Below are 48749 nucleotides of genomic sequence, written 5' to 3' on the forward strand. Positions count from 1 at the left end.
TTGAACACCGCATACCCCTTGTAGGAGCGAGCCTGCTCGCGATAAACCGAAGAACGCCGCGGGGTGTCAGGCTTTCAGCGTTATCGTTGACGACCATCGCGAGCAAGCTCGCTCCTACAGGTTATTGCGCAAGTTCGCGCCACCGATTTGGCCTTTGAACAGAGCCTGTTTAACGGCTGTCAGTGTTACTCGATGAAAGCTACAACGCCTTGCGTCGTTGCCTACAGGTACGCCAGAATCCGCCGGCTTGTGCGCCTTGGAGCCCCTCGGTAACTTGATTCGCGTCACTGCTCATCAGTGATCGGGTTTAGCAGCTCGGGTATAACCTAAGTCGTACGACGCTTCTATCAGTCAGGTTTTGTGCCTGTATTTTGATGGTGGCTGTACGCAGGGCGCCCTTGGGCGCGCCGGCTTCTTAGGTTCCCCGGTCTGCTAACCTGCGTGCAGCTGCCACCCTCTTCGTTTAGCAGCAGGAGGTTGGCACATCATTAGGAACCTGAGATATGTTCAAAGTCACACCAAATCCGCCGGAATCCGATCCAGCATCCCCATACGAGCCCGATTCAAAAAAACTCAACGAGGCCGCCGAGCGTGCCCTCGCTTACCACTTCCCCTCGACAGCCGACATCAAAGCCACCCCTCGAACAATCAGCACACTGTTTACCGTCGACCCTGAGGCCACGACCGAAACCCTGGTGGTCTATCTGGTCGAGACCCTGGCCTCGCTGGATGTGATGGTGCATCAACTGGTGGATCATCTGGAGGGCGGTGACCGCAATGCACTGCTGGGTATTTCCAACAGCGTCATGCTCGCCGAAATCACCGCGAACCGCGTGCTGGATCAAATCGACCCGGCCGCATAAACCCGCAACACCACTGAACCCCTGTGGGAGCGAGCTTGCTCGCGATGAGGCCCTGTCATCCAACATCCCCGTTGACTGTCACGCCGCCTTCGCGAGCAAGCCCGCTCCCACAGTTTTTGATGCGTGTACCCCACCAAATCCGCTAGTCCCATTGGACGATGTTGCCCCTCCCCGAACCCGTTTGAATAGGCCCTACATAAAGTCTCCCCCGGCAGTCGCCGAAGGGCGGCACCGCCTGAGTAAAACGAGGAGTGCATCCATGGATATCCGTGGTCTGGGTTACGTCACCCTGTTATCCAGCGACCTGGCGCAATGGCGCCATTACGCAAGCCAGGTGCTGGGCATGATGGTCATCGGCAACGATGACGACGGCCACCTGTACCTGAAGATGGACGAGCGCCACTACCGCATCCTGGTGCAGAAGAACGCCGAGAACGGCTTCGGTGCCTGCGGCTGGGAAGTGGCCGGCAAAGCGGCGCTTGAACAGGCAGTCAGCGAGCTGCAACAGGCCGACGTGCAAGTGACCCTTGGCACTGCGGCTGAGGCCGAGTTGCGCAAGGTCCAGGAACTGGTGCACTTCAGCGACCCGGATGGCAATCGCCACGAACTGTTCTGGGGCCCGTTGCAGGACTTCGCCCGATTCGTTTCGCCAGTGGGCGTCAAAGGTTTCGTCACCAACGACCTCGGCATGGGCCACGTCGTATTGCCAGCCCCGGCCTTCGAGCGCTGCCGCGACTTCTACGAACAGGTGATGGGTTTCGGTCTGTCCGACCTGATGAAAGTCCGCTTCACTCCGGACCCGGCCGAGCCGCAAAAGCGCATTCACTTCCTGCACTGCAACAACGGCCGCCACCACTCGCTGGCGATTTTCGAGTGCCCGATGCCCCACGGTTGCGTGCACATGATGGTCGAGGTCAACGCGCTGGACGAAGTCGGTCGTGCCCTGGACCGCGTCCACGCCAACGGCGTGAAGCTGTCGGCCACCCTCGGCCAGCACACCAACGACCAGATGATTTCTTTCTATATCAAGACCCCGTCCGGGTTTGACCTGGAATACGGCTGCGACGGCCTGGTGGTCGACTGGGACCGCCACACGCCCTTCGAAAGCACCGTGGTCAGCCACTGGGGCCACGACTTCAGTGTCGGTCGCCAATGAGGAACAAGACGATGGACAAGCAAATGACCACCGCCGAGATCGTCGGCCAACTGCGTGACGGCATGACCATCGGTATCGGTGGCTGGGGCCCGCGTCGCAAGCCGATGGCGCTGGTGCGCGAAATTCTGCGCTCGGACCTCAAGGACCTGACCGTGGTCGCCTACGGCGGTGCCGATGTCGGCATGCTCTGCGCGGCGGGCAAGATCAAGAAACTGGTGTTCGCCTTCGTTTCCCTGGATTTCATTCCGCTGGAGCCGTACTTCCGCAAGGCGCGCCAGGAAGCGGCGCTGGAAGTGATGGAGATCGACGAAGGCATGCTGTTGCTCGGCCTGCGGGCGGCGGCGATGAATGTGCCGTTCATTCCGACGGCGGTGGGCCTGGGCACTGACGTGCTGCGCCACAACCGCCAGATCAAGTTGATCGCCTCGCCCTATGCCGATGGCAAGGACTGGGTCGCCATGCCAGCGCTCAAGCTCGACGCGACGCTGGTCCACGTCGACCGTGCCGACAAACGCGGCGTGTGCCAGATCAGCGGTCCGGATCACTACATGGACGACCTGTTCGTGCGGGCCGCGACCCACAGCTACGTGACCTGCGATGAGCTGGTCGACAGCGAGTATTTCCATCAGGACAGCGCCCACGCCCATCAAGTGTTCTGGGAACGCAACCTGACCACCGCGGTGGCCCACGTGCCGGGCGGGGCGCATCCGTCTTCCTGTGCGCCGCTGTACGGTTTCGACGTCGCGCACTTCAAGGCCTACAACGCCACGGTCCAGGTGGCCGACGGCTGGCAGGGCTACGTGAGCGACTACGTCGACTGCACCCACGAACAGTATCTGGAAAAGGTCGGCGGCCTGGCTGCGATCCGTGAACTGCCGTTGCCGATTTTCTAAGGAGCCTTTCGATGAGCACTACTGATTTCAGCCTCGCTGAGTTGATGATCTGCGCGGCCTCCGAAGCCTGGCGCGAAGACGGCGAAGTATTGGCCTCCGGCATCGGCGTGATCCCGCGCCTGGCGGCCTCGCTGGCCATGCTGACCAGCAACCCGCAACTGCTGATGACCGACTCCGAAGCCTACATGGTGGCCGAACCGGTGCCCTTGGGCGCGCGCAAAGGCTACGAGCCCAAGCGCGACAGCTGGATGGGGTTCTCGCGGATTTTCGACAACGTCTGGGGCGGCAAGCGCCATGCACTGGTCGGCCCGACCCAGATCGACCGTTACGGTCAAGCCAACATTTCCTGCATCGGCGACTACGCCAAACCCAAGGCGCAGATGCTCGGCGTGCGCGGTTTCCCCGGCAACTCGATCAGCCACGCCAACTCGTTTTGCGTGCCGAGCCATAACCGCCGGGTGTTCGTCGAAGGCGAGGTCGATATGGTCGCCTCGGTCGGCTACAACCCGGCCCGCCTGGCGCGGGGCTGGTCGCTGGACGACATCGACATCCGCCTGATCATCACCGACCTCTGCGTCCTGGATTTCCAGGGTCCGCAGCGGCAGATGCGCATCCGTTCGCTGCACTCCGGCGTGACGGCAGCGCAAGTCCAGGACAACACCGGTTTCGAATTGCACGTGCCGGATGACTGCCCGACCACCGCGGCGCCGACGGCCGAGCAGTTGCAACTGATCCAGCGTCTGGACCCGCACAACCTGCGCGCCCTGCAACTCAAAGACAACCCGCCAGGCCAACGCTGAGCAACGCGTTGCGGAGAAAAGTGATGGCTGAACATAACGATAACAATCAGGCCGAGGTGGTGCTGTACGAGGTGCGTGGCGCGGTGGCCCTGGTCACCATGAACCGCCCCGAGTTCCACAACGCGCAGAACTCGCAGATGACCTATGCGCTGGACGCGGCGTTTCGCCGGGCCTGCGATGACGATGAAGTGAAGGTCATTGTGTTGCGTGGCGCCGGCAAGCATTTCTCCGCCGGGCATGACATTGGCACCCCGGGCCGCGACGTCGATAAGACCTTCGACCGCGCCAGCCTGTGGTACGACCATGTGAACAAACCGGGCGGCGAGTTTCTCTACGCCCGCGAGCAGGAAGTCTATCTGGGCATGTGCCGGCGCTGGCGCGAGATGCCCAAGCCGACCATCGCCATGGTCCAGGGTGCGTGCATTGCCGGTGGGTTGATGCTGGCCTGGGTCTGCGACCTGATCGTCGCCAGCGAGGATGCCTACTTCGCCGATCCGGTGGTGCGCATGGGCATTCCCGGGGTCGAGTATTTCGCCCACGTGCATGAGCTCAACCCACGCATCGCCAAGGAATTCCTCTTCCTCGGCGAGCGCATGCCGGCGCCACGGGCCTATCAGATGGGCATGCTCAATCGGGTGGTGGCTCGCGATGAGCTGGAGCAACAAACCCTCGACATCGCCGGACGCATCGCACAAATGCCGCGCCTGGGCCTGCAACTGAGCAAGCAAGCGGTGAACAACGCCGAAGACCTGATGGGCAAGCGCGCGACCATGGACATGGTGTTCGGCCTGCATCACTTCGCCCATGCCCACAACGAACTGGTGTCCGGCGACCGCCTCGGCGGCTACGACGCCAAGGCCATGGCCAGTTCCCAGCGCAAAACGGGCGAGGCGTGAACATGGCGATCTCGTTGAATACCCGTTTGACTGAACTGCTCGGTTGCCGCTATCCGATCATCCAGACCGCCATGGGCTGGGTCGCCGACCCGAAACTGGTGGCGGCCACAGGCAATGCTGGCAGTTTCGGTTTTCTCGCCGGGGCGACCATCGAGCCGCAACAGATGGAAGCGGCGATCATCGAAACCCGGCGCCTGACCGATCAGCCGTTCGGGGTGAATTTCCATATGTACCAGGCCAATGCCGGCGAGATCGTCGAGTTGGTGTTGCGTCATAAAGTCCGCGCGGTCAGCTACAGCCGTTCGCCGGGCAAGCAAATGATCAGCCGCCTTAAGGATGCCGGGGTGGTGTGCATTCCCACGGTGGGCGCGCTCAAGCATGCGCAGAAAGCCGTGGAAATGGGCGCCGATGCGGTGACCGTACAGGGCGGTGAGGGCGGGGGACACACCGGTTCCGTACCGACCTCGATGCTGCTTGATCAGGTGGTCAATGCTGTGTCGGTGCCCGTGGTGGCGGCCGGCGGATTCAAGGACGGCAAGGGCCTGGTCTCGGCCCTGGCCTACGGTGCCGAAGGCATCGCCATGGGCACGCGTTTCCTGATGTGCGCCGACAGCCCGGTGCCCCAGGCGACGCTTGCCCGTTACCTGGCGGTCAAGGACCCGGCGGCGATCATCATCAGCCGGGCCATCGACGGCATGCCGCAACGGATGATCCGCAACGAATTGCTCAACCAGCTGGAAAACAGCGGCGGCCTCAAGCGCCTGTTGCTGGCCGTGCGCAGTGGCCTGGCCTACCGCCGTCACACCGGCATGAGCCTGACCCAGTTGCTCACCAGTGCGTTGAAGATGCGCGGCAGCGGAGAGTTGACCGCCGCGCAAAGCATCATGGCCGCCAACGCACCGATGGTGATCCAGAAAGCCATGGTCGACGGGCGTCCGGCCGAGGGCGTGTTGCCTGCCGGACAAATCGCTGCATCCATCGACAGCTTGCCCAGCTGCGCCCAATTGATTGAACAGATCGTCCGCGACGCCGAAGCGCGCCTGGGCGAGCTGTGCCGCCGTGTGTCGTAAGGGGCCATGCATTGTGAAGGAAGGAAACCATGAAACCATTTAGCGTCAGCATCGAACACGGCATTGCCGAACTGGTCTTCAACCGACCACCGGTCAACGCTTTCAATTGCCAGGGCTGGGCCGATATCGCCAGCGAGATCGAGGGCCTGGGCCGCAACAGCGACGTGCGGGTGATCGTGATCCGTGCCGAAGGTCGCGGCTTCTGCGCCGGGGTCGATATCAAGGAACTGGCCGCCGACGGCAACCTGATCGTCGCGGTGAACAAGGGCAACTACGATAGCTTCAAGGCCATCCACCGCAACCCGAAACCGGTGATCGTGGCCGTGCACGGCTTCGTGCTGGGCGGCGGCATCGGCATCTGCGGCGCCGCCGACATCATCGTCGCGTCCGAGTGCGCCACCTTCGGCGTGCCGGAAGTTGATCGCGGCGCCATGGGCGGCGGTGCGCATTTGCAGCGCCTGTTCCCGGTGCAGAAAGTCCGCCACATGTACTTCACCGGCGAAGCCATCGACGCCGCCGAGGCTTACCGCCTGGGCGCGGTGGAGCGGGTGGTCAAGCGCGAAGACTTGCGCGAAGCCGCGTTGCAGATCGCCCGCACCATCGCCGCCAAGAGCCCCGGCATGATCAGCCTGGCCAAGGAAGCGCTGAGCGGCATCGAAGACGGCAACCTCGAAGATAAATACCGCTGGGAGCAGGGCTTCACCCTCGAAGCCTACCGCTCACTGGACTCTCAGGAAGCACGCGACTCGTTCGTCGAGAAACGCGATGCCCGATTCAACGGCTGAAGGCACGCTCATGGACTTGACCTATACCCCGGCCCAACAAGCCTTTCGCGCTGAAGCGCGGACCTGGCTGGCCGCCAATGTACCGAGTAAACCGCTGCAATCGTTCGACACCGAGGCGGGTTTTGCCGAGCACCGCGCCTGGGAAGCCAAACTCAACGAAGGCCGTTGGGGCATGGTCACCTGGCCGACCGAACTCGGCGGCCGTGGCTGCGACCTGATCGAGTGGCTGATTTTCGAAGAGGAATACTACCGTTCCGGGGCGCCGGCACGGGTCAACCAGAACGGCATCTTCCTGCTCGGCCCGACCCTGATGGAGTACGGCAGCGAAGAGCAGAAAGCGCGTTTCCTGCCGCGCATGGCCACAGGCGAAGACATCTGGGCCCAGGCCTGGTCCGAGCCGGGTGCCGGTTCTGACATGGCAGCGATCCGTTCCAAGGCAGAGCGGGTGGGCGACCACTACGTGATCAATGGCCAGAAAACCTGGTCGACCCGTGCGGTGTGGGCGGATTGGGCGTTCGGTATTTTCCGTACCGACTCGCAGTCCCAGCGTCATCACGGCCTGACCTTCATCCTGCTGCCGCTGGACACGCCGGGCATCACGGTGCGGCCGATTCCGCAGCTCAACGGCTTGCCTGGTTTTGCCGAAATTTTCTTCGACGACGTCAAGGTGCCGGTGGAAAACGCCCTCGGTGGCGAAGGCATGGGTTGGCACGTGGCGATGTCCACCGCCGGTTTCGAGCGTGGTTTGTTGCTGCGTTCACCGGCGCGCTTCCAGGAAACCGCCAAGCGTCTGGTGCAGTTGTACCTGGCCAACCGTGAGCACGCCGACCGCGACCCGGCCATCGGCGAGGCGGTGATGCGCGCCTGGCTGGATGCCGAGGCCTACACCCTGAGCACCTACATGACTGCTTCGCAACTTGTGCAGGGCGGCAAGATCGGGCCGGAATCGTCGACCAACAAGATCTTCTGGTCCGAACTTGACCAGCGCATGCACGACACCGCCATGAGCATTCTCGGATTGCGCGGCGAATTGCTGCCCGAAGCACCGGCCGCCGGTGACGTCGGTCATTGGCTGGAAGGCTTCCTGTTTGCCCAGGCCGGGCCGATCTACGCCGGCACCAACGAGATCCAGCGCAACATCATTGCCGAACGCATGCTCGGCATGCCGCGTGCCTGAGGAATAGACCATGGACTTTAGTTTCAGCCGCGACCAACTGCTGTTTCAGGACAACGTCCGCAGCTTTCTGATCAACGAAGTCACCCCGGAACGCATTCGCGAACTGTGGCAGAGCGACAGCGGGCGCAGTGAGCAACTCTGGGCGCAACTGGTGGAGCTGGGCCTGACCGCCCTGACCGTGCCCGAGGCGCAGGACGGCATGGGCATGAATGAGCTGGACTTCGTGCTGATCGCTCAGGAATGCGGTTATGCGGGGCTGCCCGAGCCGCTGGTGGAGACCATGCTGGTCGGCGTGCCATTGCTCGCCGCCCTGGATGAGCAACACGCGCCGCTCAAACAAAAATGGCTGTCGCGAGTGGCCGAGGGCCGTGCGCGTCTCGCGGTTTCCGAGCCAGGTAATCCGCTGGTCAGCGATGCCCATGTCGCCGATCTGCTGTTGCTGGCCAATGGCGACGAAGTGCACGCCTTGGAGCGTGATGCCGTACGCCTGACCCGCAACGAGTCGGTCGACCCAAGTCGTCAACTGTTCCAGGTCGAGTGGACGCCAACACCCGCCACTTGCGTCGCCAGCGGTGAGCAGGGCCGACGTCTGTGGGTGGCCGCCTTCAACCGTGGCGCCCTCGCCAGTGCCGCTCAATTGCTCGGGCTGGCCAAACGCATGGTCGACCTGGCGGTGGACTACACCTTCGAGCGCAAACAGTTCGGCAAACCGGTGGGTTCGTTCCAGGCGGTCAAGCATTTGATGGCCAACGTCGCGGTGCAGATCGAGTTCGCCAAAGGCCCGCTGTACCGCGCCGCTTATGCGCTGGCCGAGCAACAACCGGGGCAGGACGTGCTGGTGTCCCACGCCAAGCTGGCGACGGCGGAAGCGGCGATGCTCGCGGCGAAGAACACCATCCAGGCCCACGGCGCCATGGGGTACACCTGGGAGGTCGATTTGCACCTGTTCATGAAGCGCGCCTGGGCCTTGGACAAGGTCTGGGGCGATCGTGGTTTGCACAAAGCACGCATCCGTACAGCGTTGCTCGACAGCAAGCCTGCACTGGGTGCGGGCAGTACGTTCTAACCAGTCAGTAAGGGTGACGAACCCCCTGTGGGAGCGGGCTTGCTCGCGATGGCGGTGCGTCAGATGGCATCAATGTTGGATGTGCCGGCCTCATCGCGAGCAAGCTCGCTCCCACAGGTTTTTCGGCGCTCTCAATACCAGATTTCAGTTTTTTCACCGAGGTAGACCATGCCTGAAGCTTATATCGTCGACGCCCTGCGTACGCCCATCGGGCGGCGCAAGGGTGGTCTGAGCCAGATCCACGCCGCCGACTTGGGCGCCCATGTGTTGCGCGCGCTGGTCGAGCGCAACGCCATTCCCGACGAGGATTACGACGACGTGATATTCGGCTGTGTCGACACCATCGGCCCGCTGGCCGGGGACATCGCCCGCACCAGTTGGCTGGCGGCCGGCCTGTCGCAATCGGTGCCGGGCACCACCATCGATCGCCAGTGCGGTTCGTCGCAGCAAGCGGTGCACTTCGCCGCCCAGGCGGTGATGAGCGGCACCCAGGACGTGGTCATCGCCGGTGGCGTGCAGACTATGACCCAGATCCCGATTTCCTCGGCGATGATCGCCGCCGAACCCTTGGGCTTCACCGATCCGTTCAGCGGTTCCGAAGGCTGGGTGCGGCGCTATGGCGCGCAACCACCGACGCAGTTCCGTTCGGCGCAGATGATCGCTGAAAAGTGGGACCTGTCCCGGGTGCAGCTTGAAGCCTATTCGCTGGAGTCCCATCGACGTGCCTTGCAGGCCATCGAGCAAGGCCGCTTCAATCGCGAAATCGTGCCACTGGCCGGTGTGCTGCATGACGAAACGCCGCGCCAGACCAGCCTGGAAAAAATGTCCGAGCTGGAATTCCTGTTCGGCTGCGACCGGGTGACCGCCGCGGTGTCGAGCCAGACCTGCGACGCGGCCAGCGCGATGCTGATCGTCTCGGAGGCTGCGCTCAAGCGTTACGGCCTGACGCCACGGGCACGCATCCATCACCTGAGCGTGCGCGCCGAAGACCCGATCTGGATGCTCACCGCGCCGATCCCGGCCACCGCTTACGCACTCAAGCGTGCCGGCATGAAGCTCGAAGACATCGACCGCGTGGAGATCAACGAAGCCTTCGCCTCGGTGGCCATGGCCTGGTTGAAAGAGACTGGCTACCCCCACGAACAAACCAACGTCAACGGCGGCGCGATCGCCCTCGGTCATCCATTGGGCGCCACCGGCACCCGCTTGATGTGCACCTTGCTGCACGAGCTGGAACGCAGCGGCGGACGCTTCGGCATGCAGACGATGTGTGAAGGCGGTGGTCAGGCCAACGTGACGATCATCGAACGTTTGTGATTTCAAGATGACCACTGAACCTGTGGGAGCAAGCCCGCTCCCACAGGGATTGTGGCAACGAGTGATGAATTTGAAGGATGAACAATATGAAGATCTGTGAAAACCGCGTCGTGATCATCACCGGTGCCGGCGGTGGTCTGGGCCGCGCCTACGCGCTGGCCTTCGCCGCCGAAGGCGCGAAAGTGGTGGTCAACGACATCAACCGTGAAGCGGCGTTGGCCGTGGTCGGCGAAATCCTCGGCCAGGGCGGCAGCGCCGTGGCCAACAGTGACGACATCACCCGCTATGACTCGGCGGGGTTGATCGTGCGCCAGGCCATCGAAACCTTCGGCGACCTGAACGTGGTGGTCAACAACGCCGGCATCTGCCGCGACCGCATGTTCGCCAGCCTCAGCGACGCCGACTGGGATGCCGTGGTAGCCGTGCACCTCAAGGGCCACTTCTGCATTTCCAGCCACGCCGTGAAGTACTGGCGCGAGCAGGCCAAGGGCGGCGCCAAGGTCGATGCGCGGATCATCAACACCAGTTCCGGCGCCGGGTTGCAGGGCTCCATCGGTCAGTCCAATTACGCGGCAGCCAAAGGCGGTATCGCCTCGCTGACCCTGGTGCAGGCGGCTGAACTGCGCCGCTACGGGATCACCGCCAACGCCCTGGCGCCGGCCGCGCGCACCGGAATGACCGAGCAAGTGTTCGCCGACACCATGAAAAAGCCTGAAGAAGGCTTCGATTACTTCGCCCCGGAAAACGTCGCGCCGCTGGTGGTGTGGCTCGGCTCCGAGGCTTCCGCCGAGGTGACCGGGCAGATGTTCGAAGTAGAGGGCGGCAAGTTGTCCATCGCCGACGGCTGGCGCCGTGGTCCACAACTGGATCGCCAGGGCCGCTGGGCGGTCGGCGAGATGGGCGAAGCCGTCTCACAGCTGGTGGCTCAGGCCGTTCCGGCGGCCAAAGTGTACGGCAGCTGAAAAAGTCCGGTCTCGGGAGGGCGGCGCGCGGCTATAATCGGCCGACGTTTCCCTCTGTCACCACACGAGACCTGCCATGACCATTTCCCTGTACGACGCTTCCGTGCCTGTTTTCCAGCAAATGCTCAACGCTCTGAGCGATGTACTGAAAAAGGCCGAGGCTCACGCCACCGAAAAAAACATCGACCCTAACGCCTTCCTGCAAGCGCGCCTGTTCCCGGACATGTTCCCGCTGGTGCGTCAGGTGCAGATCGCCGTTGATTTCAGCAAGGGCGTTACCGGTCGCCTGGCCGAAGTCGAATTGCCCAAGTACGACGACACAGAAACCACCTTCGCGGATCTGCAAGCGCTGATCGCCAAGGCCCTGGCCTTCATCGGCAGCATTACGCCTGCGCAGATCAACGGCAAGGAAGGCATCGAGATCGTCACCCGTCCGGGCACGCCTAAAGAGAAGCGGTTCAGCGGCCAGGCTTACCTGCTGACCTACGGCCTGCCGCAGTTCTTCTTCCACGTCACCACCACTTACGCACTGCTGCGCCATAACGGCGTGGAAGTGGGCAAGCGCGACTACATGGGCGCGTTCTAAACCGTCCAGGTACAAAAAAGCCCCCGGAGCCTCAGGCTGCGGGGGCTTTTTCGTTTGTACGCGGTCTCCTGTGGGAGCGGGCTTGCTCGCGAAGGGGCCCCCGCTTTCGCGAGCAAGCCCGCTCCCACAAGGGATTGGGGTCAGGCCAATCGCGCTGCTTTATCTTCTTCACCCAGGCAAGCCGCTGCAGTGAACAGCACATCGGTGGAGGAGTTCAGCGCGGTTTCCGCCGAATCCTGCAACACGCCGATGATGAAACCGACCGCCACCACCTGCATGGCGATTTCGCTTGGGATACCGAACAGGCTGCACGCCAGTGGAATCAGCAACAGCGAACCACCGGCCACACCCGAAGCACCGCAGGCGCAGATGGCTGCGACGACGCTCAGCAGGATCGCGGTGGGAATGTCCACGGCGATGCCCAGCGTGTGCACGGCCGCCAGGGTCAGCACGGTGATGGTGATCGCCGCGCCGGCCATGTTGATGGTCGCGCCCAGCGGGATCGATACCGAGTAGGTGTCTTCGTGCAGGCCCAGACGCTTGCTCAACTCCAGGTTGACCGGAATGTTCGCCGCCGAGCTACGGGTGAAGAACGCCGTGATGCCGCTTTCGCGCAGGCAGGTCAGCACCAGCGGGTACGGGTTGCGGCGCAGTTTCCAGAACACGATGAGCGGGTTCATCACCAGCGCCACGAACAGCATGCAGCCCAGCAGCACGGCCAGCAGGTGCGCGTAGCCGATCAAGGCGCCGAAGCCGGAGGTGGCCAGGGTCGAGGCCACCAGACCGAAGATGCCCAGCGGGGCGAAGCTGATCACCAGGCGCACGATCACCGTCACGCCGTTGGACAGGTCGCCCAGCACTTCACGGGTGGTATCGCCCGCGTGGCGTATGGCAATGCCCATACCGATGGCCCAGGCCAGAATGCCGATGAAATTGGCGTTCATCAGCGCACTGACCGGATTATCGACCACGCTCAGCAACAGGCTTTGCAACACTTCGCCAATCCCGCCTGGCGCTGTGACCGCGACGTCCTGTGTCGACAGCACCAGGCTCGACGGGAACGTCATGCTGGCAACCACCGCCACCACCGCTGCGGCGAAAGTGCCCAGCAGATACAGGAACAGAATCGGCCGGATATGGGTTTCCTGACCGTGCTTGTGGTTGGCAATCGATGCCATGACCAGCACGAACACCAGAATCGGCGCGACTGCTTTCAGTGCCGAGACAAACACTTTGCCGATGAACGCCGTGGACTTCGCCATGTCGGGGGCAAACAGCGCCAGGGCAATACCGGCGATCAGGCCGATCACGATCTGTGTGACCAGGCTCAAGCGTTTAAGGCGTTGTAATAGAGAAGGGGATGAAGCAGTCATAAAACGGCATCTCTGATTTTTTATTAATGCATGGTTTCGCAGGTTTGCGGCAACAAACAGGGCAGGCCGCAGGCGGGAAACCGAGAGGGGAACACGGGGCTAATGCCAGCGCTGATTCCTGTGGCGAGGGAGCTTGCTCCCGCTGGGCAGCGAAGCGGCCCCACCAAATGGGCCTGCTGCGCAGTCCAGCGGGAGCAAGCTCCCTCGCCACAAGGGGCGCGGACTTTATCACAGCGCAGGAGCGATCTTTCAGACCTGTGACGAACTGCCACCCTGGCATTCAACGCGAATTGCAGGTTCGTGCAACCGCATCCGAAAACACTCTGTTAAGATTCGCCATCCTCATTTTCATGTCTGCCAGTGGGCCTTCGGGCTATCGCTGGTGTTTTCGTTTTCTGGAGTTTTGCATGCTGTTGCCCATTCTTCTGTTGTCCGCCGCCGGCTTCACGGTGCTGACCACGGAATTCATCATCGTTGGCCTGTTGCCGGCGATCGCCCGGGACCTGGAGGTCAGCATCCCGCAGGCCGGTTTGCTGGTGACCCTGTTCGCCTTCACCGTGGCCGCGTTCGGGCCGTTCCTGACGGCGTACTTCGCCCGCTTCGAGCGTCGCAAGCTGTTCATCTCGGTGCTGATCATGTTTGGCCTGGCCAACACGCTCGCGGCGCTGGCGCCGAACATCTGGGTGATGGCGTTTGCCCGCTTGATCCCGGCGCTGGGGCTGCCGGTGTTCTGGGCCTTGGCCAGCGAAACGGCGGTGGACATCGTCGGGCCGGATTACGCCGGTCGCGCCATCGCCAAGATCGGCTTCGGCATCGTTTGCGCCACGGTGTTCGGTATTCCCGTGGGCACGCTGATTTCCGATGCGTTCGGCTGGCGCAGTGCCTTCGCGATTCTGGCGGTCATCGCCTTTGCCAAGGCGTTGCTGCTGTTTATCTATCTGCCGAAGACCAACCTGCACCAGCATCAGGTGAGCTTCCGGTCGCAGTTCAAGATCCTGCACAGCCCGCTGATGCTCGGTCACGTGCTGCTGTCAGTGATTGTGTTCAGCGGCATGTTCACCGCCTACACCTATCTGGCGGACATTCTTGAACGACTGGCCGGCTTCAACGGCACAGTGGTCGGCTGGTGCCTGATGGGATTCGGCGCGGTCGGGTTGATCGGCAACTCCCTGGGTGGCCGGGCGGTGGATCGTCATCCATTGATGGCGTCGATGATGTTCTGCGCGTTCATGATTGCCGGCCTGGTGGCGCTGGTGCCGAACATTCATTCGCCGCTCGGTCTGGCGGCGGCGATGGGCATCTGGGGTGTGACCCAGGCGGCGTTGTTCCTGGTCAGCCATGTGCGCCTGATGAAGGCCGCGCCTGAAGCGCCGGCGTTTGCCGCGTCGCTGAACATCGCCGGGGCCAACCTCGGTATCGGTCTGGGCGCGATGATCGGTGGTCGGGTGATCGACAGCGTTGGCCTGCAAGGCCTTGGCTTTGCCGCCGCTGCTTTCATTCTGGCGTCGATCCTGCTGGCCATTGCGCTGATGACTTTCAAGCCGCGCGAACAGGTCACAGCGCTGTAAACAGCTCGCGTCGGGCACCTTCGGTAATGGCGACAATGCCGGGGTGCTTGACCTTGCGTTCCACTGAGATGGCATAGAACGACTCGCTCACCGCGTCGGTCTGGCCAATCACCTCCACGCCATATTGGCGTTGCACTTCATCGGCAATCACGCTCGGGCCAATGAAGATTCCGCTGCCGGATTGGCCGAAGGCCTGCATCAGGGCGCTGTCGTCGAACTCACCGACAATTTTCGGCTGGATCTGTTGCTCGGCGAACCAGCGTTGCAAGCGGCTGCGCACCACGGTTTCCGGTCCGGGAATCAGCAGCGGCGCACCGTGCAGGTTACGCGGAAAGTCCCGGCCGTAACGGGTCGCCAGCTCAGGGGTGGCGAAAAAACTGATCCCGCACTCACCGAGTTTCTGGCTGTAGCCCTTGATGTCCAGGTGCGATGGCATCGGGCTGTCGGAGATCACCAGGTCCAGGCGCTGGATCGCCAGGTCGGCCAGCAGGCGTTCCAGCTTGTCTTCGCGGCACGTGATGCGCAGCGGTTCGCTCAGCTCCATGGTCGGTGCGATCAGGCGATAGACGATGGATTTGGGCACCACGTCGGCCACACCGACGCGAAACAGAATCTGCTGTTCATTGGGTTGTGCCCGCAGCATCAGTTCCAGTTCGCCACCCAGCTGAAACATTTGTTCGGCGTAGGGCAGGGCCTGGCGGCCGGCCTCGGTCAGTTCGAGTTGCCGTCCGACGCGCCGAAACAACTCGATACCAAAGGTCTGTTCCAGCAATGAAATCTGCCCGCTGATGGTTTGTGGCGTGAGATTGAGCTGCTCGCAGGCGCGCACGATGCTGCCGGTCTTGGCCACCACCCAGAAGTAATGCAATTGCCGATAGTTGAGCATGGCGTCTAACACTTCGTAAAAATCGAAGTATAACCGCTGAAAATACGAATTTTACTGAAGTGTTTGCTTCCCTAGAATGCATCGCTATCAACGGGCCATCGTTTAGGTCCCGTTCGTTCTATCGAGGAAAGCATCATGAAGCTTAAAGCCACGGCACTGTTGATCACGTCTTTACTGGTACTGGCCGGTTGCGACCAGGCCGAGAAAAGCGCGCAACAATTGATGGGCAAGGCTGCCGAAAGCGCCAAACAGGCGATTGACGGTACCCACAAGGCCGCCGAGCAAGCACTCAGTGACGCCACCAGCGGGTTGATCAGCAAAAAAGAATCATCGGAAAAAGACTCGGAAAAAACCGAATCTTCCTCCCAGGAAATCTAAACCGTATTACAACGAGTCAGGACTGACCCATGGACTACCTTTTACAACTTGCCGCCAGCCCCACCGCCTGGGTCGCCCTTGCCACCCTGATTGTGATGGAGATCGTGCTCGGCATCGATAACCTGATCTTCATCTCGATCCTGACCAACAAGCTGCCCTTGCACAATCGCCAGCGGGCACGGCGCATCGGTATCGGCATGGCGTTGATCCTGCGCCTGGGCTTGCTGAGCACCATCGCGTTCATCGTCCAGTTGACCAATCCGGTGATCGAGATTCTCGGCCACGCGTTTTCCTGGAAAGACATGATCCTGATTGCCGGTGGCCTGTTCCTGTTGTGGAAGGCAACCACCGAGATCCATCACAGCATGGACCCGGCACCGGAAGATCCGAAGTCGGCGACCTCGACCGTGACCCTGGGCTTCGCGGCGGCGATCGGTCAGATCCTGATGCTGGACATGGTGTTCTCCATCGACAGCATCATTACTGCTGTCGGCATGACCGAGCATTTGCCGATCATGGTCATCGCGGTGGTGGTGTCGGTACTGGTGATGTTGCTGGCGGCTGATCCGTTGGCCAAGTTCATCAACGACAACCCGACAGTGGTAATGCTGGCCCTGGGCTTCCTGATCATGATCGGCATGACGCTGATCGCCGAAGGCTTCGGCGCCCATGTACCGAAAGGCTACGTCTATGCGGCCATGGCATTCTCGGCTTCGATCGAGGCGTTGAACATGATGTCCCGCCGGTCCAGGCAGAAGCGGCTAGCCACTGAGGCTTGACCCACGCTAAAAGAAACGGCCGCCTGAACTCCAAGGAGTGCAGGCGGCCGTTTTTGTTGGTATCGGGTAAAGGTGGTGTCAGTGAGCGTTGGCGTGCTGGCTCGGCGTCTTGTCCGCTTCTGGTGCAGGAGCCGGCTGGACAGGGTGATGGTGGCGGCGAGTAATGCGCAGCACGCCCCACAACATGGCGGCGGCTACCGCCAGCCAACCGCCAATCAACATCACAATGATCATGGTCAGGCTCATCTGTGCCTCCTCTTTGCCCTTCTGTGGGCACACGCGCTTCGCTGTCGTCCCTTCAGGGAACAGTCTAGCCGTTGCTGTATTTCAGGCTATTGACCGAAAGTCGGCAGTCACCAACCAGTTCGCTCTATCGAATGCACGCGACTACCGTTTAGAGCTATACCGTAGAGGCGCGGCGACCTATGATCGACGACCAAGCCGGGAATGGGATTGCCTGGCGTCTGAACCTGAACAAGAGAGAGATGATGGTGCGGGTATTTTCTCGAATTTTGTCGGCCATGCTCATAGCCGGTTGCGTGGCAAGCCTGGCGGGCTGTGCCGGGAGCGTTGCGCCCGAGATCAAGCGTTTGCCGGAGCGTGTCGAACTCAGCGGCCGGTTCTACCGGGGCGATGCGTATCAAAGCGGACCGCAGGTGCTGGCCAGCATGCTGTCCCAGCAGGGCATCGTGATTACCCCGGGGCTGCTCGACAAACCCTTGCATTTGCCGGGGGCCGAAGCCCAGTTGCAACAGAACATGCAGAACCTGGCCCGCGAGTACGGGATGGTGGTTTATCCCCTCGACAGCAACCTGCCGGCCTTGTTGACGCAAGTCGCCGCCGGTTATCCGGTGATGGTGCGCTTTACTGAAGGCTCGGCCATGTGGGCCGAACCGCGATACGCCATTCTTGCCGGCTACAACCGCCAGAAGCAGACGGTCCTGCTGCGGGCCGGGATGAATCACCGCGAACTGATGAGCTTCAGTTCCTTCGAATCGGCGTTCAAGGACGCCGGCGGTTGGGCCGTGCTGATCCAGAATCCGACGCAAATCCCGGCCCAGGTCGATCAGCAGCGTTGGCTCAAGGCCGCCAGCGATCTGGCGCAAGCCGGTCAGGAGCAGGCCGCCGCCAGGGCGAAAAAAGCCTTGGCCAGCCAGTAAGTCCGTTGGTCACCCGCCGGGCACCTTCACCCATCGCCAGCCTCTGATCGTTAAGGGCCCGGAACATTATTCCGGGCCGAGATCAGGAGGTGCCCATGGCTCATTCAACAACGCCCGTCGGTCCGCACTCGTCTGAGCATTCGTCTGGCAATGAGCTGGGTTTCGATCCCGATTCTCCGGACCTTGCCGATCCTCAGGTCGACCCGATCGGGCCCGCCAAGGCACCGAGGGACGTGAAACCGGGTGACAACCCCAAGGCTCCGGCCAAGCCCTATGATCCGCTGGGTAATCTGAAGCCTTAGGTCCAATGGAGGTGCGTATGTCTACCGATTCCAGTTTCGACGACAAACGTCCGGAAACTGTCCCCACAACCCCCGAGCAAAGCACCGATCCAGTGATGGATCCCGACAGCCCGTTGAGGGACCCTCTGGCGCGGCCAACGGTGGTGCCCACTGAAAAGCCGAAGGGTTGGAGAGATCCAAGTACCGGCGACGGCATCCCGGATGACGACCAGATGCCGCTGCCCAACGACTGAATGTCGGGCGAAAAAAAGCCCCGAATGACCGGGGCTTTTCGTGCGTTGCCGCTTGGTTACTTCGAGGCTTCAACCACGCCGCTTTGGCGTTGCTTGAGGTTTTTATCCGATTTGTACTGCAGGGCCACCGAGGGCACGTCAGCACCGTGCCCGGTTTCGACCCAGTTGCGAATCCGCGCGGCGTCGGCAAAGTGGGTGTACTTGCCATAGGCGTCGAGGATCACCAAGGTAACCGGGCGATTCGCCATATGTGTCACCAGCACCAGGCAGTGGCCGGCCTCGTTGGTGAAACCGGTCTTGGTCAGCTCGATGTTCCAGTTCGCTTTGTTGACCAGATGGTCGGTGTTGCGGAAGCCCAGGCTGTAGTTGGGTTTGCGGAACGACACGGTTTTTTCCTTGGTCGTGCTCAGCTCGGTCAGCAATGGGTACTTGTGTGCAGCGACCAACAGTTTGCTCAGGTCACGTGCGGTGGATACGTTGCGCGGCGACAGGCCGGTTGGTTCGACGAAGTGCGTATTGGTCATGCCCAGCGCCTTGGCCTTGGCGTTCATCGCGGCAATGAATGCGGCGTAGCCACCCGGATAGTGGTGCGCCAGGCTGGCGGCGGCGCGGTTTTCCGAAGACATCAATGCGATCAGCAGCATTTCCCGGCGCGGCATTTCGCTGTTGAGCTTGACCCGGGAGTAAACACCTTTCATTTCTGGCGTGTCGCTGATGTTGATGTTGATGTATTCGTCCATGTTCTGGCGGGCTTCAACCACCACCAGGCCCGTCATCAGCTTGCTGACCGAAGCGATGGGGACGACCACGTCGGGGTTGCTGGCGTAGATGACTTTATTGGTCTGCAGATCCATGAGCAGGGCGCTGCCGGAAGCGATCTTGAGATGTGAAGTATCTCGCGGGGCAGCGGTGATTTCGCCAGCGCTGGCAATTGGCGTGATGAAAGTCCCTGTAACTGCAAAAAATAGGCTCAGGATGGAAAGACGGATTTTCACGCTGGCAGACTCATAAAGTGTTGATAAGCCGTTTTGTAACGGGCTATTTCGTAAAAAGCGCGACATTCTGGAGTATGGCTGAATAACTGTCGATGGTTGATCAAGTAACAGGTGAAAGTCCTGAGAAACATGAAAAAAAAGTCATTTTCCGGCAGGCGGTCGGTGTTTTTCGCGGGCAAAAAAAACCCCGCCAGGGCGGGGTTCCTTGTCACGCTGACAGCGTGCGCGTTGAAACTCAGCTGTGCAGGGTTTCAGCGGCGTACAGGGTGTTTTCCAACAGGCAGGCACGGGTCATCGGGCCTACGCCGCCCGGTACCGGAGTAATCCAGCCGGCGCGGGGCAGGGCGGTTTCGTAGATCACGTCACCGACCAGCTTGCCGTCGTCCTGACGGTTGATGCCGACATCGATCACGATCGCGCCTTCCTTGATCCATTCGCCCTTGACCAGGCCCGGCTTGCCGGCGGCGACGACGACCAGGTCCGCACGGCCGACATGGCCGGCCAGGTCCTTGGTAAAGCGGTGGGTGACCGTCACGGTGCAACCGGCCAGCAGCAATTCCATGGCCATCGGGCGACCAACGATATTGGACGCGCCGACGACCACGGCATTCATCCCGTAAAGGTCGACACCGGTGCTTTCCAGCAAAGTCATGATGCCTTTGGGGGTGCATGGGCGCAGCAGGGGGATACGCTGGGCCAGGCGACCGACGTTATAAGGATGGAAGCCGTCGACGTCTTTATCCGGACGAATGCGCTCCAGCAGTCTGGAGGCGTCCAGGTGTTCGGGAAGCGGCAGCTGAAGCAGAACGCCGTCGATTGCAGGATCGTCGTTCAGGCGATCGATCAGTTCGGTCAGCGCTTCTTGAGTGGTTTCGGAAGGCAGGTCATAGGCTTGGGATAGAAAGCCGACCTCTTCACAGTCTTTACGCTTGTGCGAGACATAAACCTGAGAGGCAGGATCGCTGCCGACCAGGATCACCGCAAGGCCGGGCGTGCGCAGGCCTTGCTGGCGACGCTCGGTGACACGTTGGGCGATCTGCTGGCGCAGGCTGGCGGCGATCGATTTGCCGTCGATAAGTTGTGCAGTCATTGCGCGTGATTAACCATCGAGAGGGGAAAAAAAGAGAACGCATTCTCGCATGTCATGCGGTGAGGGCAAAGGCGCTTGGTCTGCAAATTCCCCTAACTCCTTTAATTAAATGAATTTTTTTTAAAAAGGATTTGACGACCTTCGGGTGGCTCTATACTATTCGTCGCACTTGTCGGGCACAGCCTAGCACTGGTTAGGAAGGTTGAGCGGGATTACGATTCTGTGAGACTGGAAAGCACTTAGTTTGTAGTCCTCCAAGGTTACAGCTAACAAGGCGCCCGTAGCTCAGCTGGATAGAGCATCCGCCTTCTAAGCGGATGGTCGCAGGTTCGAGTCCTGCCGGGTGCGCCATTAGGCAGCTTTGGCACAAGTAGCGCGATATGGTGGGCGTAGCTCAGTTGGTAGAGCACGGGATTGTGACTCCCGTTGTCGTGGGTTCGATCCCCATCGTCCACCCCATATTTCGAAAGGCGCCAGATTAACAGTCTGGCGCCTTTGCTTTAAAGGCTTCACCCGCGGATGTGGTGGAATTGGTAGACACACTGGATTTAGGTTCCAGCGCCGCGAGGCGTAAGAGTTCGAGTCTCTTCATCCGCACCAATTAAAGCTTCACTCAGGTCTTTGGCCTGGCTGGAGCTTGATAAAGAAGTTGTTTGGCTTCTTTAACAGGCAATATGGTGGGCGTAGCTCAGTTGGTAGAGCACGGGATTGTGACTCCCGTTGTCGTGGGTTCGATCCCCATCGTCCACCCCATATTTCGAAAGGCGCCAGATTGAAAAGTCTGGCGCCTTTTTTGTTTCAGCGGCCGCGGGTTCCGGGTCGCAAGGGCAGGGCGTTTCGTCGTATTTATGTTTCTCGATGATGCTGTTCTGTCCGCCGGCCTTGCTTGCGAGATCGGCTGTCAGGGAGATGATTGGCGACCTCCTCTATATAGAAAGGTTGGCGCAGAGCCCTGGCGTGATTGGCTGTATTTGCCATCGGGGCGAGGTGCATTCGTGCATTCGCACCTATAAATTGCCTGCTGCGTTTTTACCCGTTTTCAGTAGGGTGACTTCTTGAGTTTGACCCACTAGAATGCATGCCCTTGATTCTGGGGTCGGAAACGGCCGGCTAACGTCTGTGCAACGAGGAATATCCATGCAAGTTTCTGTTGAAAATACTACTGCTCTTGAGCGCCGCATGAGCGTCACCGTGCCGGCTGAGCGCATCGAGAGCCAGGTCAACAAGCGTCTGCAGCAGACCGCCCAAAAGGCCAAGATTGCTGGCTTCCGTCCAGGCAAAGTGCCAATGAGCGAAATCAAGCGCCGTTTCGGTGCTGACGCTCGCCAGGAAGCTGTAGGCGACGTGATCCAGTCTTCCTTCTACGAAGCTGTGGTTGAGCAGAAGCTGAACCCGGCTGGCCAGCCTTCGATCGAGCCAAAATCCCTGGAAGCGGGCAAGGACCTGGAATACGTAGCCGTATTCGAAGTGTTCCCTGAGTTCACCGTTGCCGGTTTCGAAGGTATCACCGTAGAGCGCCTGAGCGCTGACGTGTCTGATGCCGATCTGGACAAGATGCTGGACATCCTGCGCAAGCAGAACACCCGTTTCGAAGTGGCCGATCGCGCCGCTCAAAACGAAGACCAGCTGAACATTGACTTCGTTGGCAAGGTCGACGGTGAAGTGTTCGCTGGCGGTTCCGCCAAGGGTACTCAGCTGGTTCTGGGTTCCGGCCGCATGATCCCTGGTTTCGAAGATGGCCTGGTTGGCGCAAAAGCCGGTGAAGAACGTGTTCTGAACCTGACTTTCCCAGAGGACTATCAGAACCTGGACCTGGCTGGCAAAACCGCCGAGTTCACCGTGACCGTCAACACCGTTTCCGAGCCAAAGCTGCCAGAACTGACCGAAGAGTTCTTCGCTCAATTCGGCATCAAGGAAACCGGTCTGGAAGGCTTCCGCGCCGAAGTTCGCAAGAACATGGAGCGCGAGCTGCGTCAGGCGATCAAGTCCAAGGTCAAGAATCAGGTAATGGACGGTCTGCTGTCCACCAACCCGATCGAAGTGCCAAAGGCCCTGCTGTCCAACGAAGTTGACCGTCTGCGCGTGCAGGCTGTCCAGCAGTTCGGCGGCAACATCAAGCCTGACCAACTGCCGGCCGAGCTGTTCGAAGAGCAAGCCAAGCGCCGTGTAGTGCTGGGCCTGATCGTGGCTGAAGTGGTCAAGCAATTCGACCTCAAGCCTGACGAAGCCCGCGTTCGCGAGATGATTCAGGAAATGGCTTCGGCCTACCAGGAGCCTGAGCAAGTTGTGTCTTGGTACTACAAGAACGACCAGCAACTGAACGAAGTTCGCTCGGTTGTGCTGGAAGAGCAAGTTGTGGATACTGTTCTACAGAAAGCTAGCGTGACCGATAAATCGGTCTCTTACGAAGAAGCGGTCAAGCCGGTAGAAGCTCCACAAGCCGACTGATTGTTTTTGCGGTAAGAAGCACACACCATAAGCCAGCCTTCGAGCTGGCTTATGCGTATTCAAGACATAACTATTTGGGAGTGACTGCAGAGCATGTTCCGTAATTCGTATATTCAGCAGAACTCTGATATCCAGGCCGCAGGCGGCCTGGTCCCGATGGTTGTCGAGCAGTCCGCTCGTGGCGAGCGCGCCTACGACATTTACTCGCGCCTGCTCAAGGAGCGTGTGATCTTTCTGGTTGGCCCGGTAGAGGACTACATGGCCAACCTGATCTGTGCGCAACTGCTGTTCCTTGAAGCGGAAAACCCGGACAAGGACATCCATCTCTACATCAACTCCCCGGGCGGTTCGGTGACGGCGGGCATGTCGATCTACGACACCATGCAGTTCATCAAACCCAACGTGGCGACCACCTGTATCGGTCAGGCGTGCAGCATGGGTGCGTTCCTGCTGACGGCCGGTGCCCATGGCAAGCGTTACTGCCTGCCGAACTCGCGTGTGATGATTCACCAGCCACTGGGCGGTTTCCAGGGCCAGGCGTCGGATATCGAAATCCATGCCAAGGAAATCCTCTTTATTCGTGAGCGTCTCAACACGCTGATGGCCCAGCACAGCGGGCGCACTCTTGAAGAAATCGAGCGCGATACCAATCGCGACAATTTCATGAGTGCAGAAGCCGCGCGTGAGTACGGCTTGATCGACGAAGTGATCAGCCAGCGCCCTGCTTAAATTAAGCAGCTCAAAATAAGGTTGGTCGGCGGGTCCGATCACCAGCGGGCTTGAAAAAGCCCGCAATAGCCTTCATCTTGTGTTGCAAGCCTATCGGATTTGGATCGAACGAATGACTGACACCCGCAACGGCGAGGACAACGGCAAGCTGCTCTATTGCTCCTTCTGTGGCAAAAGCCAGCATGAAGTACGCAAATTGATTGCCGGCCCCTCGGTCTTTATCTGCGACGAGTGCGTCGACCTGTGCAATGACATCATCCGCGAGGAGGTTCAGGAAGCACAGGCCGAAAGCAGCGCGCATAAATTGCCTTCGCCTAAAGAAATCAGCGGCATCCTTGATCAGTATGTGATTGGTCAGGAGCGTGCGAAAAAGGTTCTGGCCGTAGCGGTGTACAACCACTACAAGCGCTTGAATCAGCGTGACAAAAAGAATGACGACGTCGAACTCGGCAAGAGCAACATCCTGCTGATCGGCCCGACAGGCTCGGGTAAGACCCTGCTTGCCGAAACACTGGCCCGCTTGCTGAACGTTCCGTTCACCATCGCTGACGCAACCACCCTCACCGAGGCGGGTTACGTGGGTGAAGATGTCGAGAACATCATTCAGAAGCTGCTGCAGAAATGCGATTACGACGTGGAAAAAGCCCAGATGGGCATTGTCTACATCGATGAAATCGACAAGATTTCGCGCAAGTCTGACAACCCGTCGATCACCCGGGACGTTTCCGGTGAAGGCGTGCAGCAGGCCTTGCTCAAGTTGATCGAAGGCACGGTCGCTTCCGTTCCACCACAAGGTGGTCGCAAGCATCCGCAGCAGGAATTCCTGCAGGTCGACACCCGTAACATCCTGTTCATCTGCGGTGGCGCGTTCTCTGGTCTTGAGAAAGTCATTCAAAACCGTTCCACCAAGGGTGGCATCGGTTTCAACGCAGAAGTGCGCAGCAAGGAAGAAGGCAAGAAAGTCGGTGAATCCCTGCGTGAAGTCGAGCCTGACGATCTGGTCAAGTTCGGTCTGATCCCGGAATTCGTCGGTCGTCTGCCGGTACTTGCCACGCTGGACGAGCTTGACGAGGCTGCGCTGATGCAGATCCTCACCGAGCCGAAAAATGCCCTGACCAAGCAGTATGCCAAGCTGTTCGAGATGGAAGGCGTGGATCTGGAATTCCGTTCTGACGCTCTGAAATCGGTCGCCAAACGAGCCCTGGAGCGTAAAACCGGTGCCCGTGGCCTGCGTTCGATTCTTGAAGGTGTATTGCTCGACACTATGTATGAAATCCCCTCGCAATCGGAGGTGAGTAAAGTAGTGATCGATGAAAGCGTGATAGAAGGCAAGTCCAAGCCACTGTATATCTACGAGAACAGTGAGCCGACCGCCAAGGCCGCGCCAGACGCTTAAGCGTCACGCAGCTTGAATAAAGAAGGGGCCTTCGGGCCCCTTTGCTATTTGGCGCTGGCTTGTCGGATCGCTGCACCGCAGCGAAGGCGGCCTGACAGCCGATCTGATTTTCGGATGTGTCCGGGCCATCTCACGCGCTATGCCAGCTGCAATCTTTCAAGTGGTTCTTTTATCCGCTTGTTTTTTTCCAAGGCAGCCCCCATCTTGGTTTCAAGCTTACTTCCATCTGTTTACGGCCTTACGGCCGCCGTAGAGGCGAAATCATGAAGACAACCATCGAATTGCCTCTCCTGCCATTGCGTGATGTCGTGGTTTATCCGCACATGGTTATCCCGCTGTTCGTGGGGCGCGAGAAATCCATCGAAGCCCTCGAGGCTGCGATGACGGGTGACAAGCAGATTCTTCTGCTGGCCCAGAGAAACCCGGCTGACGACGATCCCGGTGAAGATGCCCTGTATCGCGTTGGTACAATTGCCACTGTTCTGCAGCTGCTGAAGCTGCCTGACGGAACGGTCAAGGTTCTGGTCGAAGGCGAGCAGCGGGGCGCTGTCGAGCGCTTCAGCGAAGTGGACGGCCACTGCCGTGCCGAAGTCTCCCTGATCGACGAAGTTGAAGCGCCAGAGCGCGAGTCGGAAGTGTTCGTTCGCAGCCTGCTGTCTCAGTTCGAGCAATACGTGCAGTTGGGCAAGAAAGTCCCGGCTGAAGTCCTGTCGTCGCTCAACAGTATCGACGAGCCAGGCCGCCTGGTGGACACCATGGCCGCGCACATGGCGCTGAAGATCGAACAGAAGCAGGAAATCCTCGAAATCATCGATTTGTCGGCCCGGGTCGAGCACGTTCTGGCGTTGCTGGATGCCGAGATCGATCTGCTGCAAGTCGAAAAACGCATTCGCGGCCGCGTCAAAAAACAAATGGAGCGCAGTCAGCGCGAGTACTACCTGAATGAGCAGATGAAGGCCATTCAGAAAGAGCTCGGCGACAGCGACGAAGGTCACAACGAAGTCGAAGAGCTGAAAAAGCGTATCGATGCCGCCGGCCTGCCGAAAGACGCGCTGGCCAAGGCGACGGCCGAGCTGAACAAGCTCAAGCAGATGTCGCCGATGTCCGCGGAAGCGACCGTGGTGCGTTCGTACATCGACTGGCTGGTTCAAGTGCCGTGGAAGGCCCAGAGCAAGGTGCGCCTGGACCTGGCGCGTGCAGAAGACATTCTGGATGCCGACCACTATGGCCTCGAAGAGGTCAAGGAACGCATCCTCGAATACCTCGCCGTGCAAAAGCGTGTGAAAAAAATTCGTGGTCCGGTGTTGTGCCTGGTCGGTCCTCCAGGGGTGGGTAAAACGTCCCTGGCGGAGTCGATTGCTCACGCCACCAACCGCAAATTCGTGCGCATGGCCCTCGGCGGTGTACGTGATGAAGCGGAAATTCGTGGTCATCGCCGTACTTACATCGGTTCGATGCCAGGAAGATTGATTCAAAAGATGACAAAAGTGGGTGTCCGCAACCCGCTGTTCCTGCTCGATGAAATCGACAAGATGGGCAGCGACATGCGTGGCGATCCGGCATCGGCGTTGCTGGAAGTGCTCGATCCCGAGCAGAACCACAACTTCAACGATCACTATCTGGAAGTCGATTACGACCTGTCCGATGTGATGTTCCTGTGCACCTCGAACTCGATGAACATCCCGCCGGCGTTGCTGGATCGGATGGAAGTGATTCGTCTGCCGGGCTACACCGAAGACGAGAAGATCAACATCGCCGTCAAATACCTTTCGCCAAAACAGATCACGGCCAACGGCCTGAAGAAAGGCGAGCTGGAGTTTGACGCAGAAGCGATCCGCGACATCATCCGCTACTACACCCGTGAAGCCGGTGTGCGCGGGCTGGAGCGCCAGATTGCCAAGGTTTGCCGCAAGGCCGTCAAGGAGCATGCGCTGGAAAAACGCTTCTCGGTGAAGGTCTCCGCAGACATGCTGGAGCACTTCCTGGGCGTGCGCAAATTCCGCTACGGCCTGGCCGAGCAGCAGGATCAGATCGGCCAGGTGACCGGGCTGGCGTGGACTCAGGTGGGTGGCGAGCTGCTGACCATCGAAGCGGCCGTCGTACCGGGCAAGGGCCAGTTGATCAAGACCGGTTCTTTGGGTGACGTGATGGTCGAATCGATCACCGCGGCCTTGACCGTTGTCCGCAGCCGGGCGAAGAGCCTGGGGATCCCCCTGGACTTCCATGAGAAGCGCGACACGCACATCCATATGCCGGAAGGGGCGACTCCCAAGGACGGTCCTAGCGCCGGTGTAGGCATGTGCACGGCACTGGTATCGGCATTGACCGGCATTCCGGTGCGCGCGGATGTCGCCATGACCGGTGAAATCACGTTGCGTGGCCAGGTACTGGCCATTGGCGGCTTGAAAGAAAAACTGCTGGCTGCCCATCGTGGCGGAATCAAGACCGTGATCATTCCTGAAGAGAATGTGCGCGATCTCAAAGAGATTCCGGACAATATCAAGCAGGATCTACAGATTAAACCGGTTAAATGGATTGACGAGGTCCTGCAAATTGCGTTGCAATACGCGCCGGAGCCCTTGCCGGACGTGGCTCCGGAGATAGTCGCGAAGGATGAGAAGCGCGACGCAGATTCTAAGGAAAGAATTAGCACGCATTAGTACGTATTTGCCTGGGGGGCTTTCTTGACAGCTTTTTAGAGCCCTTGTTATAAAGCGGCTCTTAAGTGTCTGTAGGCCATTCAGCACTCGTTTTTGCTTTCACCAAAAAAACTTAGAATCATACTCAAATAGATATAAGGGGACTTAGAGTGAACAAGTCGGAACTGATTGATGCTATCGCTGCATCCGCTGATATCCCGAAAGCTGCTGCTGGCCGTGCGCTGGACGCTGTAATCGAATCCGTCACTGGCGCTCTCAAGGCTGGCGACTCTGTTGTTCTGGTTGGTTTCGGTACCTTCTCCGTAACGGATCGTCCAGCTCGCATTGGTCGTAACCCACAGACCGGTAAGACGCTGGAAATCGCAGCAGCCAAAAAACCAGGTTTCAAAGCCGGTAAAGCACTGAAAGAAGCTGTCAACTAAGTTCGATTCAGGTTTTTACCCATCCGGGTCGGGGTCATGCCTGACTTGGCAGCGGAGCGGCAGTCCTGACTGCAGGTCGCCGGTTCAAGACACCGAGGGTCGCCAGTTCGAGCCCTCGATCCGCTCCGCCAGTTACGAGAAGGCGCATCCTCGGATGCGCCTTTCTTCTATCCGGATTCTACCCACGCTCCACGGTTGCCTAATTTTGAAGTTCAACCGTTTCTGGGGGACGCATGCTGCAGAATATCAGGGACAATTCACAAGGCTGGATTGCCAAGACTATTATCGGGGTCATCGTAGTTCTGATGGCTTTGACCGGTTTCGATGCCATCTTCAAGGCCACGTCGCACAGTAATGATGCGGCCAAGGTCAATGGCGATGAAATCAGCCAGAACGAGCTGAGCCAGGCGGTTGATATGCAACGCCGCCAGCTCATGCAACAGCTGGGCAAGGATTTCGATGCTTCCTTGCTCGATGAAAAAATGTTGCGCGAATCGGCTCTCAAGGGCCTGATCGATCGCAAGCTGCTGCTGCAAGGCGCAGAACAATCGAAATTTGCTTTTTCCGAAGCGGCGCTTGATCAGGTCATCCTGCAAACACCAGAGTTTCAGGTTGATGGCAAGTTCAGCTCCGAGCGTTTCGACCAGGTGGTTCGCCAGCTCGGCTATAGCCGCATGCAATTCCGCCAGATGCTGGCTCAGGAAATGCTGATCGGTCAGCTGCGGGCCGGTCTGGCAGGTAGCGGTTTCGTGACCGATGCACAGGTGTTGGCGTTTGCCCGTCTGGAAAAACAGACCCGCGATTTCGCCTCCCTGAACATCAAGGCCGACCCGGCGGCGGTCAAGCTGACCGACGATGAGGTCAAGGCCTATTACGAGGAGCATGCCAAGGAATTCATGACGCCGGATCAGGTGGTCATCGATTACCTCGAGCTGAAGAAGGCTTCCTTCTTCGACCAGGTCAGCGTCAACGACGAAGACCTGCAAGCGGCCTATCAGAAAGAAATCGCGAACCTGTCCGAGCAACGCCGGGCTGCGCACATTCTGATTGAAGTCAACGACAAGACCACCGAGGCGCAAGCCAAGGCGAAGATCGAAGAGATCCAGGCCCGTCTGGCCAAGGGCGAGAAATTCGAGGCGCTGGCCAAGGAGTTCTCCCAGGATCCGGGTTCGGCGAACAACGGCGGTGACCTGGGTTATGCCGGTCCTGGCGTTTACGACCCGGCGTTCGAAAAAGCCCTGTATTCGTTGACCATGGACCAGGTCTCGGGGCCGGTTCGCACCGACTTCGGATTCCACCTGGTCAAGCTGTTGGGCGTGGAAGCGCCAGAAGTGCCAGCGTTCGCCAGCCTGAAAGACAAGCTGACCCGCGGTCTGAAAACCCAGCAGGTCGAGCAGCGTTTCGTTGAGGCGAGCAAGCAACTGGAAGACGCCTCGTTTGAAGCGTCCGATCTGGCTCAGCCAGCGCAGGACCTGAAACTGACCGTCCATACGTCCAAGCCGTTCGGCCGTGAAGGCAGTGAGGGTATTGCGGCCAACCGTGGCGTAATCACTGCCGCGTTCAGCCCGGAAGTCCTGGATGAGGGCGCGAACAGCACCGCCATCGAGCTCGATCCGGAAACCGTGGTCGTGTTGCGTGCCAAGGAGCACCTGAAGCCTTCGCAATTGCCGCTGGAAAGCGTCTCTGCCGCGATCCGTGTGCAATTGGCCAAGGAGCACGCCAGTGCCGATGCCAAGACCAAGGCTGAAGCCCTGATTGCCAGCCTGCGCGATGGTAAGACCCCGCTGGATCAGGCGGTCGACGGCCAGGCCTGGAAAGTCACTGAAGCGGCGACTCGCGGTCAGGAAGGGGTCGACCCAGCGATGCTGCAAGCGCTGTTCCGCATGGCGAAGCCAGCGGCCAAGGACAAGCCGACCTTCACCAGCGTGACGCTGGCTGATGGCAGCCTGATGATCGTGCGCCTCAATGGCGTGAACGAAGCCGAGGCGCCGACCGAAGAAGAGAAAGCGCAGTATCGTCGCTACCTCGCTTCGCGCATCGGCCAGCAAGATTTTGCGGCTTATCGCAAGCAGTTGGAAAGCCAGGCAGACATCAAGCGTTACTGATGCCTGACCAGGTTTGACGCTGCACAGGAGACCCCGGCCGAAAGGCCGGGGTCTTTTTGTTTGGCCGTACGTCATATACCGCGGTGACTTTTGCGCAAAATCGGGGTCAATCAGCCTGTAACCGTTTTAAGGCACGATCGATGCTCCGCTAAGCATCGATCTGTTGCACAATACGCCCCGAACCGTTTTCCTCAGGATGTTCAATGTTTAAATCACTTCCCATGCGGGTTGTCGGGCTGGCAGCCATGCTCGCCACTGCGGCCGGTTGTTCATCGAACAAGGCCGCCATCTATGAGCATGAGAATTTCGACGACTCCGGAACCTTCTCCCGAAACTATCCGGTCACCGATACCCAGAGCTGTGAAGCCGCCCGTCGCGCCTTGCTCAGCCAGGGTTACATCATCACCAGCAACGATTCGAAGCTGGTCAGCGGCCACAAGAGCTTCCAGCAGACCGGCGAGAATCACATGGAGATCAGCTTCAGTGTGGTCTGTACCGATGACGGCAGCGAAGGGCATCACGCGACCGTATTCGCCAACGCCCTGCAGGATCGTTATGCGCTGAAGAAGACCAACAACTCCGCCAGTCTCGGTGTGGGCGTGTTGGGCTCGGTGTCGATGCCGATCGGCTCCTCTGATGACTCGATGGTCAAGGTCGCCAGCGAAACCGTATCGTCTGCCAAGTTCTACGAGCGTTTCTTCGCACTGGTCGAGCTGTTCCTGCCGCCGGAAGCGAAAAAGGCTGCGCACATCCCCGAAAAGCCGAAAACGGACCTGGGCATGCCTGAAGCCAAGGCAGCGCCGGCACCGCTGGCACCAGCCCCGGCAGCAGCTCCCGCTGTACAGCCTGCTGCACCTGCACCCGTTGAAACGGTTCCAGCGGCCTCCGAGCCGGTTGCTCCGCCTCCTGAAGCGGCGCCGATCACGCCGGCCGAGCGTGTAGAGCCTGCATCGTTCCAGGAAAGCGTCACGCCACCGTCGAACCCGAGTGACTTGCCTCCGCCGAGCGAACCCATCCCGGCGATGCCTGCCTCCGGTCAGTGATGGAGATGCCACAGGATCGGATCAGATGATCCGATCCTGTGACCAGCCAAAATATTGACCCGCATCAAGCAAGTCCGCTGTTCTGCGGCCTCCTGCGAAAAAATCCAATGCTAAATTCCTGACCAGCTGCTACGTTTTATTCAGTAGCGACAGAGTGTCGTGTCCGCGTCATTTTTCCTTCACGCGGGCACTTTATGCTCAAGGGATTGGTCATTTATTCAGACGTTTTTCAATACGGGTTGGGGGATTCAGAAATGGACGATTATCAAGAAGAGCTGCTCGAGTACCAGGCTTTCGAACTGGACCCACTGGAGCCAGCAGAAGACGCTACTGAGCTTTAAAGCTTCAACTTGTCGCTTGCAGCTAGAGGCTTTGAGCTGTTTTTCTATGACTGCGGCGAAATTCGCCGGGTGTCTGCCCGTTCCAGCGTTTGAATGCGCGTTGAAACGCTTCGGCTGAGGCAAAGCCCAGCAGGTAGGCGATCTCTCCGAACGCCAGTTCGGTGTCGCGTATGTAAGTCATGGCCAGGTCGCGGCGAGTGTCGTTGAGAATCGCACGAAACTGTGTGCCTTCATCGGCGAGCTTGCGGCGCAAGGTCCAGGTGGGCAGCTTCAGGCGTGTCGCCACCTCTTGCAGGTCGGGCTCGCGGCCACCATTGAGCAAGGGTCCCAGCAGCGCGATGATGCGTTCACGCAGGCTGCGGGTGCGTGTCAGTTGTTCCAGCTCCCGCTCACACAGTTGTAGCAAATGCCGCCAGGTGCTCGGGCAATGCTCGGGGTTGCGCTGGGCGAGACTTGCCAGGCTCAAGCGCAGTTGATTGCGCTCGCTGCCAAACTGAATCGGACAGTCACCCAAAACGTCATAGGCCGCGCGGTAACCGGGCTCTTCGAATTCGATTTCGATGCGTTCGGCGCGCAGCGGGGCAGGGCTGACACTGGATAATTGCTGCAGCCAGCCGGCGATGATCGAATCTACCACGAAGCGGTTGTAGGCGTTGTAGGGGCTGATCGAATAGAAGCGCAGCCAGGCGCCCCGGGCGTCTTCGTGAAAGCTTGATTGGCCCCGATAGTTCGAACCGTACAAGGCTTCGAATCGAATCAGGCAGCGCGCGGCTTCTCGTACTGTCGGCGCTTGGGCGGCCGTGACGCCAGCGAGGCCGGCCTGGCTCAGGCGACTGAGCTGACCCATGCGCAAGCCAAGGGCCGGGTCGTCGGTCAGTTGAATGGCGCCGTGGCCCAGGCGCATGTAGCGCGGAATCGACAGCCGGGCACCGGCTTCGCTCAGGCGCGCGGCATCAAGGCCGTATTGATCGAGCAGTGGCTGCGGATCGACGCCATGACTGCGCACGGCATCGGCCAGGCTATGAACAAAACCCACCGACAGATCGCCGAGGCGCATCGGCTGCGGTTTCATGGCTTACAACCAGAGGTTCAGCAAACGCGCACCCTGGGCGTTGCCGTCGGCAAAGTGCTGGCCGTTGCTGCTGAGGAAGCTCTGCCCGGCGCTGGCCTGATCCCAGAACTGACCCCGCAGGAACACACTCATGCCAGCGACGGCTTGACTGGCCGGACTCCGGCTCGTGAGAGTCAGGCGCTGCCAGGCCTGGCCTTCACTGACTTCTCCAGGCTTCAAGTTGACCGATGCCGGCGCCGAAGAACCCCTGTAGCCGTGCCATGGTTGATCCCAGGTGCCACGGCCGGCAACAAAGGCCGGTACCGCAACCAGCTGTACGCTCTGGTCGTTGAGCTTGAGGTAGTTGTCCGGGTACCAGCTGTCGTGGCCGATCAATACGCCCAGCCTTCCTGCGGGGGTATCAACGACGTTGAGCGAGTGCTCGCCGTTCGCCTTGATCCCGTTCTGTTCTGCGAAGAACGGGTGCATCTGGCGCTGGGGCTGGCCGATCGGCAGGCCATCGCTGTTGAACACTACGCTGCTGTTGTACAGCGCGCCGCGGCCGATTTTCAGGGTGCCGTCGATGATGCTCGGTTCGGGCAGCACGATGGAGCCCGCCACCAGCGTGACGTGGAATTCTTTTGCCAGCCCTCCGAACAATGCCTGGTAGTCTCTGGCCATCGCCTTGGCTTTCATGCGCAGGTGGGCATCGTCCAGACGGTTGCCACCCTCGGCGCTGATCAACGCCTTGGCAAACTTCAGGGGATTGCTCACCGCCAGCCAGTTCATGGCCTCCTTGAGGGTGCTGGCCTGATACAACTCATCCTTCTCGCCACTGACCATCAGCCATGTACCGACGTGTTCCGGCAACACCACGACGGTCTTGCCGTTCAACAAGCCCTGGTCCCGGGCTGCTTGCAGATAGGCCGCGAGCTTGCGGTGCAAGCGCTCGGGACTTTGATAATCGGTAGGAAACAGTTCGGGCTGAATGCCCAACAGATTGCCACGGTCCGCAGGCGTGCCCTGGTCGACAGCCAGGTTGATCCGCAGGTCCGAAAGGTAATGACCCACCGGCCGGTCTGCGGCCCACATTGCGTAGGTCGTGAGGGCGGCGAGCAACGCCATGGAGAATGTCAGGTACAAAAGTTTGCGCATGGGGAAACAGTTTACAGCCTGGAGCCGGGCGTGGCTTTTCATTTGGAACTGGGTTGAGCATAAAGGGAATCAAGGGCTTAGTGGGCAAATTTCAACGTTGACGGTTTTTTCGCTGGCGGCTGCCTTTCTGCGCCGAGATGCAGCGATGAATGAACGGGTTAAACGAGAGGTGATTTGACGGGGTGGGGATCATGGGAGGAAAACGCCGGTCAGCCATCATTTGGCTCGACCGGCCGGCAGGTGAACGTTATTTGGTGACCAGCAGTTCCGGGCCGAGGTAGTCGTTGATCTGGTTGATATCGTCGTCGCCCAGGCTGCCCACTGAGGAGGCCAGGCGCAGGCGCGACATCAAATAGCGCAATTTGGCATCGAACAGATCGTGGCGCGCAACGAAGAGCAGCTCTTCGGCATTGAGGACGTCCGAGTTGGTGCTGGTGCCGCCCTCTTTGAAGCCCTTGCGTGACGATGCCAGTGAACGTTCGTTGGACTCCACTGCCTTCTCCAGCGCGCGAATGCGTTTGGCGCCGCTCAGGATGCCTTGATACTCACGGGTGGTTTCGGTGATGACTTCCTGTCGCGCGGCGTCGAGTTCGTCCATGGCCTTATCGCTATTGGCGCTGGCCTGGCGTGTCAACGCGCTGACGCCGCCACCGCTGTACAGTGGGATATTGACTTCCAGCCCGATTGAGCCGTAGTGGTTGCGTTGATTCAACTCGGAGAGTGACTGGCTCTCACCCGCGGTGTAGCCGGCAATGAAATCCAGTGTTGGCCAGTGGCCAGCCCTGGCACGCTTCACTTCTTCTGCTGCGAGGTCGCTGCTATAACGGCGCGCATGGATCAGCGGGCTATCGGTCTGGGCTTTGACCAACCAGTCCTGCAGGTTGCTCGGTAGCAGGGGTGGTGTATCGAAGCTCGGGCGCAAGGTGGTCAGTGACTCGGGGGTTTCACCGATATATTCCTCAAGCTTGCGGCGCGCGTTGATCAGGTTGTCTTGCGCTTCGATCAGCTCGGCGTCAGCGAGGTCGCGGCGAGCGGCCGACTCGTCGATGTCGGTGACGGTGCCGGCCCCCAGCTCCATGCGCCGCTTCGCCGAAGCGAGTTGCTCTTCGAAGGCGGTCAGCTTGGACTTGGCCAGGACGATGGTTTCGCTGGCCAGGAGCACATCGAAATAGCTTTCGGACAAGCGCACCGCGGCGTCCTGGGTCTTGGCATCGAATACCGCGTCGCTGTAGTCGGCACGCTGCTGACCCTGGCGGTATTCGGCCATCTTCTGTTTGTTGAACAGCGGCTGGCGCAGGCGCACGTTGGCGCCCTTGGAGTCGTAATGGAGATCTCTGTCGATGCCGCTCTGGCTTTGGGAGCCATTGACCTTGTTGTGGTAGCCCGAGGCATTGATCTGCGGTAGCAGGCCGGCCTTGCCGATGGCGCGGTTTTCCTCGCCAGCCTCTTTTTCATGCACGGAGGCCTGGTAGATAGGGCCCTGGAACTGCAACAGATCCCAGGCTTGCTTGAGGTCCATGGCGTTGGCCGGCAGGGCCAACCCCAGCAGGCAGAAGAGCAGGCAACGACGTTCCATCTCATTGTTCCTTGAATGAGCTGTCCACACGATCGAGCATTGGTTTAAGAAGATAGCTGATCATGTTGCGTTCGCCGGTCTTTATGGTGACGCTGGCGGGCATGCCGGGGCGAATGTGATTGCTGCCAAGCAGGCCCATGCCATCGGGCGTGACCTCCACCTGAGCCAGATAGAACGGTTGCTTGCTTTCCTCGTCCATCAGGCGGTCGGCGGAAATGGTCTTCACGCGGCCGGGGATGTTTGGCGTCTTGGCATGGTTGAAAGCCGGGAAGGAAATGTCCACGGGCAGGCCGGGGACCATCTTGTCGATGGCCTGCACGGGAATCATCGCGTCGACCTGCAGCGGTTCGTTGACCGGAACGATTTCCATGATTTTGAAGCCGGGCTGAATGATCCCGCCGACGGTGGCAATGCTCAGGCCCTGGACCATGCCATCGATCGGCGAACGAATCACCGTGTGGGTCACTTCATAGTCGAGCGAGCGCAAGCGGTCGGCCAGGGTGGTGTTTTCCTTGGCGGTGTCGGTCAGTTGCGATTCGACTTCCTTCAGGTAATCGTGCTGGCGCTGCAGGATGCGCAGCTTGATTTCGGTGGTCTGGCTACGCACGCGGGCAATGTTGTTGAGGTTCTCGGCCTGGCCGGCGGAGAGCTCGGCATTGTTGCGTTCCAGCTCAAGCAGGCGGTTGCGCGGCACATAGCCTTCGGCCGTCAGCACGCGGGTGCCTTGCAGTTCCTGGTTGAGGAAGCTGATCTGCGAGGCGCGGGCGCTATAGACCTGCTGCAGGCCCTTGAGCTGCACTGCCGAGGCTGCCAGGTTTTCCTGCAGGATGCTGATTTCGCCAGCGAGTCCGGCGCGCCGGGTGTCCAGCAGGCGCTGTTGCAGGTCCATGGCGGCCTCCAGGCGGTGGTCATCCTTGAAGCGCTTGAGCAACTCGGGGTCGAAGTTCACCACATCGCGGCCGTCACGTTCCGCTTCCAGGCGGTTTTCCACGGTCTTGCTGACGATGTACTGGGCGCTGACCGCACCTTCTTCGGCAGCGGCACGCAACGAGTCGAGGCGGACCACCTCCTGACCCTTTGTCACTAGATCGCCTTCGCGAACGAGAATGGCCTCCACGGTACCGCCGGAGAGGTGCTGCACGGCTTTGCGATTGTTGGTGACTTTGACCGTGCCTGTCGCGACCACGCCGGCATCCAGCGGCGCGAGCCAGGACCACAGGAGGAAGCCGCCGAAGCCGGCGAGCACCAGCCACACGCCCCATCGCGCGGGTTTACCGACGTCCAGATCTACCATGCTCCTGGTATCGGCTTTGATCATCTCGGTGTGTTGGCTCATTTGCATGATCGGTCACTCCCGTGCTTTGACGGAGGCCAGAGGGGTCGACGCGCCTGCAGGCATTACAGCGGCCTTGCGTAGCGCTGCGAATACTTCATCGCGCGTGCCGAGCATTTGCACGCCGCCGTCGCGCAACATCAGTACTTTATCGACGGCGCAGAGTACGTTGGGACGGTGGGAAATCAGAATGACGGTGGCACCGCGGCCCTTGAGTTCGGCCAGCGCATCGACCAAGGCCTTTTCGCCGACGTCGTCGAGGTTGGCGTTCGGCTCATCCAGCACGATCAGATTGGGCTCGCCATACAATGCGCGGGCCAAGGCGATTCGTTGCTTCTGGCCACCGGAAAGCGGGCTGCCATCGGTGCCCAGACGGGTGTCATAACCCTGTGGAAAACGAAGGATCATCTCGTGCACGCCAGTGATCTTGGCGGCGCGGATGACCGCTTCGCTGTCCACTTCGCCAAAGCGCGCAATGTTGTCGGCGATGTTGCCCTCGAACAGCTCCACGTCCTGTGGCAGGTAGCCGAGCCAGGGGCCAAGTTCACCCTTGTTCCAGGTGAATATGTCCGCGCCGTCCAGGCGTACCTTGCCCGCCTGCGCCGGCCAGACGCCAACCAGCAGGCGGGCGAGGGTGGATTTGCCCGAGGCGGATGGACCGATAATGCCAAGGCTTTCGCCGGGGACAAGGCTGAAGCCCACCCCGCGCAGAATCGTGTTGTTGGTACCGGGGGCGCCGGCATACACATTCTCCACCGCCAACATGCCCTGCGGCCGCTGCAGCGACATGCTCGGTGGCCGGCGCGGATAGTCGTGCAGCATCTCGTTGAGCCGTCCCCAGGCCGAACGGCAGCCGAGCAGTTGCTTCCACGACGCGATGACCTGTTCCACCGGGCCCAGTGCGCGGCCGGTGAGGATCGAGCAGGCAATCATCATCCCCGGGGTGATCTTGCCGTCGATCGCCAGCAGCGCACCGGCGCCGAGGATCAGCGACTGCAAAGTGATCCGCACGAAGCGCCCGGTGCTGCTGATCAAGGCGGCGCGGTCGGAGGCCAGGGTCTGCATTTCCAGGATGCGCAAATGGCTTTGGTACCAGCGCTTGCTGATCGACGGCAGCATGCCCATGGCCTCGATGACCTCGGCATTGCGCAGGTTGTTGTTGGCGTACAGGGCGGAGGAGAGGGCGGCCTGATTGGCTTCGGCCAGCGGCTTCTGCGTCGCCTTCTCGGTGAGCCAAGCCAGGGCCACCAGAATCAGCGAGCCGATCAGCGTGAGCAGTCCGAGCAGTGGGTGGATCAGATAGGCGACCAGCAGATAGATCGGTGTCCACGGTGCATCGAAGAAAGCGAACAGGGAGTTGCCGGTGACGAACTGACGAACCTGCGCGAGATCTTGCAGCGCCTGGGCCGGATTACCTCCGGCGCGGCTCAGGTTGCGCTCGAATGCAGCGGTGAAAATGCGCTGGTTGAGCTCCATGTCGAGGCAGTTGCCGACCCGGATCAGCACGCGGGTGCGGATCATTTCCAGCGTAGACATCAGCAAGAACAGACCTAACACCAGAACGGTCAACATCGCCAGCGTCGTGACGTTGCGACTGACCAGGGCTCGATCATAGACCTGCAGCATATAAACGGCTGGCGTCAACATCATGACGTTTATGACACCGCTGAACGCTGCCAGCGAGTAAAAACTGCGGCGCATGCGAAAGATCGCGTCGGCCAGTTCGGAACGGATGCTCGACTGCTTGGGCATGTTGGTCCTCCCACTTCGAAAAAGCCGGTTGCCCCTGTGGCGCAACAGTTAACGGTAAATGTAGATCCGTAAACAGCTTATGGACACGCAGGCTGGTCGCTCTATGGATGGCGAGTCTTGCGAAATCGCAGCGTTGCTCCCTTATGCAGCAGCGTAGGTGGCGATGAAACAGTTAGAAATAACATTTCGCTCTATACCTGCACTCAACTTTCTATATGTCTTTTAAAAACAGCTAGTTGAGCTGTCAAACACCAGTCGTCTGTTTTAGTGACGTTAAATTGACAAATATTTGCTATGGAACTTTAGTCTTAGTTATCGGGGGGCCGCCCGCCTGAAACCTGCCATCGCTTTGGCAACGCAAGGCGCGGTGATTCTCCTGAGAGGAGCAGAATCATGTCGATCATTTCGTTCTTTTGCAGAGGGAAGGGGCTGTCCAGGACGTTCGCCTTCACTTCCAGATTCCATGGCCCGCCCAGGGCTCGAATCCGCTCTGCCTGATCGCCCGGCGAGCAATTCATTTCGCGAATTCCAGGCGCGTATCCCGGGTCACGGGTAACGCCAGAGCTCTCGCTAAAAAACATAACCAACACACTGCGCAAGCCAGCACTTGACTTGGCGCGGGAGGATTTTCTCGTCCCGTGCCTTGACCCAGACAGATCGAGGGCAATCCAAAATGGCCAATTTCAACAAGTCGGACCTGGAGTTCATTCTCCAGCAGATTTTCATCGCGGAAGCGGATAATGCCGGCCAGTCGCTCGCCAGCCTGATACCGAACCCGGAATTTGCTTTCGGTCTGCGCACGGTCGACGGGACGTTTAACAACCTGAGACTGGGTCAGAGCGAGTTCGGCGCAGCCGACAACATTTTCCCGCGCTTGACCACTCCAGTCTTCCGCCCGGCTGAGGCGGGCACCTCTTACACCCAGACCAGCGGCCTGGTGATCGACTCGCAGCCGCGCACCATCAGCAACCTGATCGTCAACGATACCGCCACCAACCCGGCGGCGGTCGCGGCCACGTTCGATCCCGGTCTGGATGGCATCCTCGGCACGGTTGACGATGTCTTGAAGGCCGGTGCGCAGGTCGTTACTGGAACCCGTACCGACGGCACGACTTTCCAGACCTTTTTCATTCCTAACGTGGCGCCGGACGCGGGCCTGTCCGCGCCGTTCAACTCGTGGATGACCTTCTTCGGTCAGTTCTTCGACCACGGCCTCGATCTGGTAACCAAGGGCGGCAGCGGCACGGTGTTCATCCCGCTGCAGCCGGACGATCCGTTGTTCGTTCCGGGTAGCCCGACCAACTTCATGGTGTTGACGCGGGCCACCAACCTGCCCGGGCCCGATGGCATCCTTGGCACCGCCGATGACATCCACGAGGCTTCAAACACCACCACGCCGTTCGTCGACCAGAACCAGACCTACAGCTCGCATCCCTCGCACCAAGTGTTCCTGCGCGCCTATGAATTCGATGCCGCCGGCAAGCCGATGGCGACCGGCGAACTGATCACCAATCGTGACCTGGGCGCCGATGGCCTGTTCGGCACGGCCGACGACGTCGCAATCGGCGGGATGGCCACCTGGAAAGTGGTGAAGGCGCAGGCGCGCGACCTGCTTGGCATTAATCTTACCGATGCCGACTTCGACAACGTGCCGCTGCTCGCCACCGATGCCTACGGCAATTTCATCAAGGGCCCGAACGGCTTCCCGATGGTCATGATGAGGGGCGCGGATGGTATTGCTGATACCGCCGATGATGTTCTCGTCGAGGGTAATTCTGCTGCGCCGATCAGCCTGGTCAATGCCGTGCGCACCGGCCACCAGTTCCTCATCGATATCGCCCACAACGCCGTTCCGGTGGACAGCCAGACCGGTGCGCCACTGACGGCCGATGCCGACCTCGTTGCCGGCGGCCCGCTGGCCGCAGGCTTCTACGACAACGAGCTGCTCGACGCGCACTACATCGCCGGCGACGGCCGGGTCAACGAGAACATCGGCCTGACCACCGTCCACTCCATCTTCCACTCCGAGCACAACCGGCTGGTCCAGCAGACCAAGGACACGATCCTCGCCTCAACGGCCGCCGGCGACCTGACGTTCCTGAACCAGTGGCTGCTGACGCCCGTCACGGCTGTTCCTGCTGATCTGTCGACCTTGAACTGGAACGGTGAGCGCCTGTTCCAGGCGGCCAAGTTCGGCACTGAGATGCAGTATCAGCATCTGGTGTTCGAAGAGTTCGCGCGTACCGTTCAACCGCAAGTCGACGCCTTCCTAGACTTCGATGACACGATCAATCCGTCGATCGTCGCCGAGTTCGCGCACACGGTCTTTCGCTTCGGCCACTCGATGCTGACCGAGACAATCGACCGGCTGGACCCCAACTTCGTCTCCAGCGAGATCGGCCTGATTCAGGCCTTCCTCAACCCGCTGGCGTTTGCGACCAGCGGCCCGACCCCGGAGCAGGCGGCCGGCGCCATCGTCCGCGGCTTGACGCGCCAGGTCGGCAACGAGATCGATGAGTTCGTCACCGAAGCGGTGCGCAACAACTTGCTGGGCCTGCCGCTCGACCTGCCCGCCCTCAACATCGCGCGCGGCCGCGATACCGGCATCCCGTCCTTGAACGCGGCGCGCCGTGAATTCTACGCCGGCACCGGCGACAGCCAGCTGAAGCCCTACACCAGTTGGGTCGATTTGGTGCAACACCTGAAGCACCCGGAATCGCTGATCAACTTCATCGCCGCCTACGGCACGCACGCCTCCATTACCAGCGCCACCACGCTCGACGCGAAGCGCGCAGCGGCCACGCTCCTGGTGTTGGGCGGCGTCGGTGAGCCGGCGGATCGCCTGGACTTCCTCAACAGCACCGGCGTCTATGCCAACCTGGCAAATGGGGCAACCATTACCGGCGTTGATGCCATCGACTTCTGGATCGGCGGCCTGGCCGAGGAAAAAATGCCGTTCGGCGGCATGCTCGGCTCGACCTTCAACTTCGTCTTCGAGGACCAACTCGAGAAGCTGCAAAACGGCGACCGGCTCTACTACCTGCACCGCACCCAGGGACTCAACTTCCTGAGCGAGCTCGAGAACAACTCGTTCGCCAAGATGGTGATGCTCAACACCGACGCGACCCATCTCCCGGCCCTCATGTTCTCGAGCCCGACCTTTACCCTTGAGGTCGACCCGGCCAGGCAGTTCAACCGGAGCGTGATTGCCGGTCCGGACGGCATACTGGGCACCGTCGATGACCTGCCCGGCAATGCCGATCCCACTGGTGGCATCATGATCAACGGCGTCGAGGTCACGCCGCTGGTCATCCGCGACAATCCCAACACGGTCGGCCCTGATACCAACTACCTGCAGTACACCGGCGAAGACCATGTGGTGCTCGGCGGCACCGCCGGCAATGACATTCTCGTTTCTGGCGACGGCGACGACACGCTCTGGGGCGACGCCGGCAATGATCGCCTCGAAGGCGGCTATGGCAACGACGAGATCGAGGGTGGCGATGGCGATGACATCATCACCGACATGGGCGGCGACGACGTCATCCACGGAGAGGCCGGCAACGACGTCATCCACGGCGGCAACGGCACCAATATCATTCTCGGCGGCGCCGGCAACGATTTCATCGTCACCGGCGAGGACTTTTCGGAGGTCTTCGCTGGCGCTGGCAATGACTTCATGCTCGGCAGCCGGCTGAACCTACAAATGATGGGCGGCGATGGCGACGACTGGATCGAGGTCGGGACCCAGGACGGCGCCCCCGGCGACAATTTCGCCGGTAACCTGCCACTGGCTTTGCTGGCAGAGTTGACCGGCGGCAACGACGTCTTCAGCGGTGACGGCGGCTTCGATGAAATGATCGGTGAAGGCGGCGATGACATCTTCATCGGCAGTGAGGGCCCGGACAAGATGTTGGGCATGTCCGGTTTCGACTGGGCCACCTACAAGGATGATCATTACGGCGTGACTGTGGACATGAGCCGTGTCGCCTTCGAACAATCGGCCCTGTCGCCTTCAGTTGCAGGCGTGCATACCACATTCCCCCAGGTGGAAGGTCTGTCGGGGTCGGCGTTCAGCGACATGCTGACCGGCGATGATGCCGACGCGGCCACGATCGCCGCTGCCGGTGTCCCAGGCAGCGTGCTCACCAATATTGACCTCGTCAACGGTCTGCGGGCGTTTCTTGGCGCGGCTGCAGCCGGCCCGGACGGAATCCTGGGCACGGCAGACGATCAGTTCGGCGCGGGCAACATCCTCCTCGGCGGTGGTGGCAGCGACATCATCGAAGGCCGCGGCGGTGACGACCTGATCGACGGCGACATGTGGCTGAATGTGCGCATCAGCGTGCGCCAGAACCTTGATGGAACTGGGCCGGAGATTGCCACCTTCGACAGCATGGAGCCCATGATCCCGTTTATGCTCGATGGTACCTTCAACCCCGGTCAGCTCGTCATCGTCCGCGAGATCCTGACTGCTGCCCCCGCCTTTGACACGACCTTGTTCACTGGCAACCGGCTCGACTATACCGTCACCACTGTGGGCGGCGTGACCACCGTGGCCGACAGCGTCGTCGGGCGCGACGGCACCGACCGCCTGACCAATATCGAGCGGCTGCAGTTCAACGATCAGTCGCTCACCCTGCCAGGCGGGGTCGGGCTCAACAACGACCCGCTGGGCTTGCTGACCATACTCGATGCTGCCAGCAACACCCCGGACGCTACGCCGACCACGGGTCAGTTGCTGAGGGTGTCGGCTGCCGGCGTGACCGATGCCGACAACGCCGGCGGTGCCATCACCGGACCGATCGCCTTCTACTGGCAGTTCGAAGCAGTCCCGGGTACGGGCGTCTTTCAGGACATCACCCGTCTTGCGGACGGGGGCGCAGCATTGGCGCACATAACCGGGCCGACCTTCAGGGTGACCCCGGATCTCGCCGGGCTGGAATTGCGCGTCAGGGCCGTCTATAAGGATCAAAATGGTGTGCTTGAGACTGCGTTCTCTGCTCCAACCGCAGCGGTCGTAGCCGGCGTTGCTCCGCCAGCGGCAGCCCCGCTGCCGGTCGAGACTCCGGTCGCCAGCACCGGTGTGCACTATATCCGGGCCGATCTGCAGTTCATTCTCGATCAGATTCTGATCTCGGAAAGGAATGCGGCCGGTGAGGATCTTCTCAGCATGCTGCCGAATGCACGGGTGCCTTTGGGCCTGCGCACGGTCGACGGGTCGTTCAACAACCTGGTGGCGGGTCAGAACGAGTTCGGTGCAGCCGACACGGTCTTCCCGCGACTGGTTCCGGCGCAGTTCGATACGGCGGAGGCGGGCACCTCTTACGCCCAGACCAGCGGCCTGGTGACCGACTCGCAGCCTCGCACCATCAGCAATCTGATCGCCGACAACACCGCCACCAACCCGGCGGCGGTCGCGGCCACGTTCGATCCCGGTCCGGATGGCATCCTCGGCACGGTTGACGATGTCTTGAAGGACGGTGCGCAGGTGGTTACTGGAACCCGTACCGACGGCACGACGTTCCAGACCTTTTTCATGCCTAACGTGGCGCCGGACGCAGGTCTGTCCGCACCGTTCAATACCTGGATGACCTTCTTCGGTCAGTTCTTCGACCACGGCCTCGACCTGGTGACCAAGGGCGGCAGCGGCACGGTGTTCATCCCGCTGCAGCCGGACGATCCGCTGTTCGTTGCGGGCAGCCCGACCAACTTCATGGTGTTGACGCGGGCCACCAACCTGCCCGGGCCCGATGGCATCCTCGGCACCGCCGACGACATTCACGAGGCTGCAAACACCACCACGCCGTTCGTCGACCAGAACCAGACCTATACCTCGCACCCTTCACACCAGGTGTTCCTGCGCGCCTACGAGTTCAATGCCGCCGGCGAGCCGGTGGCGACCGGCAAGCTGATCACCAATCGTGACCTGGGCGCCGATGGCCTGTTCGGCACTGCCGACGACGTCGAAATCGGCGGGATGGCCACCTGGAAAGTAGTAAAGGCGCAGGCGCACGACTTGCTTGGCATTAATCTTACCGATGCCGACTTCGACAACGTGCCGCTGCTCGCCACCGATGCCTACGGCAATTTCATCAAGGGCCCGAACGGCTTCCCGATGGTCATGATGAGGGGCGCGGATGGTATTGCTGATACCGCCGATGATGTTCTCGTCGAGGGTAATCCGGCGGCGCCGATCAGCCTGGTCAATGCCGTGCGCACCGGCCACCAGTTCCTCATCGATATCGCCCACACCGCCGTTCCGGTGGACAGCCAGACCGGTGCTCCGCTCTTGGCTGACTTGGATGACGTTGCTGGCGGACCGGTGGCCGCAGGCTTCTACGACAACGAACTGCTTGACGCGCACTACATCGCCGGCGACGGCCGGGTCAACGAGAACATCGGCCTGACCACCGTCCACGCGATTTTCCACTCGGAGCACAACCGTCTGGTCCAGCACACCAAGGATGTGGCCATCGCCTCCAACGATGTCAACTTCCTGAACCAGTGGCTGATGCCCGATGCCCAATTGTTGGTGTTGCCAACAACCGCGGCTGAGATCGCTGCCCTGCACTGGAACGGAGAGCGCCTGTTCCAGGCGGCGAAATTCGGTACCGAGATGCAGTACCAGCACCTGGTGTTCGAAGAGTTCGCGCGTACCATTCAGCCGAACATCGATCCCTTCCTTGGCGAACACCAAAATTATCAAACCGAGATCGACCCGGCGATCGTCGCCGAGTTCGCGCACGCGGTCTACCGCCTCGGCCACTCGATGCTGGTCGAGACCATCGACCGGCTGGACCCCAACTTCGTCTCGAGCGAGGTCGGCCTGATTCAGGCCTTCCTCAATCCGCTGGCGTTTGCGGCCAGCGGCCCGACCCCGGAGCAGGCGGCCGGTGCCATCGTCCGCGGCGTGACGCGCCAGGTCGGCAACGAGATCGATGAGTTCGTCACCGAAGCGGTGCGCAACAACTTGCTGGGCCTGCCGCTCGACCTGCCCGCCCTCAACATCGCGCGCGGTCGTGATACCGGGCTTCCGACCCTGAACGAGGCGCGTCGTGAGTTCTACACCGCGACCGGCGACAGCAACCTGAAGCCCTACATCAGCTGGTCCGATTTGGTGCAACACCTGAAGCATCCGGAATCGCTGATCAACTTCATCGCCGCCTATGGCACGCACGCCTCCATTACCAGCGCCACCACGCTCGACGGGAAGCGCGCCGCAGCCTCTCTCCTGGTGTTGGGCGGTGCCGGCGAGCCGGCGGACCGGCTGGACTTCCTCAATAGCACCGGCGCCTGGGCGAGTGGCCCGACCGGCGTCACCATTACCGGTCTGGACAACATCGACCTCTGGATCGGCGGCCTCGCCGAGGAAAAAATGCCGTTTGGCGGCATGCTCGGCTCGACCTTCAACTTCGTGTTCGAGACCCAGATGGAGAAGCTGCAGAACGCCGACCGCTTCTACTACCTGGAACGCAACGCGGGGCTTAACTTCGTCACCGAGTTAGAGAACAACTCGTTCGCGAGACTGGTGATGGCCAACACGGATGCGACCCACCTCCCAGCCGTCATGTTCTTGACTCCGGCCTTTACCCTGGAGGTCGACCCGACCAGGCAGTTCAACGCGAGCGTGATTGCCGGGCCGGATGGCATATTGGTCGACAATCCATTGACGCCAGTCAATGAGGCCGCCGACAACCTGCCGGGCAATGCCGACCCTGTCGGCGGCATCCTCCTCACGCCGCTGGTCATTCGGGACAACCCTGCGACGGTCGGCCCTGATACCAACTACCTGCAGTACACCGGCGAAGACCATGTGGTGCTCGGTGGCTCGGCCGCCAATGACATTCTCGTTTCTGGCGACGGCGACGACACGCTCTATGGCGACGGTGGCAATGACCGCCTCGAAGGTGGCTACGGCAACGACTTCATGGTCGGGGGCGACGGCGACGACATCATCACGGACATCGGGGGCGACGACACCATTCATGGCGGCGACGGCAACGACGTCATCCACAGTGGCAACGGCGTGAATCTGAACCTCGGCGGCTTCGGCAAGGACTTCGTCGTCACCGGTGAGGACTCCTCGGAGGTCTTCGGTGGCGCGGGCGACGACTTCATCATGGGCAGTATCGCCGACGAACAACTGATGGGTAACGAAGGTGACGACTGGATCGAGAGGGGAACGGCCGATGGTGCTCCCGGCGACAATTTCGACCCGAACGGGCTCGACTTGATACGCGGTAACGACATCTTCATCGGCACCGGCTCGCCCGACAGATTCATGGCCGAAGGCGGCGACGATATCATGTACGGCAACGGCGGTGCGGGCGACCGCTACCTGGGCGGTTCCGGTTACGACTGGGCCGGTTTCAAGGACGACCCGTTCGGCGTGTCCGTCGACCTGGGCCTCGCCGACATCGCTCTCGCTGCGCCATTGCCGGAGTTGGGCGCAACCGTGGCTCGGTTCCGTCAGGTGGAAGGTCTGTCGGGATCGCACTTCAGCGACATCCTGCGTGGCAATGATGCCGATGCCACCGTGATCGCGGCTGCCGGTGCTCAGGGCAGCGTGCTCACCAACTTCGACCTGATCAGCGGCCTGCGTTCGTTCGTCGGCACCGCAGCAGCCGGCCCGGACGGCATTGTGGGCACGGCAGACGATCAGTTCGGCGCCGGCAACATCGTCCTCGGCGGCGGCGGCAGCGACATCATCGAAGGTGATGGTGGCGATGACCTGATCGACGGTGACAAGTGGCTCAACGTACGTATCAGTGTGCGGCAGAACATTGATGGCACAGGTCCGGAGATCGCAACGTTCGACAGCATGGTCCCGTTGGTGCCGCTCATGCTCAACGGCACTTACAACCCCGGCCAACTCGTCGCCGTCCGTGAGATCCTGACGGATGCGCCTGACCCCCTTAACCCTGGCCATTCCTTCGACACGGCCCTGTACACCGGCCTTCTGGCCGACTACACCGTCATCGAGAACGTCGACGGCACGATCACCGTGGCCGACAGCGTCGTCGGTCGGGACGGTACTGACAGGCTCAGCAATGTCGAGCGGCTGCAGTTCGCCGATCAGTCGCGGGTCCTGGTGGCGGGCTTGAACGCCGAGCCGGTGGGCTTGCTGAGGATCAGCGATGGCACGCCGGCCGTTGGCCAAGTGTTGACGGTGTTGGCCGACACCGTCAGCGATGCGGACAATGTCGCTAGCGGAGGTGCGATCACCAGTCCCATCGCCTTCGTATGGCAGGTCGAGACAAACCCGGGCAGTGGTATCTTCGACGACATCGGTATTGCGCTCGGAGGCGGACTAGGAACCGCGACCGGTCCGACCTTCACGGTGACCGCGGCTGAGGAGGGACTGCTGCTGCGCGTCAGGGCCGTCTATCAGGACGCCCACGGCGTGCTGGAAAGCGTGTTCTCGGCGCCGACCGCGCCAACTGCGCCGCTCGGCGGCAGCCCCGTCAACGTCGTACCGGTTGGCACGGTGCTGATCAGCGATACGACCCCGACGGAAGGCTCCAGCTTGACCGCCACGGATGCGTTCACCGACGCCAACGGGACCACGACCTCGGTGATTACCCATCAGTGGCAGGCGGGGAGCGGTGCGGTCTTTGCCGACATCGCCGGCGCGACGGGCACGACCTTCACGCCCAGCCAGGCGCAGGTCGGTCAGCAACTGCGTGTCATCGCGAGTTACACCGATGACCTCGGCACACTTGAGCGAGTCACCTCTGCCGCAACGACAGTGGTCGGTGATCTGTTTGTCGGTACCGCCGGTGCCGACATATTCACCGGCACGGCAGGCGACGACGTGGCCAGCGGAGGTGATGGCAACGACATCCTGAACGGCTTGGGTGGCAACGACATCCTCAATGGTGACGCGGGCAATGACATTCTCATCGGGGGTACGGGTGCCGACACGATGGCCGGCGGTGTTGGCGACGATGTCTACGAAGTTACCGACCTTGGGGACGTGGTGACCGAGCTCGGCGGTGCCGGCAACGACACGGTCTGGACCTCGCTCGCGAGCTACACCCTGGGTGCCAACGTCGAAAATCTGTTTTTCGGCGGCAGCGGCAACTTCGCGGGCACCGGCAACGCGCTCGACAACACGCTCGTGGGCGGTGCGGGTAACGATGTCCTGATCGGTGGTGCAGGTGCCGACACGATGGCTGGCGGTGGCGGCAGCGATGTCTACGAAGTCACCGACCTTGGGGACGTGGTAAGCGAGCTCGCCGGTGCCGGCAGCGACACGGTCTGGACCTCGCTCGGGAGCTACGTCCTGGGTGCCAACGTCGAAAATCTGTTTTTCGGCGGCAGCGGCGACTTTGCGGGCACCGGCAACGCGCTCGACAACGTGATCGCGGGGGGGGCGGGTAATGACGTCCTCGTCAGTG

General features: G+C 60.6%; 36 protein-coding genes and 4 tRNA genes. 30 read left to right on the top strand and 10 right to left on the bottom strand.

Annotated elements, in window-relative coordinates; genetic code table 11:
* The first annotated feature begins 503 nt into the window (after nt 1-503).
* The 12 genes from AC1DVE_RS28270 (at nt 504) to AC1DVE_RS28325 (ending at nt 11571) form a co-directional block, all read left to right on the top strand.
* Nucleotides 504-863, top strand: coding sequence for a DUF6124 family protein (locus tag AC1DVE_RS28270; RefSeq protein ID WP_477784361.1), 360 nt, complete (start codon nt 504-506; stop codon nt 861-863).
* Between the two features lie 259 nt (nt 864-1122).
* Nucleotides 1123-2019: a VOC family protein gene (locus tag AC1DVE_RS28275; RefSeq protein WP_223533494.1), complete on the top strand. Its 897-nt coding sequence runs from the start codon at nt 1123-1125 to the stop codon at nt 2017-2019.
* A gap of 11 nt (nt 2020-2030) precedes the next feature.
* The gene (locus tag AC1DVE_RS28280) at nt 2031-2912 is read left to right on the top strand and encodes a CoA transferase subunit A (protein ID WP_223533495.1); all 882 of its coding nucleotides are present in this window, start codon (nt 2031-2033) and stop codon (nt 2910-2912) included.
* 11 nt (nt 2913-2923) lie between these two features.
* Nucleotides 2924-3712, top strand: a complete 789-nt coding sequence (locus AC1DVE_RS28285) for a CoA-transferase subunit beta (protein ID WP_223543359.1) — start codon at nt 2924-2926, stop codon at nt 3710-3712.
* A 23-nt stretch (nt 3713-3735) separates the two neighbouring features.
* Nucleotides 3736-4608 carry an enoyl-CoA hydratase gene (locus tag AC1DVE_RS28290; protein ID WP_046043072.1) on the top strand — a complete coding sequence of 291 codons (873 nt, stop codon included), beginning with the start codon at nt 3736-3738 and terminating at the stop codon, nt 4606-4608.
* A 2-nt stretch (nt 4609-4610) separates the two neighbouring features.
* Nucleotides 4611-5678: an NAD(P)H-dependent flavin oxidoreductase gene (locus AC1DVE_RS28295; protein WP_477784362.1), complete on the top strand. Its 1068-nt coding sequence runs from the start codon at nt 4611-4613 to the stop codon at nt 5676-5678.
* Between the two features lie 29 nt (nt 5679-5707).
* Nucleotides 5708-6463, top strand: coding sequence for an enoyl-CoA hydratase family protein (locus AC1DVE_RS28300; RefSeq protein WP_223458443.1), 756 nt, complete (start codon nt 5708-5710; stop codon nt 6461-6463).
* 10 nt (nt 6464-6473) lie between these two features.
* Complete coding sequence (locus AC1DVE_RS28305) at nt 6474-7640, top strand: acyl-CoA dehydrogenase family protein (RefSeq protein ID WP_223533500.1); 1167 nt, start codon at nt 6474-6476, stop codon at nt 7638-7640.
* A gap of 10 nt (nt 7641-7650) precedes the next feature.
* Nucleotides 7651-8706, top strand: coding sequence for an acyl-CoA dehydrogenase family protein (locus tag AC1DVE_RS28310; RefSeq protein WP_223458444.1), 1056 nt, complete (start codon nt 7651-7653; stop codon nt 8704-8706).
* Between the two features lie 168 nt (nt 8707-8874).
* Nucleotides 8875-10023 carry an acetyl-CoA C-acetyltransferase gene (locus AC1DVE_RS28315; RefSeq protein WP_223458446.1) on the top strand — a complete coding sequence of 383 codons (1149 nt, stop codon included), beginning with the start codon at nt 8875-8877 and terminating at the stop codon, nt 10021-10023.
* 86 nt (nt 10024-10109) lie between these two features.
* Nucleotides 10110-10985, top strand: a complete 876-nt coding sequence (locus tag AC1DVE_RS28320) for an SDR family oxidoreductase (protein ID WP_223458448.1) — start codon at nt 10110-10112, stop codon at nt 10983-10985.
* A gap of 76 nt (nt 10986-11061) precedes the next feature.
* Nucleotides 11062-11571, top strand: a complete 510-nt coding sequence (locus tag AC1DVE_RS28325) for a DUF1993 domain-containing protein (RefSeq protein ID WP_223458450.1) — start codon at nt 11062-11064, stop codon at nt 11569-11571.
* 140 nt (nt 11572-11711) lie between these two features.
* On the opposite strand, the gene sstT is transcribed toward AC1DVE_RS28325, so the two are convergent.
* On the bottom strand, nt 11712-12944 hold the full coding sequence (gene sstT, locus AC1DVE_RS28330) for a serine/threonine transporter SstT (protein WP_223537471.1): 1233 nt from the start codon (nt 12942-12944) through the stop codon (nt 11712-11714).
* 407 nt (nt 12945-13351) lie between these two features.
* Between sstT and AC1DVE_RS28335 the strand changes: the two genes are divergently transcribed.
* A complete protein-coding gene (locus AC1DVE_RS28335; RefSeq protein ID WP_223458453.1) occupies nt 13352-14512 on the top strand; it encodes an MFS transporter in 1161 nt (386 codons plus the stop codon).
* On the opposite strand, the gene nhaR is transcribed toward AC1DVE_RS28335, so the two are convergent.
* The gene (nhaR, locus tag AC1DVE_RS28340) at nt 14499-15398 is read right to left on the bottom strand and encodes a transcriptional activator NhaR (protein ID WP_223458455.1); all 900 of its coding nucleotides are present in this window, start codon (nt 15396-15398) and stop codon (nt 14499-14501) included. The genes AC1DVE_RS28335 and nhaR overlap by 14 nt on opposite strands.
* A gap of 135 nt (nt 15399-15533) precedes the next feature.
* Between nhaR and AC1DVE_RS28345 the strand changes: the two genes are divergently transcribed.
* Nucleotides 15534-15776 (top strand): hypothetical protein, encoded by a 243-nt coding sequence (locus AC1DVE_RS28345; RefSeq protein WP_477784363.1) that lies wholly within the window; start codon nt 15534-15536, stop codon nt 15774-15776.
* 29 nt (nt 15777-15805) lie between these two features.
* The gene (locus tag AC1DVE_RS28350) at nt 15806-16555 is read left to right on the top strand and encodes a TerC family protein (protein ID WP_223458457.1); all 750 of its coding nucleotides are present in this window, start codon (nt 15806-15808) and stop codon (nt 16553-16555) included.
* Between the two features lie 78 nt (nt 16556-16633).
* Here AC1DVE_RS28350 and AC1DVE_RS28355 read toward each other — a convergent pair whose 3' ends face one another.
* Nucleotides 16634-16801 (bottom strand): hypothetical protein, encoded by a 168-nt coding sequence (locus AC1DVE_RS28355; protein ID WP_223458459.1) that lies wholly within the window; start codon nt 16799-16801, stop codon nt 16634-16636.
* 179 nt (nt 16802-16980) lie between these two features.
* On the opposite strand from AC1DVE_RS28355, the gene AC1DVE_RS28360 reads away from it, so the two are divergent.
* The 3 genes from AC1DVE_RS28360 to AC1DVE_RS28370 all read left to right on the top strand — a co-directional run bounded on the left by AC1DVE_RS28360 (nt 16981) and on the right by AC1DVE_RS28370 (nt 18250).
* The gene (locus AC1DVE_RS28360) at nt 16981-17715 is read left to right on the top strand and encodes a peptidase C39 family protein (protein WP_223458461.1); all 735 of its coding nucleotides are present in this window, start codon (nt 16981-16983) and stop codon (nt 17713-17715) included.
* A 95-nt stretch (nt 17716-17810) separates the two neighbouring features.
* Entirely contained in the window at nt 17811-18017 is a 207-nt protein-coding gene (locus tag AC1DVE_RS28365; protein WP_008016225.1) for a DUF6021 family protein, read from the top strand.
* Nucleotides 18018-18034: 17 nt separating this feature from the next.
* Complete coding sequence (locus AC1DVE_RS28370) at nt 18035-18250, top strand: hypothetical protein (protein ID WP_007977127.1); 216 nt, start codon at nt 18035-18037, stop codon at nt 18248-18250.
* A gap of 56 nt (nt 18251-18306) precedes the next feature.
* Here AC1DVE_RS28370 and pbpG read toward each other — a convergent pair whose 3' ends face one another.
* Both pbpG and folD read right to left on the bottom strand, forming a co-directional pair.
* Complete coding sequence (gene pbpG / locus AC1DVE_RS28375) at nt 18307-19245, bottom strand: D-alanyl-D-alanine endopeptidase (RefSeq protein WP_223458463.1); 939 nt, start codon at nt 19243-19245, stop codon at nt 18307-18309.
* Nucleotides 19246-19480: 235 nt separating this feature from the next.
* Nucleotides 19481-20335, bottom strand: a complete 855-nt coding sequence (gene folD / locus AC1DVE_RS28380; protein ID WP_008001570.1) for a bifunctional methylenetetrahydrofolate dehydrogenase/methenyltetrahydrofolate cyclohydrolase FolD — start codon at nt 20333-20335, stop codon at nt 19481-19483.
* Between the two features lie 274 nt (nt 20336-20609).
* On the opposite strand from folD, the gene AC1DVE_RS28385 reads away from it, so the two are divergent.
* The 11 genes from AC1DVE_RS28385 to AC1DVE_RS28435 all read left to right on the top strand — a co-directional run bounded on the left by AC1DVE_RS28385 (nt 20610) and on the right by AC1DVE_RS28435 (nt 31138).
* Nucleotides 20610-20686, top strand: a tRNA-Arg gene (locus AC1DVE_RS28385).
* Between the two features lie 32 nt (nt 20687-20718).
* A tRNA-His gene (locus AC1DVE_RS28390) sits at nt 20719-20794 on the top strand.
* Nucleotides 20795-20850: 56 nt separating this feature from the next.
* A tRNA-Leu gene (locus AC1DVE_RS28395) sits at nt 20851-20935 on the top strand.
* A gap of 77 nt (nt 20936-21012) precedes the next feature.
* Nucleotides 21013-21088 (top strand) — tRNA-His (locus AC1DVE_RS28400).
* 384 nt (nt 21089-21472) lie between these two features.
* Nucleotides 21473-22783, top strand: a complete 1311-nt coding sequence (gene tig, locus AC1DVE_RS28405) for a trigger factor (protein WP_223458464.1) — start codon at nt 21473-21475, stop codon at nt 22781-22783.
* A gap of 93 nt (nt 22784-22876) precedes the next feature.
* Nucleotides 22877-23512 carry an ATP-dependent Clp endopeptidase proteolytic subunit ClpP gene (gene clpP / locus AC1DVE_RS28410; RefSeq protein WP_223449179.1) on the top strand — a complete coding sequence of 212 codons (636 nt, stop codon included), beginning with the start codon at nt 22877-22879 and terminating at the stop codon, nt 23510-23512.
* A gap of 112 nt (nt 23513-23624) precedes the next feature.
* Nucleotides 23625-24908: an ATP-dependent Clp protease ATP-binding subunit ClpX gene (gene clpX, locus AC1DVE_RS28415; RefSeq protein WP_007982210.1), complete on the top strand. Its 1284-nt coding sequence runs from the start codon at nt 23625-23627 to the stop codon at nt 24906-24908.
* 263 nt (nt 24909-25171) lie between these two features.
* Nucleotides 25172-27568, top strand: a complete 2397-nt coding sequence (gene lon, locus AC1DVE_RS28420) for an endopeptidase La (RefSeq protein ID WP_223458466.1) — start codon at nt 25172-25174, stop codon at nt 27566-27568.
* 149 nt (nt 27569-27717) lie between these two features.
* On the top strand, nt 27718-27990 hold the full coding sequence (locus AC1DVE_RS28425; RefSeq protein ID WP_002552737.1) for an HU family DNA-binding protein: 273 nt from the start codon (nt 27718-27720) through the stop codon (nt 27988-27990).
* Nucleotides 27991-28223: 233 nt separating this feature from the next.
* Nucleotides 28224-30095, top strand: coding sequence for a SurA N-terminal domain-containing protein (locus AC1DVE_RS28430; RefSeq protein ID WP_223458468.1), 1872 nt, complete (start codon nt 28224-28226; stop codon nt 30093-30095).
* 203 nt (nt 30096-30298) lie between these two features.
* Nucleotides 30299-31138, top strand: coding sequence for a DUF2242 domain-containing protein (locus AC1DVE_RS28435; RefSeq protein ID WP_223458469.1), 840 nt, complete (start codon nt 30299-30301; stop codon nt 31136-31138).
* A 363-nt stretch (nt 31139-31501) separates the two neighbouring features.
* On the opposite strand, the gene AC1DVE_RS28440 is transcribed toward AC1DVE_RS28435, so the two are convergent.
* From AC1DVE_RS28440 to AC1DVE_RS28460, 5 genes are all read right to left on the bottom strand, one after another.
* Entirely contained in the window at nt 31502-32551 is a 1050-nt protein-coding gene (locus tag AC1DVE_RS28440) for an AraC family transcriptional regulator (RefSeq protein ID WP_223458471.1), read from the bottom strand.
* A gap of 3 nt (nt 32552-32554) precedes the next feature.
* A complete protein-coding gene (locus AC1DVE_RS28445; RefSeq protein ID WP_223458472.1) occupies nt 32555-33685 on the bottom strand; it encodes a carbon-nitrogen hydrolase family protein in 1131 nt (376 codons plus the stop codon).
* Between the two features lie 247 nt (nt 33686-33932).
* Nucleotides 33933-35261: a TolC family outer membrane protein gene (locus AC1DVE_RS28450; protein WP_223458473.1), complete on the bottom strand. Its 1329-nt coding sequence runs from the start codon at nt 35259-35261 to the stop codon at nt 33933-33935.
* 1 nt (nt 35262) lies between these two features.
* On the bottom strand, nt 35263-36603 hold the full coding sequence (locus AC1DVE_RS28455; RefSeq protein WP_223458474.1) for an HlyD family type I secretion periplasmic adaptor subunit: 1341 nt from the start codon (nt 36601-36603) through the stop codon (nt 35263-35265).
* A gap of 6 nt (nt 36604-36609) precedes the next feature.
* Entirely contained in the window at nt 36610-38346 is a 1737-nt protein-coding gene (locus AC1DVE_RS28460) for a type I secretion system permease/ATPase (protein ID WP_223458476.1), read from the bottom strand.
* A 673-nt stretch (nt 38347-39019) separates the two neighbouring features.
* Between AC1DVE_RS28460 and AC1DVE_RS28465 the strand changes: the two genes are divergently transcribed.
* On the top strand, nt 39020-48749 hold a 9730-nt coding region (locus tag AC1DVE_RS28465), incomplete at its 3' end, for a peroxidase family protein (protein WP_477784364.1).

The organism is Pseudomonas sp. P4_B4 (genome assembly GCF_056402255.1).

Excerpts from the sequence above, each read along its gene's own strand:
- AC1DVE_RS28315 (WP_223458446.1), top strand. The coding sequence starts at position 8,875 with ATGCCTGAAGCTTATATCGTCGACGCCCTGCGTACGCCCATCGGGCGG.
- AC1DVE_RS28445 (WP_223458472.1), bottom strand. The coding sequence starts at position 33,685 with ATGCGCAAACTTTTGTACCTGACATTCTCCATGGCGTTGCTCGCCGCC.
- folD (WP_008001570.1), bottom strand. The coding sequence starts at position 20,335 with ATGACTGCACAACTTATCGACGGCAAATCGATCGCCGCCAGCCTGCGC.
- AC1DVE_RS28290 (WP_046043072.1), top strand. The coding sequence starts at position 3,736 with ATGGCTGAACATAACGATAACAATCAGGCCGAGGTGGTGCTGTACGAG.
- AC1DVE_RS28430 (WP_223458468.1), top strand. The coding sequence starts at position 28,224 with ATGCTGCAGAATATCAGGGACAATTCACAAGGCTGGATTGCCAAGACT.
- AC1DVE_RS28295 (WP_477784362.1), top strand. The coding sequence starts at position 4,611 with ATGGCGATCTCGTTGAATACCCGTTTGACTGAACTGCTCGGTTGCCGC.
- AC1DVE_RS28435 (WP_223458469.1), top strand. The coding sequence starts at position 30,299 with ATGTTTAAATCACTTCCCATGCGGGTTGTCGGGCTGGCAGCCATGCTC.
- AC1DVE_RS28285 (WP_223543359.1), top strand. The coding sequence starts at position 2,924 with ATGAGCACTACTGATTTCAGCCTCGCTGAGTTGATGATCTGCGCGGCC.
- AC1DVE_RS28305 (WP_223533500.1), top strand. The coding sequence starts at position 6,474 with ATGGACTTGACCTATACCCCGGCCCAACAAGCCTTTCGCGCTGAAGCG.
- tig (WP_223458464.1), top strand. The coding sequence starts at position 21,473 with ATGCAAGTTTCTGTTGAAAATACTACTGCTCTTGAGCGCCGCATGAGC.
- sstT (WP_223537471.1), bottom strand. The coding sequence starts at position 12,944 with ATGACTGCTTCATCCCCTTCTCTATTACAACGCCTTAAACGCTTGAGC.
- AC1DVE_RS28325 (WP_223458450.1), top strand. The coding sequence starts at position 11,062 with ATGACCATTTCCCTGTACGACGCTTCCGTGCCTGTTTTCCAGCAAATG.
- AC1DVE_RS28310 (WP_223458444.1), top strand. The coding sequence starts at position 7,651 with ATGGACTTTAGTTTCAGCCGCGACCAACTGCTGTTTCAGGACAACGTC.
- AC1DVE_RS28360 (WP_223458461.1), top strand. The coding sequence starts at position 16,981 with ATGATCGACGACCAAGCCGGGAATGGGATTGCCTGGCGTCTGAACCTG.
- clpX (WP_007982210.1), top strand. The coding sequence starts at position 23,625 with ATGACTGACACCCGCAACGGCGAGGACAACGGCAAGCTGCTCTATTGC.
- AC1DVE_RS28350 (WP_223458457.1), top strand. The coding sequence starts at position 15,806 with ATGGACTACCTTTTACAACTTGCCGCCAGCCCCACCGCCTGGGTCGCC.
- AC1DVE_RS28365 (WP_008016225.1), top strand. The coding sequence starts at position 17,811 with ATGGCTCATTCAACAACGCCCGTCGGTCCGCACTCGTCTGAGCATTCG.
- AC1DVE_RS28370 (WP_007977127.1), top strand. The coding sequence starts at position 18,035 with ATGTCTACCGATTCCAGTTTCGACGACAAACGTCCGGAAACTGTCCCC.
- nhaR (WP_223458455.1), bottom strand. The coding sequence starts at position 15,398 with ATGCTCAACTATCGGCAATTGCATTACTTCTGGGTGGTGGCCAAGACC.
- AC1DVE_RS28335 (WP_223458453.1), top strand. The coding sequence starts at position 13,352 with ATGCTGTTGCCCATTCTTCTGTTGTCCGCCGCCGGCTTCACGGTGCTG.
- AC1DVE_RS28345 (WP_477784363.1), top strand. The coding sequence starts at position 15,534 with ATGAAGCTTAAAGCCACGGCACTGTTGATCACGTCTTTACTGGTACTG.
- AC1DVE_RS28320 (WP_223458448.1), top strand. The coding sequence starts at position 10,110 with ATGAAGATCTGTGAAAACCGCGTCGTGATCATCACCGGTGCCGGCGGT.
- AC1DVE_RS28460 (WP_223458476.1), bottom strand. The coding sequence starts at position 38,346 with ATGCCCAAGCAGTCGAGCATCCGTTCCGAACTGGCCGACGCGATCTTT.
- AC1DVE_RS28275 (WP_223533494.1), top strand. The coding sequence starts at position 1,123 with ATGGATATCCGTGGTCTGGGTTACGTCACCCTGTTATCCAGCGACCTG.
- AC1DVE_RS28440 (WP_223458471.1), bottom strand. The coding sequence starts at position 32,551 with ATGAAACCGCAGCCGATGCGCCTCGGCGATCTGTCGGTGGGTTTTGTT.
- AC1DVE_RS28300 (WP_223458443.1), top strand. The coding sequence starts at position 5,708 with ATGAAACCATTTAGCGTCAGCATCGAACACGGCATTGCCGAACTGGTC.
- AC1DVE_RS28455 (WP_223458474.1), bottom strand. The coding sequence starts at position 36,603 with ATGCAAATGAGCCAACACACCGAGATGATCAAAGCCGATACCAGGAGC.
- AC1DVE_RS28450 (WP_223458473.1), bottom strand. The coding sequence starts at position 35,261 with ATGGAACGTCGTTGCCTGCTCTTCTGCCTGCTGGGGTTGGCCCTGCCG.
- AC1DVE_RS28355 (WP_223458459.1), bottom strand. The coding sequence starts at position 16,801 with ATGAGCCTGACCATGATCATTGTGATGTTGATTGGCGGTTGGCTGGCG.
- AC1DVE_RS28280 (WP_223533495.1), top strand. The coding sequence starts at position 2,031 with ATGGACAAGCAAATGACCACCGCCGAGATCGTCGGCCAACTGCGTGAC.
- lon (WP_223458466.1), top strand. The coding sequence starts at position 25,172 with ATGAAGACAACCATCGAATTGCCTCTCCTGCCATTGCGTGATGTCGTG.
- AC1DVE_RS28270 (WP_477784361.1), top strand. The coding sequence starts at position 504 with ATGTTCAAAGTCACACCAAATCCGCCGGAATCCGATCCAGCATCCCCA.
- clpP (WP_223449179.1), top strand. The coding sequence starts at position 22,877 with ATGTTCCGTAATTCGTATATTCAGCAGAACTCTGATATCCAGGCCGCA.